At 66.5% G+C, this 57,671-nt stretch carries 47 protein-coding genes (1 of these 47 running past the window's edge); 20 read left to right on the top strand and 27 right to left on the bottom strand.

What is annotated here, in order from left to right:
- Together AAG816_RS16205 and AAG816_RS16200 are read left to right on the top strand one after the other, a co-directional pair.
- Positions 1-129, top strand: partial view of a metal-dependent hydrolase gene (locus AAG816_RS16205; RefSeq protein ID WP_341990694.1) — the 3' portion only. It extends 804 nt beyond the left edge of the window; the window shows 129 of its 933 coding nt (coding positions 805-933); the start codon falls outside the window, past its left edge; its stop codon occupies positions 127-129.
- A 4-nt stretch (positions 130-133) separates the two neighbouring features.
- The gene (locus tag AAG816_RS16200; RefSeq protein ID WP_341990693.1) at positions 134-952 is read left to right on the top strand and encodes a methyltransferase domain-containing protein; all 819 of its coding nucleotides are present in this window, start codon (positions 134-136) and stop codon (positions 950-952) included.
- Between the two features lie 17 nt (positions 953-969).
- Here the strand turns inward: AAG816_RS16200 and AAG816_RS16195 are convergent, their stop codons facing one another.
- From AAG816_RS16195 to leuC, 13 genes are all read right to left on the bottom strand, one after another.
- Positions 970-1,575, bottom strand: coding sequence for a cysteine hydrolase (locus AAG816_RS16195; protein WP_341990692.1), 606 nt, complete (start codon positions 1,573-1,575; stop codon positions 970-972).
- A complete protein-coding gene (locus AAG816_RS16190; RefSeq protein ID WP_341990691.1) occupies positions 1,575-3,671 on the bottom strand; it encodes a hydantoinase/oxoprolinase family protein in 2,097 nt (698 codons plus the stop codon). The genes AAG816_RS16195 and AAG816_RS16190 overlap by 1 nt, the downstream gene beginning before the upstream one ends.
- Positions 3,668-5,401 carry a hydantoinase B/oxoprolinase family protein gene (locus AAG816_RS16185; RefSeq protein WP_341990690.1) on the bottom strand — a complete coding sequence of 578 codons (1,734 nt, stop codon included), beginning with the start codon at positions 5,399-5,401 and terminating at the stop codon, positions 3,668-3,670. The genes AAG816_RS16190 and AAG816_RS16185 overlap by 4 nt, the downstream gene beginning before the upstream one ends.
- Positions 5,398-6,291 carry an isocitrate lyase/phosphoenolpyruvate mutase family protein gene (locus tag AAG816_RS16180; protein WP_341990689.1) on the bottom strand — a complete coding sequence of 298 codons (894 nt, stop codon included), beginning with the start codon at positions 6,289-6,291 and terminating at the stop codon, positions 5,398-5,400. Before AAG816_RS16180 ends, AAG816_RS16185 begins: the two co-directional genes overlap by 4 nt.
- A gap of 133 nt (positions 6,292-6,424) precedes the next feature.
- On the bottom strand, positions 6,425-7,822 hold the full coding sequence (locus tag AAG816_RS16175; RefSeq protein WP_341990688.1) for an MmgE/PrpD family protein: 1,398 nt from the start codon (positions 7,820-7,822) through the stop codon (positions 6,425-6,427).
- A 1-nt stretch (position 7,823) separates the two neighbouring features.
- The gene (locus AAG816_RS16170) at positions 7,824-8,525 is read right to left on the bottom strand and encodes an ABC transporter ATP-binding protein (RefSeq protein WP_341990687.1); all 702 of its coding nucleotides are present in this window, start codon (positions 8,523-8,525) and stop codon (positions 7,824-7,826) included.
- Positions 8,518-9,264: an ABC transporter ATP-binding protein gene (locus AAG816_RS16165; protein ID WP_341990686.1), complete on the bottom strand. Its 747-nt coding sequence runs from the start codon at positions 9,262-9,264 to the stop codon at positions 8,518-8,520. Before AAG816_RS16165 ends, AAG816_RS16170 begins: the two co-directional genes overlap by 8 nt.
- Complete coding sequence (locus tag AAG816_RS16160) at positions 9,264-10,244, bottom strand: branched-chain amino acid ABC transporter permease (protein ID WP_341990717.1); 981 nt, start codon at positions 10,242-10,244, stop codon at positions 9,264-9,266. Before AAG816_RS16160 ends, AAG816_RS16165 begins: the two co-directional genes overlap by 1 nt.
- A complete protein-coding gene (locus AAG816_RS16155; protein ID WP_341990685.1) occupies positions 10,244-11,116 on the bottom strand; it encodes a branched-chain amino acid ABC transporter permease in 873 nt (290 codons plus the stop codon). Before AAG816_RS16155 ends, AAG816_RS16160 begins: the two co-directional genes overlap by 1 nt.
- A 247-nt stretch (positions 11,117-11,363) precedes the next feature.
- A complete protein-coding gene (locus AAG816_RS16150) occupies positions 11,364-12,587 on the bottom strand; it encodes an ABC transporter substrate-binding protein (RefSeq protein ID WP_341990684.1) in 1,224 nt (407 codons plus the stop codon).
- Positions 12,584-13,426, bottom strand: coding sequence for a GntR family transcriptional regulator (locus tag AAG816_RS16145; RefSeq protein WP_341990683.1), 843 nt, complete (start codon positions 13,424-13,426; stop codon positions 12,584-12,586). Before AAG816_RS16145 ends, AAG816_RS16150 begins: the two co-directional genes overlap by 4 nt.
- A gap of 120 nt (positions 13,427-13,546) precedes the next feature.
- Complete coding sequence (gene leuD, locus AAG816_RS16140; RefSeq protein ID WP_341990682.1) at positions 13,547-14,164, bottom strand: 3-isopropylmalate dehydratase small subunit; 618 nt, start codon at positions 14,162-14,164, stop codon at positions 13,547-13,549.
- Positions 14,164-15,585, bottom strand: a complete 1,422-nt coding sequence (gene leuC, locus AAG816_RS16135; protein WP_341990681.1) for a 3-isopropylmalate dehydratase large subunit — start codon at positions 15,583-15,585, stop codon at positions 14,164-14,166. The genes leuD and leuC overlap by 1 nt, the downstream gene beginning before the upstream one ends.
- A 141-nt stretch (positions 15,586-15,726) precedes the next feature.
- Here leuC and AAG816_RS16130 point away from each other — a divergent pair, with 141 nt between their 5' ends.
- From AAG816_RS16130 to AAG816_RS16120, 3 genes are all read left to right on the top strand, one after another.
- Entirely contained in the window at positions 15,727-17,136 is a 1,410-nt protein-coding gene (locus AAG816_RS16130) for an FAD-dependent oxidoreductase (RefSeq protein WP_341990680.1), read from the top strand.
- A 221-nt stretch (positions 17,137-17,357) separates the two neighbouring features.
- A complete protein-coding gene (locus tag AAG816_RS16125) occupies positions 17,358-18,890 on the top strand; it encodes a DUF1800 domain-containing protein (RefSeq protein WP_341990679.1) in 1,533 nt (510 codons plus the stop codon).
- A 30-nt stretch (positions 18,891-18,920) separates the two neighbouring features.
- The gene (locus AAG816_RS16120; protein ID WP_341990716.1) at positions 18,921-20,108 is read left to right on the top strand and encodes a DUF1501 domain-containing protein; all 1,188 of its coding nucleotides are present in this window, start codon (positions 18,921-18,923) and stop codon (positions 20,106-20,108) included.
- A 25-nt stretch (positions 20,109-20,133) separates the two neighbouring features.
- Here the strand turns inward: AAG816_RS16120 and AAG816_RS16115 are convergent, their stop codons facing one another.
- Together AAG816_RS16115 and AAG816_RS16110 are read right to left on the bottom strand one after the other, a co-directional pair.
- Positions 20,134-21,339 (bottom strand): MFS transporter, encoded by a 1,206-nt coding sequence (locus AAG816_RS16115; RefSeq protein ID WP_341990678.1) that lies wholly within the window; start codon positions 21,337-21,339, stop codon positions 20,134-20,136.
- Positions 21,336-25,541, bottom strand: a complete 4,206-nt coding sequence (locus AAG816_RS16110; RefSeq protein WP_341990677.1) for an amino acid adenylation domain-containing protein — start codon at positions 25,539-25,541, stop codon at positions 21,336-21,338. Before AAG816_RS16110 ends, AAG816_RS16115 begins: the two co-directional genes overlap by 4 nt.
- A 495-nt stretch (positions 25,542-26,036) precedes the next feature.
- Between AAG816_RS16110 and serA the strand changes: the two genes are divergently transcribed.
- Positions 26,037-27,305, top strand: a complete 1,269-nt coding sequence (gene serA, locus AAG816_RS16105; RefSeq protein ID WP_341990676.1) for a phosphoglycerate dehydrogenase — start codon at positions 26,037-26,039, stop codon at positions 27,303-27,305.
- Positions 27,306-27,553: 248 nt separating this feature from the next.
- Here the strand turns inward: serA and AAG816_RS16100 are convergent, their stop codons facing one another.
- A complete protein-coding gene (locus tag AAG816_RS16100; RefSeq protein ID WP_341990675.1) occupies positions 27,554-28,519 on the bottom strand; it encodes a LysR family transcriptional regulator in 966 nt (321 codons plus the stop codon).
- A gap of 151 nt (positions 28,520-28,670) precedes the next feature.
- Here AAG816_RS16100 and AAG816_RS16095 point away from each other — a divergent pair, with 151 nt between their 5' ends.
- From AAG816_RS16095 to AAG816_RS16070, 6 genes are all read left to right on the top strand, one after another.
- Positions 28,671-30,200, top strand: coding sequence for an ABC transporter substrate-binding protein (locus AAG816_RS16095; RefSeq protein ID WP_341990674.1), 1,530 nt, complete (start codon positions 28,671-28,673; stop codon positions 30,198-30,200).
- A gap of 158 nt (positions 30,201-30,358) precedes the next feature.
- Positions 30,359-31,276, top strand: a complete 918-nt coding sequence (locus AAG816_RS16090) for an ABC transporter permease (protein WP_341990673.1) — start codon at positions 30,359-30,361, stop codon at positions 31,274-31,276.
- Positions 31,277-31,344: 68 nt separating this feature from the next.
- Positions 31,345-32,190, top strand: coding sequence for an ABC transporter permease (locus tag AAG816_RS16085; protein WP_341990715.1), 846 nt, complete (start codon positions 31,345-31,347; stop codon positions 32,188-32,190).
- Between the two features lie 3 nt (positions 32,191-32,193).
- Positions 32,194-33,174, top strand: a complete 981-nt coding sequence (locus AAG816_RS16080) for an ABC transporter ATP-binding protein (protein ID WP_341990672.1) — start codon at positions 32,194-32,196, stop codon at positions 33,172-33,174.
- Positions 33,171-34,148 carry an oligopeptide/dipeptide ABC transporter ATP-binding protein gene (locus AAG816_RS16075; protein ID WP_341990671.1) on the top strand — a complete coding sequence of 326 codons (978 nt, stop codon included), beginning with the start codon at positions 33,171-33,173 and terminating at the stop codon, positions 34,146-34,148. Before AAG816_RS16080 ends, AAG816_RS16075 begins: the two co-directional genes overlap by 4 nt.
- A 267-nt stretch (positions 34,149-34,415) precedes the next feature.
- Positions 34,416-35,825, top strand: coding sequence for a M20 family metallopeptidase (locus tag AAG816_RS16070; RefSeq protein ID WP_341990670.1), 1,410 nt, complete (start codon positions 34,416-34,418; stop codon positions 35,823-35,825).
- A gap of 69 nt (positions 35,826-35,894) precedes the next feature.
- Here AAG816_RS16070 and AAG816_RS16065 read toward each other — a convergent pair whose 3' ends face one another.
- A complete protein-coding gene (locus AAG816_RS16065) occupies positions 35,895-36,389 on the bottom strand; it encodes an Lrp/AsnC ligand binding domain-containing protein (protein ID WP_341990669.1) in 495 nt (164 codons plus the stop codon).
- Positions 36,390-36,513: 124 nt separating this feature from the next.
- Here AAG816_RS16065 and AAG816_RS16060 point away from each other — a divergent pair, with 124 nt between their 5' ends.
- The gene (locus AAG816_RS16060; RefSeq protein WP_341990668.1) at positions 36,514-37,527 is read left to right on the top strand and encodes a 1-aminocyclopropane-1-carboxylate deaminase; all 1,014 of its coding nucleotides are present in this window, start codon (positions 36,514-36,516) and stop codon (positions 37,525-37,527) included.
- 60 nt (positions 37,528-37,587) lie between these two features.
- Here the strand turns inward: AAG816_RS16060 and AAG816_RS16055 are convergent, their stop codons facing one another.
- The 5 genes from AAG816_RS16055 to AAG816_RS16035 all read right to left on the bottom strand — a co-directional run bounded on the left by AAG816_RS16055 (position 37,588) and on the right by AAG816_RS16035 (position 42,551).
- Positions 37,588-38,490, bottom strand: coding sequence for a MurR/RpiR family transcriptional regulator (locus tag AAG816_RS16055; protein WP_341990667.1), 903 nt, complete (start codon positions 38,488-38,490; stop codon positions 37,588-37,590).
- Between the two features lie 65 nt (positions 38,491-38,555).
- On the bottom strand, positions 38,556-39,518 hold the full coding sequence (locus AAG816_RS16050) for an ABC transporter substrate-binding protein (RefSeq protein ID WP_341990666.1): 963 nt from the start codon (positions 39,516-39,518) through the stop codon (positions 38,556-38,558).
- A gap of 20 nt (positions 39,519-39,538) precedes the next feature.
- Positions 39,539-40,588 (bottom strand): iron ABC transporter permease, encoded by a 1,050-nt coding sequence (locus AAG816_RS16045; RefSeq protein WP_341990665.1) that lies wholly within the window; start codon positions 40,586-40,588, stop codon positions 39,539-39,541.
- Positions 40,588-41,577, bottom strand: coding sequence for an iron ABC transporter permease (locus AAG816_RS16040; RefSeq protein WP_341990664.1), 990 nt, complete (start codon positions 41,575-41,577; stop codon positions 40,588-40,590). The genes AAG816_RS16045 and AAG816_RS16040 overlap by 1 nt, the downstream gene beginning before the upstream one ends.
- A gap of 65 nt (positions 41,578-41,642) precedes the next feature.
- Positions 41,643-42,551, bottom strand: coding sequence for an ABC transporter ATP-binding protein (locus tag AAG816_RS16035; RefSeq protein ID WP_341990663.1), 909 nt, complete (start codon positions 42,549-42,551; stop codon positions 41,643-41,645).
- A gap of 457 nt (positions 42,552-43,008) precedes the next feature.
- Between AAG816_RS16035 and AAG816_RS16030 the strand changes: the two genes are divergently transcribed.
- Positions 43,009-45,174: a TonB-dependent siderophore receptor gene (locus AAG816_RS16030; RefSeq protein ID WP_341990662.1), complete on the top strand. Its 2,166-nt coding sequence runs from the start codon at positions 43,009-43,011 to the stop codon at positions 45,172-45,174.
- A 153-nt stretch (positions 45,175-45,327) separates the two neighbouring features.
- On the opposite strand, the gene AAG816_RS16025 is transcribed toward AAG816_RS16030, so the two are convergent.
- A complete protein-coding gene (locus tag AAG816_RS16025) occupies positions 45,328-46,419 on the bottom strand; it encodes an NADH:flavin oxidoreductase/NADH oxidase (protein ID WP_341990661.1) in 1,092 nt (363 codons plus the stop codon).
- Positions 46,420-46,491: 72 nt separating this feature from the next.
- Between AAG816_RS16025 and AAG816_RS16020 the strand changes: the two genes are divergently transcribed.
- Entirely contained in the window at positions 46,492-46,842 is a 351-nt protein-coding gene (locus AAG816_RS16020) for a helix-turn-helix domain-containing protein (protein WP_341990660.1), read from the top strand.
- A 90-nt stretch (positions 46,843-46,932) separates the two neighbouring features.
- On the opposite strand, the gene AAG816_RS16015 is transcribed toward AAG816_RS16020, so the two are convergent.
- A complete protein-coding gene (locus AAG816_RS16015; protein WP_341990659.1) occupies positions 46,933-48,417 on the bottom strand; it encodes a PLP-dependent aminotransferase family protein in 1,485 nt (494 codons plus the stop codon).
- Between the two features lie 161 nt (positions 48,418-48,578).
- On the opposite strand from AAG816_RS16015, the gene AAG816_RS16010 reads away from it, so the two are divergent.
- From AAG816_RS16010 to AAG816_RS15990, 5 genes are all read left to right on the top strand, one after another.
- Positions 48,579-49,502 carry a dihydrodipicolinate synthase family protein gene (locus AAG816_RS16010; RefSeq protein ID WP_341990658.1) on the top strand — a complete coding sequence of 308 codons (924 nt, stop codon included), beginning with the start codon at positions 48,579-48,581 and terminating at the stop codon, positions 49,500-49,502.
- A gap of 415 nt (positions 49,503-49,917) precedes the next feature.
- The gene (gene adhP / locus AAG816_RS16005; RefSeq protein ID WP_341990657.1) at positions 49,918-50,943 is read left to right on the top strand and encodes an alcohol dehydrogenase AdhP; all 1,026 of its coding nucleotides are present in this window, start codon (positions 49,918-49,920) and stop codon (positions 50,941-50,943) included.
- Between the two features lie 69 nt (positions 50,944-51,012).
- Positions 51,013-52,404 (top strand): NAD-dependent succinate-semialdehyde dehydrogenase, encoded by a 1,392-nt coding sequence (locus AAG816_RS16000; protein WP_341990656.1) that lies wholly within the window; start codon positions 51,013-51,015, stop codon positions 52,402-52,404.
- Between the two features lie 178 nt (positions 52,405-52,582).
- Positions 52,583-52,921, top strand: a complete 339-nt coding sequence (locus AAG816_RS15995; RefSeq protein WP_341990655.1) for a hypothetical protein — start codon at positions 52,583-52,585, stop codon at positions 52,919-52,921.
- A gap of 265 nt (positions 52,922-53,186) precedes the next feature.
- Positions 53,187-53,702 carry a hypothetical protein gene (locus AAG816_RS15990; RefSeq protein ID WP_341990654.1) on the top strand — a complete coding sequence of 172 codons (516 nt, stop codon included), beginning with the start codon at positions 53,187-53,189 and terminating at the stop codon, positions 53,700-53,702.
- 7 nt (positions 53,703-53,709) lie between these two features.
- Here the strand turns inward: AAG816_RS15990 and AAG816_RS15985 are convergent, their stop codons facing one another.
- The 3 genes from AAG816_RS15985 to AAG816_RS15975 all read right to left on the bottom strand — a co-directional run.
- Entirely contained in the window at positions 53,710-54,756 is a 1,047-nt protein-coding gene (locus tag AAG816_RS15985) for a hypothetical protein (protein WP_341990653.1), read from the bottom strand.
- 299 nt (positions 54,757-55,055) lie between these two features.
- Complete coding sequence (locus AAG816_RS15980; protein WP_341990652.1) at positions 55,056-56,066, bottom strand: hypothetical protein; 1,011 nt, start codon at positions 56,064-56,066, stop codon at positions 55,056-55,058.
- Positions 56,067-56,429: 363 nt separating this feature from the next.
- A partial coding sequence (locus tag AAG816_RS15975) for an AMP-binding protein (RefSeq protein ID WP_341990651.1) occupies positions 56,430-57,671 on the bottom strand: 1,242 nt, incomplete at its 5' end.

Here is a 57,671-nt window from a genome sequence, read left to right as displayed (position 1 = left end):
TTCGACCCGCGCAACAGCGACGATGCCGAGCTGATGCGCAAGGGCCGCGAGTGGCTGGCCAACGACATGCCCCCCGCCAAGGACCCGCCCCCCGCCAAAGGCGCCGCCCCCGCCCAGCCGGCCGGCTGACGCCATGAGCAGCCCCGCTTTCTCCCGCATGCTCGATGCCATCGACCGCGGCGCGTTTCCCCGCACCCGCAAATGGGCCTGGCGCGGGCTCTACAACATGCTCTCGCGCTTCTGGCGCGACGATGACTGGCGCTTCATGAACTACGGCTTCGTGCCGGACGGCGCGCCGTTCCCGCTGAAGCCGGAGGATGAGGAGGAGCGCGCCTTCATCGGCCTCTACCAGCAGGCGGTGGAAGGCTTGCCGGTGGCGGGCGCGCGTGTTCTGGAAGTGGGCTCCGGGCGCGGCGGCGGATCGCGCTATCTGGCGCGCTATTACGCCCCCGCCTCGGTGGTGGGCCTGGATTATTCCCCGGAAACCGTGCGCCTCGCCCGCCGGCTGAATGCCGACGCACCGGCGCTATCGTTCGAGACCGGCGATGCGGAACGCCTGCCGTTCCCGGACGGGTCGTTCGATATCGTCATCAATATCGAATCCTCGCACTGCTACGCCAATGTGCCGGCCTTCACCGCCGAGGTGGCGCGGGTGCTGGCGCCGGGCGGCTGGTTCACCTTCGCCGACATGCGCGGACGCGGCATGATCGCCGAACTCGACCGGCAATTGGCCGCCCCCGGCCTGGAACTTGCCGAAGGTCGTGACCTGTCCAAGGGCGTGGTGGCGGCGCTCAATATGGCCGATGCGCGCAAGCGCGCCCGCATCGGCAAGGCGTTTCTGATGCAGCGCTTCATCACCGAATTCGCCGGCGCCAAGGGCTCCATGCTCTACAAGGGCCTCGCCGGTGGCGAGGTGTCCTATGTGGCTCGCCGCTATCGCAAGGTCGCCTGATCCGGCGACCTCCCGGATCAGCCCAGTTCGCTCCTGATGTCGGCGATGCTGGCCACCCGGCACACCGGCCGCAGCGCCTCGATGGCGGTCTCGTGCACCTGCGGCGAGAAGGCGGCGCAGCCGTCGGAGAGCACGGTCACATCGAAGTCCCGCACATGGGCATCGCGCGCGGTGGAGGCGACGCCGCCATTGGTGACGATGCCGCACACCACCAGCTTGCGGATGTCGCACTTGCGCAGCACCCACTCCAGCCGGGTCATGTAGAAGGCCGAATAGGCGACCTTCTCCACCGAGAGGTCCGGCGGGGCGAGCCGGTCCACCAACTGATGCCCCCACGACCCCGGCAGGAAATCGCCCTTGGCCAGAAACGGGCGCAACTTCTTCAGATGCGGCGAGATCAACGGCTCGCCGCCTTTGGCCGGCACCAAGGTGAAGTGGGTGGAGACGATCCACCCACCCGCCGCCCGCATGGCATCCGCCAGCGGCGCGATCCGCTCCGGCAGCGCGGCGATGGCGGGCGCCCCCTGCCCGGCCCGGCCATAGGCGCCCTTGGGATCAAGGAAATCGTTCTGGAGATCGACGATCACCAGAGCGGTCTTGCTCGCAGGGATGGCTTCGTGCATCAGGCGCGCTCCACGATCACATTGCCGAAGGCATCGACGCGGGCCACCAGGCCGGGATCCACCAAGGTGGTGGCGTCCGGCTGCTCCAGCACCGCCGGGCCGGGGATGACCGCGCCCGTGGGCAGATCCAGCCGGGCATAGATCGCCGCCTCGTGCCAGGCGCCCGCGAACCATACCGGCCGCGTGCCGCGCTTGGCGCCGTCCACGGTCGCGCCCGCAGCCGGTGCCAGGGCGCGCAGGTCGAAATGCGGCCGCCGGCCGATGGCCGCGGTGCGCAGATTGACGATCTTGGCCGGAACCCCCGGCAGCAGCCGGCTGAACGAGGTCTGATAGGCCCGGTTGAAGGCGGCGGCGATGGTGGCGCAATCGATGCCGGTGGTGCCGTTTTCCACGTTGACCGGCAGCGGCACCGAGACCGTGTGGGTCTGGCCGACATAGTGCATGTCCAGCTCGAACACGAGTTCGACAAGGTCCACCGGCAAGCCGGCGGCGTCCACCACCGCGCGGGCCGCCTCAGCCTCCGCCACCATGCGGCGGTCCAGGACCACGGGGTCGAGGGCATCCAGGGTGAGGTTCACCGTCTGCACCTGATCGTGGCGGATGTCGGCGATGACGCAGCCCAGCGCCGAGGTCACGCCGGGATAGCGCGGCACCAGCGCCGCCTTCAGCCCCACGTCGGTGATCAGCGCGCCCACATGCAGCGCGCCGCCGCCGCCGAACGGCACCGCCACGAAGGTCGCCGGATCATGGCCGCGTTCGATGGAGACCAGACGGATGGCGCCTGCCATGCGCCCATCGGCGATGCGCACGATGGCTTCCGCCGCTTCCATGACGCCCAGGCCCAGAGGCTCGGCCACATGGGTGGCGATGGCCGCTTTCGCCGCCTCCACGTCGAGCCGCGCCAGCTTGCCGCCAATGGGGCGCTCCGCATTGATGCGGCCCAGCACGATATTGGCGTCGGTCAAGGTCGGGCGGGTGTTGCCCTGGCCATAGGCCACCGGCCCCGGCCGCGAGCCGGCGCTCTCAGGCCCCACCTGCAGCATGCCGCCCGCATCCACATGGGCGATGGAGCCGCCACCGGCGCCGATGGTGGTGATCTCGATCATCGGCGTGCGGATGACCAGGCCGAAATCGATGGTGGTCTGCGCCGCCAGCGCGGTCTTGCCGCCCACCACCAGCGACACGTCGAACGAGGTCCCGCCCAGATCGCCGGTGATGATGTCCGGGAAGCCCGCCGCCTCGGCAATGGCCGCCGCCGCGATCACCCCCGCCGCCGGCCCCGACAAAGCGGTGCGCACCGGCAATTTGCGCGCGGTGGCGGTGGACATGACGCCGCCGCTGGACTGCACGATATGGAATCGCCCGGTGAAGCCCTCGCTGTGCAGCGCGCCATCCAGCTTGGCCAGATAGCTGCCCACCACCGGCTGGAGATAGGCGTTCAGCGCCGTGGTGGAGGTGCGCTCGAACTCGCGGATTTCCGGCAGGATCTGCGCCGAGCAGGCCAGATCATCGTTCGGCCACACCTCGCGGGCGGCGGCATAGGCCGCCAATTCGTGCGCCGGATTGGCATAGGCATTGATGAAGACGATGGCCAGCGCCTGCGCCCCCATGGCCAGCGCCTGGCGGGCGGCGGCACGCACCTGCTCCACATCCAGCCCCTGACGGACCGAGCCGTCGGCCAGAATGCGCTCGTCCACCTCGAACCGCAGTTCGCGGTCGATCACCGGCACGAAGTCGCCCCACAGGCCCCAGGTGTGCAGGCGGTCGCGGCGGCGCATCTCCAGCACGTCGCGAAAGCCGCGGGTGGTGATCAGCGCCGTGCGGGCGCCCTTGCGCTCCAACAGAGCATTGGTGCCCACCGTGGTGCCATGGACGATGGAGCCCAGTTGCGCCACCGGGCCGAAGGTCTTCAGCCCTTCCAGGAAGCCCACCGCCTCGTCGCCGCGATTGGACGGCACCTTGGCGGTGCGGAACTGGCCGGTAGCCGCATCGAAGAAGAACAGATCGGTGAAGGTGCCGCCCACATCCACGCCCACCATGGGGGCGGGCTTGGCATCGGGGCGCGCGGCGGCAGGGGTCGGGACATGGGTGTTCATGCGGCAGCTCCCTGGCGCAGCGTGCGGGTGGCGGCGGCGTCCAGCGTGCCATCGGCGGCAATGACGACGCCATAATCGGCGCGGGCGGCCTCTCGGCTCACCAGCCCCTGGCGCACGTCGCGGACGACGACGTCCAGATCGCGGGCCTTCGGATCGCCATAGCCGCCACCGCCGGGGGTCTCGAGGCGCACATGCTGGCCGGCCTTGATCTTCACGTCGGTGACCTTGGAGGCCAGCGGCGGCGAGCGCTCGCCATCCTCGGTCTGCCAGGAGAACACATTGAGCGCGGCGGCATCGCCCCCGGCGACGCCGAAGGGCGGATAGATGCCGCGCTCTCCCAGCAGGAACACGTCCGCATCGGTCAGGGTCTCGATCTCATAGACTGCCCCCACCCCGCCGCGATGAGCGCCGGCGCCGGCGGAATCCGGCCGCAGCGCCCATTGGGTGAACAGCACCGGATAGGCCGCTTCCATGATTTCCGCGGGGGGAATGGTGGCCATGGAAATGGGGTTGTTGGCATGGTTGAGGCCGTCGGTCTCCGGATTGCCGCCGAGGCCGCCGCCGAAGAAGGAGAACATCACCCAGCGCGAGCCATCCTTGCGGTGGCCGGCCAGCGACAGCGCATTGATGGTGCCGAACGGCGCCGCCGTGGCGCGGGTGGGATCGGCCTGCGCCAAAGCGCCGAACACCACGCCGATCACCCGCAGAATGGTCTCGGTATAGCCGCCCACGGGCTTAGGCGCCTTCACCCCCAGCAGCGTGGTGTCGGGAATGACGAAGGTGATGGGCCGCAGGCAGCCGGCATTGGCCGGCACATCGGTGAACACATGCTTCAGCGCCACATAGCAGCAGGCGGCGGCGGTGGAATAAGCGATGTTCAGCGGCCCGGCGCACGGCGGCGAGGAGCGGGAGAAATCCAGCGTCATGCGCTCGCCATCGATGGTCAGATCGAGGGCGATGGTCAGGCGCTCAGGCGTGATGCCGTCATTGTCGAGATAATCCTCGAACGTATAGCGCCCGTCCGGCAGCGCGCGGATGGCGGCGCGCATCATGGCCTCCGCCCGGTCGGAGAAGGCATCGAACGCCGCCGCCACAATGGCCTCGCCATAGGCATCGAGCAGTTCCGCCAGCCGGCGCTCGCCCAGGTCCAGCGCATTGAGCTGACCGTTGAGATCGCCGAAATTGGACACCGGCACGCGGGAATTGGCGGACAGGATATCGACGATATCCATGTTCATGACCCCGGCGGTGAACAGCTTCACCGGGGGAATGCGCACCCCTTCCTGGAAGCTCTCGGTGGCCCGCGCATTGAAGCCGCCGGGCACATTGCCGCCGATGTCGAGCCAATGGCCCACGGAGGCGAGCCAGCAATAGAGCTTGCCCTCCCGGAAGATCGGCCGCACCAGCCGGAAATCGTTGAGATGGGTGCCGCCCTCATAGGGGTCGTTGAACAGGAAGGTGTCGCCGGGCTGAAGATTGCCCTCCCGCGCCACCTTGTCGATCACCGCTTTCACCGCAAAGGCCATGGCGCCGACGAAGATCGGCAGGCCCTTGGTGCCCTGCACCAAAGTGGCACCGGTCTCGGCGTGGTAGAGCCCGTGGCAGGCATCGCGCGCCTCGGCGATGATGGGATTGAAGGCCGAGCGATAGAGCGTGGCGTCCATCTCGTCGGCGATCTGCTCCAGCCGCCCCTTCAGCACCGCCAAAGTGACGGGATCCACCGTGATCATCGTGCGGCGTCCTTCTTGGTCATGTCGTCGCCATAGGTCTCATAGGCGCGGCCGCGCGCCAGCATGTCGGGGGTACCGATCAGCGCGTTCAGGGCATTGAAATCGAACATGCGGTCGCCGAACGGCGTGTTGGTGCCGTGGGCCTGCAGCGAGGCGTAATAGTCCTGCGCGGTGCGGGCGATGGCCCGCACGATTCCGCCTGGAAAGATCACGATGCGAAAGCCGATCTCGCCCAGCTCCTGCGCCGAGGCGAGCGGCGTATCGCCGCCCTCCACCATATTGGCCAGCAGCGGCAGGCGATGGCCCAGCGCCGCCGTCACCGCCGCCAGTTGCTCGCGCGAGCGCGGGGCTTCCACGAACAGCACGTCGGCGCCCGCATCCGCATAGAGGGCGGCGCGCTCGATGGCCTTGTCGAAGCCTTCCACCGCCACCGCATCGGTGCGGGCGATGATCAGGGTCTCGGCACTCACCCGCGCATCCACCGCCGCCTTGATCTTGCCGGCCATCTCATGAGCCGAGATCAGGCTCTTGTCCTGCAGGTGGCCGCAGCGCTTGGGCAGGGTCTGATCCTCGATCTGGATCGCCCCGGCCCCGGCCCGCTCGAACGCCCGCACCGTGCGCTGGACGTTGAGGGCATTGCCATAGCCATTGTCCGCATCGACGATGAGCGGGGTCGCCACCCGGTCGCTCACCAGAGCGATGACCTCCGCCACTTCGCTCATGGACACCAGCCCGATATCGGGCCGCCCCAGGCGCGTATAGGCGATGGCCGCGCCGGACAGATAGAGCGCCTCGAAGCCGGCATCGGTCGCGATCGAGGCCGTCAGCGCGTCATAGACGCCCGGCGCGGCGAGGACACGCGCCTCGTGAAGGCGGGATTTCAGACTCATGGCACTTGCTTCCCAACACGCTCGGCTGAGGATCGGCGGCCCCTCCCGGTGGCACCGCCCACTCCCGCCTTTCGGCGAATGACATTGCAATCGGGCCGCGCACGGCGCGCGGCCATTCAAGGACCGGCGGCGCTCAGGCCACCAGATCGAGCAGCGCCGTCAGGCTGTCCGCCCGCTCCAGGCCGGCGACCGCCGCGGTGATGGCGGCAAGCCGCTCCGGCGACCACACCGGCCCGCCCAGATCCTGGAACTTCTCCTGAACCTCGGCGGGCGTGTACGGGTCTTCCGTGTCGCCGCGATTGGTCAGCACCTCGGCCGTGAGGCGGCGGCCATCGGCCAGCGTCACCGCCACCCGTGCCGGACGCAGGCCGGGCAGTTGCGCGGTCAAGGCCGGATCCTCGCGGACGTCGACCCGACCGGCCAGTGCCAGGATGGCGGTGTCGGTACGAGCGCCGTCGCGGAACGCCTGCACGGTGGCGGCGCCGTTGATCAGCGTGGTCGCCAAGGCGAACGGCAGCGAGAATTTCGCCGCCAGCATGGTGGGGGGCAGCGGATGGTCCAGTTGGGCCGCCCACACATAGGTGTCCACCTCGATCTTGAGCACGGCCTCAGGATCAAGTGCGCCGCCGGCCTCGCGCACGATCTGCGCCAGCGCATCCAGCGCCCCATGGGTGTAGCGGCAGGCGGCGTGGCGTTTGAAATAGTTGCGCGCGATCTCCCAGCGCTGGCCCAGATCCTCGACCATGGCGGCGGGCTGGAACTCGTCGGCGATCACATGGCCATAGACCGTGCCGATGCCGTCGCGCTCAGCCATGAAGCCGCTGGCGGCCAGATCCCAGGCGGTCAGGCCCAGCTGATTGGAGAAGCCGGCATAAGTGTTGCGCACCGTGGCCCCTTCCAGCATGGTCCGGCGGCTGGTGGACAGGCCCAGCGACGAGGCGATGCCGATGGCCTGGCCGATGGCCGCCGCATCGGCGCCATGGAGTTTCGCCACCGCCAGCGCCGCGCCCACCGTGCCCCAGGTGCCATGGGGATGCATGCTCACCCGCAGCTTCGAGGCGATGCCGATGCGGGCGCCGATCTCATAGCCCAAAGCGATCGCCATCAGCACGTCCGCCCCGGATGCGCCGGTCTCCTGCGCCGCCGCCAGAACCGCGGGCACCACATGAATGGCGGGATGGCCGCGGGCATATTGATTGCCCTCGTCCAGCTCCAGCATGGTGCCGGCGGCGCCATTGGCGAGCGCGGCGTCGCGGGCATCCAGCCGGGCGCCGGTGCCGATGGCCGGTGCCCGGCCGGGACGGCGCGACGCAAGACGAGCCACCAGCGCGACCATCTCCGGTTCCTGCATGCCCGCGGCCATGACGCCGAGGCAATCCAGCAGCACCAATTTGGTCCGGGCGACGACCGGCTCCGGCAGATCGCCGGGCGTGAGCGCGGCGGCGAAGGCGGTCCAGTGCCCGAGCCAGGCGGGCGGGGCATCGGCGAGCAGGACGGAGGCGGGAATGACCCCGGGTGTGACGATGCTCATCTCATAGCCCCAGATAGACCCGCTTCAATTCGGGATCGTTGCGGATGTCCGCGGCCGCACCGGACAGCGTGACCACGCCGTTCTCGATGATGTAGGCGCGGGCGGCGAGTTCCAGGGACTGCACCACATTCTGCTCCACCAGCATGATGGGCAGGCCCTGTTCATTCAGCCGGAGGATGAGCGCGAACATCTCCTCCACCAGCAGCGGCGAAAGGCCGAGCGAGGGCTCGTCCAGGATCAGCAGGCGCGGTTCCGCCATCATGCCGCGGCCGATGGCGACCATCTGCTGCTCGCCGCCGGAGAGCGTGCCCGCCATCTGGCCCATGCGTTCGCGCAGGCGCGGGAAGGTCTCGAACACCAGATCCAGATTGCTGGCGCGGTTGGCCCGCGCCCGGCGATAGCTGCCCAGTTCCAGATTTTCCCGCACGCTCATATTGGGGAAGATCTTGCGCCCCTCGGGCACATGGATGAGCCCGGCCTCCACCACCTGCACCGGGGAGAGGCCCCGCAGCGAGCGGCCCTCGAACATCACCTCGCCCGCATCGGCGGCGAGCACCCCGGACAGCACCTTGTTGAGCGTGGTCTTGCCCACGCCGTTGGAGCCCAGCACGGCGATGATCTCGCCGGCCCCGACCGAAAGGTCGATGCCGCGCAGCACCTCCACCCCGCCATAGCCCGCCCGCAGACCGGAAATCTCAAGCATGAGCGGCCCCCTGCGCCTGAATGCGCGCGGCGGCGCCCTTGCCCAGATAGGCTTCGATCACCTGGGGATCGGCGCACACCGCCTGTGGCGTGCCCTGGGCGATCATCTGCCCCTGCGCCAGCACATGGACGTGGGCGCACAAATTCATCACCGCCTGCATCACATGCTCGATCATCAAGATGGTGACGCCCTCGTCGCGGATGGCATGGATCACCGGAATGATGTCGCGGATCTCTGAAGGGTTCAGGCCCGCCAGCACCTCGTCCAGCAGCAGCAGCTTCGGCGCGGTGGCCAAGGCGCGCGCCAGTTCCAGGCGCTTGCGACCGGCCACCGTCAGGCTGGAGGCCGGCTTGTCCAGATCGGCGCCCAGCCCCAGCCGATGGCCCACCGCATCGGCGAGGGCATAGGCATCGGCGCGGCGGGCATGGCGCAGATAGGCGCCCACGGCGATATTCTCGCGCACATTCAGACCGGCGAACGGCTGCACGATCTGGAAGGTGCGGGCGATGCCCAGTCGGGCCCGCACGTGCGCCGGCTGCGCCGTGATGTCTTCGCCTTCGAAGCAGACCTTGCCGGCGGTGGGCTTCTGGAAGCCGGCGATGACCGTGAACAAGGTGGTCTTGCCGGCGCCATTGGGGCCGATGAGGCCGACGATGCTGCCCTGCGGCACGCTGATCGAGGCGCCGCCGACGGCCACCAGGCCGCCGAAGCGCATGGTGATGTCCTTCACCTCCAGCATCACTGCGCCTCCTTGGCCGGACGGGGGCGCGTGAGCCCGGAGAGCAGGCGATGGATCAGGCCGAGCACACCGCCGGGGGCGAACGCCACCACCAGGATCAGCACCGCGCCATAGACCGCCAGATCGATGCCGGGAATGCCGCCGGCCACCTGCTTGGTGAGATCGCCCACCCCATGCAGGGTGAACGCGCCCACCAGCGGCCCCAGCACCAGCCCGCGCCCGCCGACCATGGCCGCCAGCAGCACCTCCACGGAGATCCACACCCCATAGGCGATGGTGGCGTCGAGATAGAGGAAATATTGCAGATAGAGACAGCCGGCGGCGGCGGTGAGCGCGCCGGACACGGTGATCGCCTTCAGCTTCACCGCCAGCACATCCACGCCCAGGGCGCGGGCCGCATCCTCATTCTCGCGCACCGCCACCAATTGAGCGCCAAAGCGGGAGTCCGCAATGGCGCGCGAGATCAAGAGGCCCGCGGCCACGAAGCCCAAGGCCAGCCAGAGGAAGGCGCCGCGGCTGGTGAATTGCAGATTGCCGAAGCCGATGTTCAGTTTCAGCAGCATTCCCGCCGCGCCGCCGGTGATGGGCAGGGCATTGGCCAGAATGCGCAGCACCTCGGCAAAGGCCAAGGTCACCAGAGCGAAATAGGAGCCCCGGAGGCCGGCGCGGAAGCTGAGAAAGCCGATGATCCAGCCGAGCGCGGCGCCGCTGAGGATGCCGGCACCCAGCGCGGCCCAGGCATTGACCCCGTAGCTGTACTGCAAAATGGCCGAGACATAGGCCCCGGTGCCGAAGAAGGCCGCATGGCCGAACGAGAACTGGCCGCCCACGCCGCCCAGCAGGTTCCAGCCCTGCGCCGCCAGGGTGATAATGAGCACGAACACAACGAAATTCAGCGCCGTGTTGGACGTCACCACCAGCGGGATGGCCGCCAGCAGCGCCAGAAGGATCAGGATCGGGAGATAGGCTCGCAAAAGCATCATGCCCGCGCTCCGAACAGGCCGCTGGGCCGAAACAGCAGAACCAGGATGAAGATGATGAAGATGCCGATCTGCCCCAGGCTGTCGCCCAGGAACAGGCCCGTGAGGCTCTCCACCACCCCGATGAACAGCCCGCCCACCAGCGCGCCGGGAATGGAGCCCATGCCGCCCAGGACGACGATGGTGAAGGCCACCAGCACGAAGCTCTGCCCCACCCGTGGATTGACGTAGAAGATCGGCATCAGCAGGCAGGCGGCCACCGCCAGGGTGGCGCAGCCGAGGCCGAAGGTGACGGCATAAATGTGCCGCACGTCGATGCCCACGAGACTCGCGCCCAGCTTCTCCTTGGCCACGGCCCGGATCGCCTTGCCGGTATCGGTGCGGGCCAGCAGCAGCCAGAGCAAGGCCGCCACCACCAGCGCCCCGGCGAAGCCGAACAGCCGCGCCTGGGAGATCAGGATCGGCCCCGCCTCCACCACGTCGAAGGCATAATTGGTGGCGATGGTGCGTGTATCCGGCCGGAACACCGCCAGCAGCCCGTTCTCGATCACGATGGACAGGCCCAGCGTCACCAAAAGGATATTGCCGTCGTCCCCATGGCTGGCCGGGCCGATGACGAAGCGCTGGGTGGCATAGCCCAGAGCGAAGAAGGCCAAAGTCAGCACCGGGATCGCCAGATAGGGATCCACCCCGAGGAAGGTGAAGGCGGCCCACACCGCGAACATGGCGCCGGTCAGGAACGCCCCATGGGCGAAATTGATGATGTGCAGGACGCCATAGACCAGCGTCAGCCCGAGCGCCACCAGCGCATAGACCGCGCCGGTGAGCAACCCGTTCAACGTCGCCTCCAGAAGGATGGGGAAGGAATACATCCGCGCGTTCCGCCTCCGGTGCGCGCCCGATCCCCTGCACCGGGAAGCCGAGACGACGCACCTCAAGAATTCAAATGTCCGGCGGCCGATCGCCACCGACGGTCCGATCAGAGCCCGATTTCATCCCGCGCCCATGGGGCTGCGGCCCGCCATCCCGCCGTGTCGCGCACGGCACCCGATCGCGCCGCGCAGCCGGCGTGTCCGAGGACACGCCGGCCGATGGAGCGAGCGCTCAACGCACCGTCCGTCAGGCCCGCGCGGGGAAGATCGGCTTGGCGTCGGAGAAGGCCTCGGGGAAGATCACCCGGATCTCGCCCGACTGCACCTGGGTGGAGACCGGCGCCGCGCCGGTGTTCTGCCCATCCACGAACTTGGTGGGGCCGTAGGGCATCACATGGTCGGCCCAGGTGGAGGCGGCCAGTGCCGCCGTGACCTTGACCCGATCCACCGATCCCGCCTGCTCCAGGGCATTGGCCAGCAGGCCGATGCAGGAATAGTTCATGGGAATATTGTAGTTCCAGCCCTTGCCGGCGGCCAGACAACGCTTGATCAGATCCACCGCCTGCGGCTTGCGCGGATCGTACCAATGGTTGCAATCCATGATCTTGTCGGCGGCTTCCGGGAATTCCTTCACGAAGCGCAGGTTGGAGGCGGCGCCGTTGAGCACGCCATAGACCCCCTTCGGCCGTACCCGCTGCTGCTGCATGGTGCGGGCCAAGAGAACCGTCTCGCCATAATAGGTGCTGGGGATGACCAGATCCGGGTTCAGCGAGCGCAGCCGCAGCACCACGTTGGACAGGTCGCGCGACGGGGTGGGCACCGGCAGGGTTTCGAGGATCTCGAAGCCGAGCTTGGGCAGTTCCTGCTGCATCACCTTGGCGAGGCCGCTGCCGAACAGGCCGTCCTCATGCACCAGCACCACGGTCTTGGCCGGCTTGCCCGCCAGTTCGTTGATGCGCGCCAGATTGTCGAACGCGGTGCGGGCGCAGGTGCCGAAGCCGGGGCCGAAGCGGAAGGTGTTCTTCAGGCCGCGCTGCACGATCTGATCGGACACGCCCACATCCACCAGATAAGGCAATTCATAGCGCGCCGCCGCCTGGCTGGCGGCGAGGCAGATGGGGCTGGCAAAGCCGCCCACCACCGCCACCACGCCCTCGCCCTGCATGCGCTCCACTTCCTGGGTGCCGGCTTCGGGATTGGAGCGGGCATCGCCGAACACCATCTCCAGCTTGGCCCCGCCCAGCGCCTTGATGCCACCCTTGGCATTGATGTCGGCAATGCCGAACTCGGCCCCGGTGCGGCCGAACTCGCCGTCCATGGCCAAGGCGCCGGTGACCGGCTGGAGCACGCCGACTTTGATGGTCGGCGGCTCAGCGCCGCGCAGGATCGACGGGGCGGCAATGCTGGCCAGCGCCACCGAACTGCCCTTCAGGACAGCGCGACGACCCAAAGGCGTCTGAAAAATCGTCATCTTGCTGTTCTCCTCTGAGGTGCGACCCGTTTCGGGCGTCTTTTTTGATTGGTAACCAGGGGGGCCTCCATGGCCCGCGAACCTTCCACCGGCGCCCAGCGCCGGGCGCCATCGGCGCCGGTGCGCAGCAGGTCCATGTTCAGGGAATAGCGGTCCGGCCGGTAGAGCGCCTGGAGATGCTCGATCCCCCGCCCCGACGGCTCATAGACGATGCGGGTCATGGACAGCAGCGCGGCGCCGATTTCCAGATCGAGCGCGCCGGCCACCTCCGGCCCCGCCAGGGCCGCGCCGATGGTCTGGCGCGCCCGCTCGGCCACCAGGCCCGAGCGCTCCAGCAGTTCCAGCAGCGGCGTGGAGGCCAGATCCGCCTCCGAATAGGAAATGCCGATGCGCTCCGGCACATGGGTGACGAGGTACGAGAAGGGCGCGCCGTCGATGAGGCGCACGCGCACCGAGCGCTGCACCCGCTCGCCCGGCTCCAGCTTCAGCTCTTCCGCCAGCGTGGCGGTGGGTGCCAGATAGCCGAAGGAGAGCAGCCGCACCGCGGTGCGCCGGCCCATCTCCACCAGATGGGTCAGCACATTGGAGAAATCCGCCACCACCGGCACGCTGGCGGCCTTGCTGCTGACGAAGGTGCCGGAGCCCGGCTTGCGCTCGATCAACCCCTCGCGCGCCAGTTCATCCAGCGCCCGGCGCACGGTGACGCGGGAGATGCCGTACTCCACCGCCAGCGCCGGCTCGCTGGGCAGGCGGCTGTCGGGGCCGGCATCGCCGCTGAGGATGCGGTCGCGCAGCAGCAGATAGAGCCGGCGGGCCTTCAGCGGTTCGACGCTCGACATAGCGCGGCGGCTCCTGTCTCTCGGGGGCGAGAGGCTGTCTTTTTTATAAGACAGCTATCTGTCCTAGTGATGCCATAGCGCTGTCCGTTGTCAAGGCAGCGCTGAGGGTCCGACACGGTTTTATCGCGGCGCGCGCGGCGCCATCCACGGCCGGCGGGCCTGATCGGCGCCGACGAAGGCCTCGATGGCGCGCCCATAGCTGGCGGTGAGGTCCATATCGTCCCAGCCATTGAGCAATTTGGTGCGCCAGACCGGGTCCACCTGGAACGGCACGCTGAGATTGCCGATGCGGATCATCTCGGCCTCCAGATCCACTCGGATCTGCGCCGAGGACGTCTCCAGCGCCGCCAACAGCGCCTCGCCGTCCGCCTCGGACACACGCGCCGGCAGCAGGCCGTTATTCACCGCATTGGAGGCGAAGATGTCGCCGAAGCTGGGCGCCACCACGCAGCGGATGCCGAAATCCACCAGCGCATAGACCGCCGCTTCGCGCGACGATCCGCTGCCGAAATTGCGCCGCGCCACCAGCACCTGCGCGCCCCTGTAGGCCGGGGCATCCAGCACCGAATCGGGACGCACGACGCCGCTCTCGTCAAAGCGCAGATCGTGCAGCAGATAGCCGCCATAGCCCTCGGCGCGGGAGCGCTTCATGAAGCGGGCGGGGATGAGCTGGTCGGTGTCCACCCCGCTCAGGGGCAAGGGGCAGCCGATGGCGGTGAGATCCTTGAACGGCTGCATCAGCCCCTCCCCTCCAGCAATGGGCGCAGGTCGGTGAGATGTCCGGTCACGGCGGCGGCGGCCACCATGGCGGGGGACATGAGATGGGTGCGCGCGCCCGGCCCCTGCCGCCCCTTGAAATTGCGGTTGGTGGTGGAGGCGCAGCGCTCGCCCGCGGGCACCAGATCGCCATTCATGCCCACGCACATGGAGCAGCCGGCCGCCACCCATTCCAGGCCCGCCGCCGTGAAGATGGCGTCCAGCCCCTCGGCCTCGGCCTGCTGCTTCACCTGGGCCGAGCCCGGCGACACCAGGCCCGGCACCCGCGCCGTGCGGCCGGCCAATATGGCGGCGGCGGCGCGCAGATCCTCGATGCGGCTATTGGTGCAGGAGCCGATGAACACCCGATCAATGCGGATATCGGTGAGCTTCTGCCCGGCCCGCAGATCCATATAGGCCAAGGCATCGCGGATATGCGCGGCCTGGCCGTCATCGGCGGCGCGCTCCGGGTCGGGCACGGTGCCGGTGATGGGCAGGGCATCCTCGGGGCTGGTGCCCCAGGTGACGACGGGGGCGATCTGCGCCCCGTCCAGCACCACTTCGCGGTCGAAGTCCGCATCGCCGTCGCTGGCCAGCGCCAGCCAATCTTCCGCTGCTCGGTCAAAATCATCACCGGCCGGCGCATAGGGCCGCCCGCGCAGATAGGCCACAGTGGTGGCGTCCGGGGCCACCATGCCGCAGCGCCCGCCGGCCTCGATGGACAGGTTGCACAAGGTCAACCGCCCTTCCATGGACAAAGCGCGAATGGTGGAGCCGGCATATTCAATGGCATGGCCCGCCGCCCCATCGGCGCCGATGGCGGCGATGATGGACAAAGCGATGTCCTTGGCGGCGACGCTCGGCGCCAGCGCGCCTTCCACCCGCACCCGCAGGCGCTTGGGCCGGCTCTGCCACAGGGTCTGGGTCATCAGCACATGGGCGACTTCCGAGGCGCCGATGCCGAAGGCCAGCGCCCCGAACGCGCCGTGGGTGGCGGTGTGGCTGTCGCCGCACACGATGGTCAGCCCCGGCAAGGTCAGGCCCTGCTCCGGCCCCACCACATGGACGATGCCCTGCCCGGGATCATCCAGATCGAACAGCCGCACCCGGTGGCGCAGGGTATTGGCGCGCAATTGCTCCATCATGCGGCGGATGGCGGGGTCCATCTGCGCCAGCACCCGCACGCGGGTGGGCACATAGTGGTCCTCAACGCCGAAGGTCAGGTCCGGCCGCGCCACCTGGGCGCTGCGCGCCGCCAGCTTGTCGAAGGCGTGGAAGGAGCCTTCGTGGAGAAAGTGCCGGTCGATCCACAGCAGGCTCTGCCCGTCTTCGCGACGGACCACCTCGTGGAGATCCCACACCTTGTCGAACAAGGTCCGCGCCATCGCGCCGCCGGCAGCCATGCGGGTGTCCCCTCCCTCTTCGTTCCGCGGCGAGATTAAGGGTGAACGCCCGCCGCTGGCAAACCTTGTTTTAAATCTAATACAAATTATTGTCTGCCCACCGTACAGCTTCCTCCCTTTCCCTGCGCAGGGTGCCCGTCCATGAGCAGCGTCGTCCGCCATCCCGGCAAGACATTCGAGTTCCAGGTCTCGGTCGCCATCATCGGCGCCGGCGCGGCCGGCCTCATCGCGGCGCTGGCGGCGCACGAGGCCGGCGCGGAGGTCCTCGTGCTGGAGCGCGATGCGCTGCCGCGCGGCTCCACCGCTTTGTCGGCGGGCCTCATTCCCGCCGCCGGCACCCGCTGGCAGGCGGCGGCAGGCATTGCCGATGATCCGGCAACCTTCGCCGGCGACATCATGGCCAAGGCCCATGGCGAGCCCGATGGCGCGATCGTCGCCCGGGTGACGCAAGAGGCCGGGCCGGCGCTGGAATGGCTGGCAGAGGCCTATGGCCTGCCGGTCTCGGTGATCACCGATTTCAGCTATCCGGGGCATAGCGCCCGGCGCATGCACGGCCTGCCCACCCGATCGGGCGAGGAACTGATCGATGCCCTGCGCGGCGCGGTGGAGCGGGCCGAGATCCCCATCCTGTGCGATGCGCTTGTGACCACCCTGTATACCGACGCGGCCGACCGCATCATCGGCCTCGCCTTCACCCGGCCCGACGGCACCGTCGAGGAGGCGGGCTGCGACCAGCTGATCCTGGCCTGCAACGGCTATGGCGGCAACAAAGACCTGGTGGCGCAGCACATCCCCTCCCTGGCCACGGCGCTCTATTTCGGCCATCCCGGCAACCAGGGCGATGCCTTGATCTGGGGCGAGCACCTCGGGGCGGCGGCGCGGCATCTGTCCGGCCACCAGGGCCATGGCTCGGTGGCCCATCCCGCCGGCATCCTCATCACCTGGGCCACCATCACTGAAGGCGGGGTGCAGGTGAATGCCCTGGGCCAGCGCTTCAGCAACGAGGCGCGCGGCTATTCCGAGCAGGCCGCCGAGGTGTTGCGCCAGCCGGACGGCATCGCCTGGACCCTGTTCGACGGCCGTATCGCCGCCATCGCCCGGCAGTTCGAGGATTTCCGCCAGGCGGAAGCGGGCGGCGCCATCGTCTCGGCTGCGGATTGGCCCCAGCTCGCCACCCGCATCAGCGTCCCGCCTGACGCGCTGGCCGCGACCATGGCGGCGGTCGCCGCCTGCAAGGCCGGCACCGCCACCGATGCCTTCGGCCGCGATTTTTCCGCCTCCGCCGACCTCGCCGGCCCCTTCCTGGCGGTGAAGGTGACCGGCGCCCTGTTTCATACCCAGGGCGGCCTGGTGGTGGATCAGGAGGCCCGCGTTCTGGCACCGGACGGCACGGCTTTCCCCAATGTGTTCGCCGCCGGCGGGGCCGCCTGCGGCGTCTCCGGCGCCCAGGCGGGCGGCTATCTCTCCGGCAATGGGCTGCTCATGGCGGTGGCGCTGGGGCGGATCGCCGGGCGCGCGGCCGGCGCGGCGGGGCGCGGGCAAACCGCATAGGGCTGGCGGCACGGGCACGCGCCCAGCCATGACCCAAGGTTAGACGCATGACGCCCGACCTACGGCAGACATGACATCAAGGTATCATGAGGCCGTCCATCGTATATTTTTGATCTTCAGGGCGAAGATCTGAGCCGATACGATGGCCGAAGGCGTGGGATTCAGCCTCACTGCTTCCACTTTTCGGGCGCCAGTCTTGCGGCGTCCGAAGGAGGCACCGCATGGCATGTCGTTCGGTCATGGCGTTTGTGATGATCCTGGTGGCGGCATCCGCCTCCCCAGCGCGGTCCGCCAGTGCGTCGGCGCCCGTCGCGCCGCAGGAGCTTCGCGACGTCCTGCTGGTGGATGCCCTGACCTGGGGCGCCAATGCCTCCACCATGGCGGCCTTCCGCACCCTCGGGCGCGAGGCGTGGCTGCAAGGCCAGCTGCACCCCAAGGCGGATCTTCTGCCCGAAGCGGCGCAGAAGCAGATCGATGCGCTCCCGATCACCGGAACATCCGCAACGGTGCTTGCGGCCCAATTCGAGGCCGGAGCGAAAGCGGCCAACCAGATCGCCGATCCGGCGGAAAAAATGGCCGCGCAGAAGGCGTTTCAGGACGCGATGAACGCTCTGGCCCGGCAGGCGGCCAGCGCCAGCATCCTGCGGGCGCTCTATGCGCCGGATCAATTGCGCGAGCGCATGACCTGGTTCTGGTTCAACCATTTCAACGTTCACCAATATAAGGGCAATCTGCGGGCCCTGGTGGGGGACTATGAAAGCAAGGCCATCCGCCCGTACGCGCTCGGGCGGTTCCGCGATCTGCTGGGCGCCACCCTGCGCCATCCCGCCATGCTGCGGTATCTGGACAATGTGGACAATGCGGTCGGTCACATCAATGAGAACTATGCCCGCGAGATCATGGAGCTGCACACCATGGGCGTCGGCTCCGGCTATACGCAAAAGGACGTGGAGGAGCTGGCCCGCATCCTCACCGGGGTCGGCATCGATCCCAAGCCGGAGCCGCCCAAGCTGAAGCCGGAGTGGCAGCCGCTGCTGGTGCGCGACGGCCTGTTCACCTTCAATCCCGCGCGCCACGACTTCGGCGACAAGACGTTCCTGGGCCACACCATCAAGGGCCAAGGCTTCGCGGAAGTGGAGGAAGCGCTGGACATCCTGGCGCGCCAGCCCGCGACCGCCCGGCACATCGCCCGGCAGATCGCGCTCTCTTTCGTCGCCGATGATCCCCCGCCCGCGCTGGTGGAGCAGATGGCGCAGACCTTCCTGCGCACCGACGGCGACATGGCCGCCGTGCTCGACACCCTGGTGCATGCCCCGGACTTCACCGCATCGCTCGGCACCCGCTTCAAGGATCCGGTGCGCTATATCCTCTCCGCCGTGCGCCTCGCCTATGACAGCAAGGTGATCGCCAATACCGCCCCGATCCAGAACTGGCTCAACCGGCTGGGAGAAGGCCTCTATAATCACCAGACGCCGGATGGCTATCCTTTGGTCTCGTCCGCCTGGAATGCCTCCGGGCAGATGACCACGCGGTTCGAGATCGCGCGGCAGATCGGCAGCAATAGTTCCGGCCTGTTCAAGCCGGCGGAGCCCGACGCCACCGATCAGCCCGCCTTTCCGCTGCTGCAGAACAGCCTCTATTTCTCCAGCCTGCAGCTGAAGCTGTCGGAGCCCACCCGGCAGGCGCTGGAGCAGGCCATCTCGCCGCAGGAGTGGAACACCTTGTTCCTGTCCTCACCGGACTTCATGCAGTGAACCCGCTCGCACCAGGAGGCGCCCATGTCCATCAGCCGGCGTGATGTCGTCCGCGGCCTTGCGGCCCTTGCGCCCCTGACGCTGGCGGGGCGGGTGTGGGCCGCGCCCAAGGCGGATGCGACCTTGCTGGTGGTGTTCCTGCGCGGCGCCTATGACGCGGCCAATGTGGTGATCCCGGTGGGCAGCCAATTCTATTATGACGCGCGCCCCACCCTGGCGATCGCCCGCCCCGATGCCGCGGCGCCGAACTCGGCTTTGTCGCTGGATGCCCAGTGGGGCCTGCATCCCGCGCTCAAGGACACCATTTACCCGCTGTTCCAGCGCGGCCAGGCGGCGTTCATCCCGTTCGCCGGCACCGACGACCTCACGCGGAGTCATTTCGAGACCCAGGACACCATCGAGCTGGGCCAGACTATCAACGGGAGCCGCGACTATCGCTCCGGCTTCATGGCGCGATTGGCGGGCGTGCTGACCCAGGTGCGGCCCATCGCCTTCACCGACCAGATGCCCCTCACCTTCCAGGGCGGTGATCCGGTGCCCAACATCGCCATCAACAGCGTGGGCAAGCCGGGCATCGATGACCGCCAGGCCCGGCTGATCGCCTCCATGTACAAGGGCCGCCCGCTGGAGAGCGCCGTGGCCGAGGGCTTCCGGGTGCGGGACGATGTTTATCAGGCGATCACCGCGCACATGGCCGAGGCCAGCCGCGGCGCGGCGTCGCCCAAGGGGTTCGAGCTGTCGGCGCGGCGGATCGGCCGCTTGATGCGCGACCAGTTCAACCTCGGCTTCGTGGATGTGGGCGGCTGGGATACCCACGTCAACCAGGGCGCCGCCACCGGCTATCTCGCCGATCGCCTGACCGAGCTGGGGCGCGGCATCGCCGGCTTTGCCGAAGAGATCGGCCCCAAATGGAACGACACCGTGGTGGTGGTGCTGTCGGAGTTCGGCCGCACCTTCCGCGAGAATGGCAACAAGGGCACCGACCACGGCCACGGCAGCGTCTATTGGGTTCTGGGCGGCGGCATTCGCGGCGGCCGCATGGTGGGCGAGCAGGTGGTGGTGGACCAGGCGCATCTGTTTCAGAACCGCGACTATCCCGTGCTCACCGACTATCGCGCGGCGCTGGGCGGGCTGTTGCAGAAGCTCTATGGCCTCGACCAGCGGCAGTTGAACCGCGTGTTCGCATCGGTCCAGCCCCGCGATCTCGGCCTCATCTAAGGCCCTCCGGCTGGCCTGAGTTCGATCAGTCCGCCGCCGCGCCTTTCACCCGGCCGGCCACGGTCATGGCCAGCGCGGCGGCGGCCATCAGCACGGCGGCCAGCACCACCGGCAGCGCCTGCCCCAGTCCGCCCAGCGCACCGGAGACGAGGGAGGAGATGCCCCACCCCAAGGCGGCGCCGGAGCCCACCATGCCCAGGATCCAGCCCTGCCGCTCTGGCGTCACCCGGTCCGACAGCAAGGTGACGATGGAGGGATAGGCGATGTTGATGGTGATGCCGGCAATCAGCGCCGCCGCATAGGCCTGATAGGCCGAGCCGACGATGAGGCAGACCACCATCATCGCCGCATTCAGCCCAAGGCCTGCCACCGCCAGGGGGCGCATGGCGAACCGCTCCGACAGCGCCGGCTGCACCAGCCCGTTGGAAATGCAGAAGCCGATGCCCAGGATCGACATGAACAGCCCCACCTGCGTCAGGCTCAGGTGCAGGTTCGGGGCCGCCATCAGATAGACCGAGATGAACACAAAGAAGCTGCCCCACGCCACCTGCATCAGCACGAAGCAGCTGAGGATGGCGCGCACCGCTTTGTCCCCCGCCGCATCGCGAAAGCAGCGCACGCCCTCCCAGATGGAGATGGTGGACCAATCGATCCGCCGGTCCGGCTTGGGCGCCTCGCGGTAGCCGGTCAGCAGCAGCGCCAGAGCGACCAGGGTCAGCAGCGTGCACAGATGCAGCGGCGCCGAAAACGAAATGGTGGAGAGGGTGGAGGCCACCACCGGCCCCAGCACGAAGCCCAGCGAGGAGAACAGCATGCTGTAGCTCAGCAGCCGGGCCTTGTTGCTGCCGGTGTCGATCAGCGCCGCCTGCGCTGTGGCCTGGGCGGCGGCGGTGGCGCCGCCGATCAGCCGCCCCAGGAACAAGAGCGGCAGCAGATGCAGATCGATCGCCAGCCCGGCGAACAGATTGCCCAGCAGCACGCCGGTGCCGCACAGAATGAGCACCGGCCGGCGGCCCCACTGGTCCGACAGCCGCCCCAGAACCGGGGCCATATACATCATCAGGAACACATAGACCGCCACCAGCAGCCCGCTGACGAAGTTGCGCAAAGGCAGCGACGCATCGGGCAAAAACACCGCCGTGGCGGGGTCGATCAGCAGCGGGCCGAGCAGCGGGATGATGACGGTGGCACTGATGGAATCCACCAGGATCAACAGGAAGAGCGCGATCATGCCCGGCTGTCGATCGGCTCATGCACATGGGCCTGCAAGCTCGCGCGCATCCGATCCGCCAAGGCGCGGATCGTCGCCTCCTGGTAGTTGAGGGAGGAATATTGGAAGCGGATCATCAGCTTGCCGTCATGAATGATCGCCACCAGATAGAGCCGGAAATCCGCCGGATTATCCGCGAAGCAGTGGTTCTTGAGATAGAGCAAATTCTCTTCCGGCTGGTCGAACACCGCGCCGTGGAAGCTGCTGTCCCAGGTCTCGCCGAAGAAATTATAGAGGATCTTCACCTGATCCTGGACCGCCAGCTCGGCGCCGCGCGGATGGTAGGCGCGCAAGGCCCCATGGGCGATGCCGTGCTGCGGCATGGCGTGCAGCTGCCCGGCCACCTCTTGCAGGCCGCCCGCCAGCACCAAAGGCGTATGGGTGGTGAACCAGCCGCACAGGCGGGTGGGATCCACCCCCGCCACCACCGGCTCGCGCCCGTGGCCGACCACATGCAGCATCAGGCGCGCCTCGCCGGAGGCCTCCACCAGCGCCGCCGCCACCCGCTCATAGGGATGGTTGGGCGCCTCCTCCAGCATCAGGCTTTCCAGGGTGACGATGTCCCGCTGCCGGGCGCCGGGCTGGTCGCTGTCGGGCGGGAATGTCGGTGCCTGCTGGTCCAGCCAATAGGGCAGTTGCGCCTCGGCCTCGGGGGTGGCGGCGAAGCGCATCAGCCCCTCCACCCAGGACTTGTAGGTGCCGCCCGCGGGGGCCAGCGCCTTGCCCAGATAAGCCTGCTGCAAATCCGTCACCAGCGCCCCCCAGGACAGGCCGTCGGTCACCAGATGGTGGCAGATCAGCACCAGGCGCTGGCCCTCTTCGGTGGTGAACAGAGCGGCGCGCATGATCGGCCCGTGGGCGATGTCCAGGGTCTCCTGCATCTGCGCCGCCCGCGTGCCCACCTCGGCCAGCGGGACATCGGCGCACTCCAGCGGCACCTCCAGTCCGGTCTCCGCATAGAATTGCCGCCCGTCCTGGAACCGCAGCCGCAGCGCATCGTGGTGCGCCACCAGCTTCGTCAGCGCCGTCTTCAGCGTCTCCGGCTCCAGCGCGCAGCGGAACACCGCCGAACAGTTGAACTGCTGCGGCCGCGCCGTGGCCCAACTGAAATAATACCGCTGCATGGGCGACAGCGGGACCTCGCCCTTGGCCTCCTCCACCTGCACCGGCTGGGCGGCCGCAAGGCTCTGGGCCAATTCGGCGATGGTGGGCGTGCGCTGAAGCGCCGTGGGGTCGAACGGCAGGCCGGCTTCGCGCGCCTTGATGCCCAGTTGCACCGAGAGCAGCGAGTCCCCGCCCAGGGCGTAGAAATTGTCGTGAATGCCGATGGGCTCGTGCTTCAGCACCGCCTGCCAGATGTCCACCAGCGCCGTCTCGGTTTCGGTGCGTGGCGCGGTATAGGGCAGAGCGCCGGGCATCTGCGCCACGTCCGGCCGGGGCAGCGCCTTGCGGTCCACCTTGCCATTGGCGGAGAGCGGGATCTGCTCCAGCGGCACGAACACCCGCGGGATCATGTAATAAGGCAGCAGATCCTGCAGGGCGGCCCGCATCTGCGCCGCATCCAGCGGGGCATCGCTGACCACATAGGCCACCAGGAACTTGCCCTTGTTGTTGGGCTGGTCCTGCCCGTCCACCAGCGCGGCCCTGACGCCCGGAAGCGACTGGATCGCCCCCTCGATCTCGCCCAGCTCGACGCGGAACCCGTTCACCTTCACCTGGAAATCCGCCCGGCCCAGGAACTCCACCTGCCCGTCCGGCAGCCAGCGACCGAGATCGCCGGTGTAATAGATCCGCTCGCCGGTGGCGGGATAGGTGATGAAGGCGGCGTCGGTCTTTTCCTGATCCTTCCAATAGCCGCGCGCCAGGCACACCCCGCCCATGAAGATCCGACCCGGCATGAAGGGCGGGCAATGATTGAGGCCGGAATCCAGCACGAACATCTTCTGGTTCGGCATGGCCCGGCCATAGGGGATGGTGGTCCAGATCGGGTCCACCGCGCCGATGCGATACCAGTTGGAGATGATGGAGGTCTCGGTCGGCCCGCCCACGCTCCAGATCACCGCATGGGGGCTGAGCGGGCGCATGCGCTCCGGCAGATCGGTGGGGATCTTGTCGCCCCCCATCATGAACACCCGCATGCTGGGCAGCGCCTCGCCGGACTGCACCCACATGTCCACATACATGGGCACGCTGGTCCACATGGTGGCCGAATGCTGGCGCACCAGTTCCACCCAGTGCAGCGGCTCCAGATGGCGGTCCTCGTCCGGCACCACCACGCCGGCCCCGGCCACCAGCATGCCGAAGATGTCATAGACCGAGAGATCGAAGGCGAAATCGGACAATTGGATCGATTTGTCGCCGGGGCCGACGCCATGCTCCGCATTGGCATTGCGCAATGTGTTCATGACGCTGAAATGGGTCAGCGTCACGCCCTTCGGCTTGCCGGTGGAGCCGGAGGTGAACAGCACATAGCAGATGTCCTTGATGTCATTGACCGAAGCGAGCCGCGTGTCCGGCTCGTCTGCCCACACCGCGGGGTCGTCCACGGCAAGACCGGGACGGCCGAGCCGATCCATCACGCGCTGCTGGCTCAGGACGATGGTGACCTCGCCCTGCTCGATCACGCTGTCCATGCGGTCGGTGGGCCAGGCGGCATTGATGGGCAGATAGCCGCCGCCGGCTTTCAGGATGGCCATGCAGGCCACCGCCTGTTCCCACCCCTTCTCCATCATCACGCCCACCAGCATGTTGGGCTTGATGCCGTCCCGCCGCAGCCGGTGGGCGATGCGGTTGGTGAGGCGCTCCATCTCGCCATAGCTGAGCACGCGCTCGCGCATCAGCAGGGCCGGCGCATCCGGCTGGCGCTCGGCCCAGTCGGAGAAGGCGTCATGCAGCAATTGCAGATCGGTACGCGGGGCCGGCGGCAAGGTCCATTCGGTTTCGATGCGCTGCACCTCCGCCGGGCTGGCGAGCATCAGCTTCGACAGCGGCGTGTCCGGGTGCGCCACCACCTGCTCGGCCAAAAGCGCAAGATGCGCCGCCAGTTCTTCGATGAAGGCGCGGGTGAATTGCTTGGCGCTGTAGTGCAGCCGCACATCCAGCCGGTCGCCCTCGGCGAAGGCCAGGAACAGGAGGTCGGTCTGGCAGTCCACGCTCTCCAGCGGCAGCGGCGTGCCCAGAGCGAACGGCCACAGCGGCTTGGCCCAGGACACCGAGACGTTGGGCAATTGGATGGCGTCCGACGGACGCGCCTTGCGCAGGCCGGCGATCACCTCCTGGAACGACAGGCGGTCATGCGCGCGGGTCGCCCGCCGCTGCTCCTGCACCTGCTGCACCAGTTGCGCAAAGGTGAGGTGCGGCGTGAAGCTGGCGGTGGCGATCAGCGAATTGACGAACGAGCCCATGGAGCGGGCAAAGTCCGCGCCACGCAGGTCGGTGGGGTAGAGCACCGCCACCATCTCCTGCTCGGTATAGCGATGGATCAGCGCCTGGATCAGGGCCAGCGTGGTGACGAAGGGACTGACCTTCATGTCCGGCAGGCGCAGGGAGAAGTAGAGATTGCCGTCGCGCTCGCCCTGATAGCTCACCCGCCGGGTCGGCAGCCCGGTGTGGAAATCGGACTGCGCCAGGGCCTGCGCCCAATAGGCCCGGTCCGCCTCATGGTCGGCACTGTCCAGATAGTCCCGCTCATGCGCGCCCCAGGCGGCGGGGCCTGGCCCCGGCTCGGGCACCGACTGGCCGTTATAGCGCGCGCCGACTTCCTCCAGCAGCAGGGTGATCGAGCCGCCATCCAGCACCATGTGGCTGCCGTTGATGACGAAGATGTCGCCGCACAGCACGAAGCGGAACAGCGGCCCGTTCTCGGTATCGAACGGCCGGGTGATCGCCCATTCCCAGCTGTCTGAAACCTCCAGCACCTGCGCCGGCGTCTCCAGCACCACCTGGTACGGCATGCCGTCCACTTCGCGGATCACCGAGCGCAGAGCGGGATGGGCCTGCACCGTCTCCCGCAGCGCCTGCTCCAGCCGGTCCAGATCGACGCCGGGGTTCAGCCGGTACACGAACGGCACGAAATAGGCCGAGCTGTCCGGGGACCGCTTGCATTCCAGCCAGATGCGCTGGGTGACGACGGCAAGCGGAATAGCGGCCGTAGCGACGTCCATCGGGGCGTTCCTGATGCTGGCGGAAGGGAATGAGGCGGCAGAGGGGAGGTATCTGCCGAATTGAGGCAGGAAATCCGCTGGCTGGCAAGGGGACGTCGAGCCATATGCCGCGCCGCGATGGGCTGCGGAGATCTCACCAAGATCCTGAGCCGGCGTCGCGCCGCCCCATGAGCGCCACTCCACCGGCCGGCTGGCGACAGGGGAACGGGCTGACGTTGCGGATCGCAGCCCCCGGCTTGCGGACGAGGTGTTTTGTCACGATCCGCCCCAGCCCCTGTGTCTGCGGACTTCCCGGCCCGCGGCATGGCTGCCCTGCGCCATCCGGCGCCCCGCACGGCGTCCCGAGCCTAGACGCGGGCGGCAAAAGCGGTAAGTTCTCGCCCGCCCGAGGATGGCCCCCTTTCCATGGGCACAGGATCAGCCGTGTGAAGCCGAACCGTGCCACCAGCCCCGGTTCGGCCGCCGGATCATTTATCGCTGAAGGACGCCGCGCTCGTGCTCGATAGCCATTCCCATTCGCCGCAGCTCTCGCTGGCCAAAGACAAGATCAAGGTGCTGCTTCTCGAAGGCATCAACGACAGTGCGGTGGAGATCGTGACGGCCGCGGGCTACACCAACGTCACCCGCCTGCCCAAGGCGCTGGATGGCGATGCGCTGAAGGAAGCCATCAAGGGCGTCCACATCCTCGGCATCCGCTCGCGCACCCAGATCACCGCCGAGGTGCTGGAACATGCCGACCGGCTGATCGCCATCGGCTGCTTCAGCGTCGGCACCAATCAGGTGGATATCGACGCGGTCCGCCAGTACGGCATCCCCGTGTTCAACGCCCCGTTCTCCAACACCCGCAGCGTGGCGGAACTGGTGATCGGCGAGATCGTGATGCTGCTGCGGCGCATCCCCGCCCGCTCCCATGCGGCGCACGAAGGCCGCTGGGACAAGTCCGCCAACGACAGCCATGAGGTGCGCGGCAAGACCCTCGGCATCGTCGGCTATGGCAATATCGGCTCGCAGCTGTCGAACCTGGCCGAGGCCATGGGCATGAAGGTGGTGTTCTACGACCACACCGACAAGCTGCGCCACGGCAATACGGAATCGGTCTCAAGCTTGCACGACCTGCTGGCCCAGAGCGACGTGGTGTCCCTGCACGTGCCCGAGACCTCGGCCACCGCCGGCATGATCGGCCGCGACGAATTCGCCGCCATGAAGCCGGGCGCCTATTTCATCAACAACAGCCGCGGCACGGTGGTGGATCTGGAGGCGCTGGCCGACGCCCTGCGCGCCGGCAAGCTGCGCGGCGCCGCGGTGGATGTGTTCCCGGTCGAGCCCGGCTCCAACGCCGAGCGCTTCGTCTCGCCCTTGCAGGGCCTGGACAATGTCATCCTGACCCCGCACATCGGCGGCTCCACCGAGGAAGCCCAGGAGCGGATCGGCGCCGAGGTGGCGCGCAAGCTGGTGGATTACAGCGACAGCGGCTCCACCATGGGCGCGGTCAACTTCCCCCAAGTCCAGCTGCCCGCCCGCCCGCTGGGTACCCGCTTCATCCAGGTGCAGCGCAACCTGCCCGGCATGCTCGGGCGCCTCAACGAGGTGCTCGCCCGCCATTCGGTCAACATCGCCGCGCAATATTATGAGACCTATGCCGACGTCGGCTATGTGGTGCTCGATGCCGATGCCTCGGCGGCCGACACCCAGGCGGTGCTGGCCGACATCCGGGCGCTGGAGGGCACCATCCGCGCCCGGCTGCTGTACGAATACAAGATCTGATTGTCGACGATTTGAACGCCTCCGTTTTATGCAACTCTTGATTGCAGAAAGCGGAGGCCGGTCGTGGAACTCCCCGCGCAGACCGCCGCCGATGGCACAGGCTGTTGCATCCACGGGAGCAACAGGGGAAGTCCGGGGAACTGGCTTATGAACGCGGCGGAATCCGTGCTGTTCGGTGATGCAACAGTGTGAGCGGGTCCGCTCGCTCGTGCGCGCCGCGCGGCGGTTGTACCTGCCGGCCGGTCCGCTCAGGCCGGCCCGTCGTCCGCGACCGCCCGGCTGGGCACCTGGCGCAGAACCGGGGGCTGGATGCCATGGCGGTCCACCTGCTTGAGCTGGGTGGTGATGTGGCGCACGAACGCCTGGATGGCATCGGGCAAGGTCCGCCCGAGCATGGTCTGGATCTCATAGCGCCGTTCGTTGGTGGTCAAGGTCTTGACCGGCACCGCCATGACCTGGAAGCGCCAGCTGCGCACCAGGGCGGTGATCCGGCCGGTCATGATGATGCCGCCGGCGGCTTCGGCGAAGCACCACAGACCGGCCATATAATTGGTGGTCATCACCGGCTCGAGCACAATTCCTTCCGCCGCGCAGGCCAGATCGAAGACCTGCCGCGCCGTGGTTTCCTTGGCGGCCAGGCCGATGGGATAAGCGGAAATATCCGCAAGCGTCACGAAAGAGCGGTCGGCCAAAGGATGGTCCGGCGCCATGATGGCGACCAGGGGTGTACTTGACGCATACTCCACGTGCACGCTCTTGTCCGGGCCAAACCTGAACGAAAGCCCGATATCCGCATCCCCGTCCCGCACCATGCGCGTCACCTCGCGCGGGGCATCTACATGCATCTCGAAGGCAATGCCGGGATAGGTCTGGCGGAAGCTGCTGATGGCCCGCGGCATGAAATCGGTGGCAAAGCCTTCGGTGCAGCCGACCCGCACCAGCCCTCGCTCCAGCCCCCTCAGCCGGCGCACCTCATTGATGACCTGCTCCTCCCCCAGCAACGTGCGCCGGGCATGCTGGGCCAGCAGTTCGCCGGCCGCGCTCGGCACCATCCGGCGCGAGCGGCGCTCGAACAGCGGCGAGCCAAGCTCTTGCTCCAGCTTGCTGATTTGACGACTGATGGCGGACGCCGCCACATTCAGGCGCACCGAGGCTTCAGCGATGGAGCCACTGCGGACCACTTCCAGAAAGTAGCGCAGCGCCGCATCATGCACCTCTTGGCCCTCCCGATCGCCGCCGCTGATTGCCGAAACGGCAACGAAACTGACGAATTATTCTAATTGCGATACGGGAAAAGCTCAATAAGCTGTCACGACTAGAAGTTGGGCGAACGACACCAACTCAAATAAAAACCAGAGAGAGAACATGGCTAACTATCGATCCCATTTCTCCAGAATGCTGACGGCCGCTCTGCTCGCCGCGGCCCCGGCAACCGCCTATGCCGACAAGGCGCACGACACCCTCACCTATGCCTCCGACACCGAGCCGGAGAATGTGAGCCCGTACCACAACAACGTGCGCGAGGGCGTCATCATTGCCCGGCACGTGTTCGACAATTTGATCTATCACGACCTCGCCACCGGCAAATACCAGCCGCAACTGGCCACCGACTGGACCTGGGTGGATCCCCAGACTCTGGACCTGACCATCCGCAAGGGCGTCACCTTCCACAATGGCGATCCGCTGACGGCGGATGACGTTGTCTTCACGCTTAATTATGCGGTGAACCCGGCCTCCAAGGTCGTCACCAAGCAGAATGTGAACTGGATCAAGAGTGCCGAGAAGATCGGCGACGACAAGGTCCGCATTCACTTGGTCGGTCCCTTCCCGGCGGCCATCGAATATCTCTCCGGCCCGGTCGTCATCTATCCCAAGACCTATTTCGAGAAGGTCGGGCTGGACGGATTTGCCAAGGCGCCCATCGGCTCCGGCCCCTACAAGGTGACGGCAGTGGTGCCCGGCAAGGGCGTCAAGATGGAGAAGAATGCCAATTACTGGAAGGGCAGCCCGCTGGGCACACCCGCCATCGGCAAATTGGAGTTCCGGGTCATTCCGGACCAGGAAACCCAACTCGCCGAGCTGATGACCGGCGGCGTGGACTGGATCTGGCGCGTGCAGGCCGATCAGGCCAAGCAATTGGAGAGTGTGCCGAATTTGAAGGTTCTGGCGGCCGAAACCATGCGCGTCGGCTTCCTCCAGCTCGACGCCCGTGGCCAGTCGCCCGGCGCCGCGCCGCTGAAGGACGTGCGCGTACGCCAGGCCATCGCCTATGCCATCGATCGCAAGGCGATGCTGGACAACCTGGTGCGCGGTGGCGCCCGCATCATGAATTCGGCCTGCTTCATCGACCAGTTCGGCTGCACCGACAAGGGCGTGCCGCGCTATGACTACGACCCGGCCAAGGCCAAGAAATTGCTGGCGGAGGCGGGCTTTGCCGACGGCTTCACCATCGATCTCTATGCCTATCGCGAGCGCGAATATGCCGAGGCGGTGGTGGGCTATCTGCGCGCCGTGGGCATCAAGGCCAACCTCAACTTCATGAAATATGCGGCGCTGCGCGAACTGTCCCGCGCCGGCAAGGTCCCGATCTACTACCAGACCTGGGGCTCCTTCTCCGTCGCCGACGCCTCCGCCTTCACCGGCGCCTGGTTCAAGGGCGACGAGGACGATCTCGCCCGCGACGAGGAGATCACCAAGCTGCTGAAGACCGCCGACACCACAGTGGAGACGGAAACCCGGCTGAAGACCTATGCCGAGGCGCTCAAGCTGATCGCCGAGCGCACCTATCTGGTGCCGCTGTTCTCCTATTCCAGCAACTATGCCTTTACCAGCGACCTCAGCTTCACCGCTCAGCCGGATGAGTTGCCGCGCTTTTTCCAGGCCAAGTGGAAATAGGGTCAGGCGCGGCGTCGACTTGACGCCGCCACTGACGGCCACTGCGGCCCCCCACATCTTCCGGCCACGGCGTATTTCCAGGCGCCGCGGCCGCCTTCCTCTCGGAGTCCGTCGTCCGGCTCCGACGCGTGCCCAAACGCCATGCAGGATGCCTGAAGATGCTTGCCTTTACCCTCCGACGACTGGTCGTCGCCTTTTGCGTGGCGATCACCGTCTCGGTCATCGCCTTCGCGCTGCTGCACCTTTCCGGTGATCTCGCCACCGCCATTGCAGGTCCTGAGGCTTCGCCGGCCCAGGTGGCGGAGCTGCGGCACCAATATGGGCTCGACCGGCCCATGACGGTGCAATATCTGGACTGGCTCTGGCGCGCCCTGCATCTGGATTTCGGCAACTCGTTCTATTTCCGCGATAGCGTGGTCTCGCTGATCGCCTCCCGCATGCCGGTGACGCTGACGCTGGGCGCCATCTCGCTGGTGATCTCGCTGGTGATCGCGGTGCCGCTCGGCATCCTGGCGGCGGTGTTTCGCGGCACCCTCATCGATCGCCTGGCATTGACCTTCTGCGTGCTGGGGCAGGCCATTCCCACCTTCTGCCTCGGGCTCGGGCTGATCATCGTGTTCGCCGTGAACCTGCGCTGGCTGCCGGTGTCGGGCACCGCAAGCTGGCAAGGCTACATCCTGCCCTCGGTGGCGCTGGGCTGGTACGCCGTCCCGGCGGTCATGCGGCTGTCCCGCAATGGCATGCTGGAAGTGCTGTCGGCGGACTATATCCGCACCGCGCGGGCCAAAGGACTATCGCCGGCGGTGGTGGTCCTGAAGCACGCCTTGCGCAACGCCATCATCCCGGTGGTGGCGCTGGCGGCGGTGCAGTTCGGCTTCATGCTCGGCGGCTCCATCGTGGTGGAGGCGGTGTTCTCCATGCACGGGATCGGGCATCTGGCCTGGGAGGCCATCGCCCGCAAGGACTTCCCCGTCGTGCAGGCGGTGGTTCTGATCCTGGCGGCCATCTACATCACCCTCACCTTCCTGGCGGACATCATCAACGCCCTTCTCGATCCCCGGATGCGCGTGGCATGACCGACATCGCTCCTTCCGCCGCCACGGGCGCGGCCTTCGACAGCGCACCGCTGCGGCGTTCTCCGGCCATGGCTCTGCTGCGCCGCGGCCTGCGCCACGGCGGACTGGTGACGGGCAGCGTCATCCTGCTGGTCATCGTCGGCCTGGCGCTCGCCGCCCCTTTGGTGGCGCCGCACGATCCTTATGCCCAGGATCTTTCCCGCCGCATGATCCCGCCGATCTGGAACGCCAAGGGCAACTGGGACTTCCTGCTCGGCACCGACAAGCTCGGGCGCGACTATCTCAGCCGCCTGCTCTACGGCGCGCGCATCTCGCTACTGATCGGCGCCGTCACCGTGCTGATCTCCGGCACCATCGGCACCCTGCTCGGCGTCTGCGCCGGCTATTTCGGCGGCCGGGTGGATGCGGTGCTCAGCTACATCGTCACCACCCGCCTGGCACTGCCGGTGGTGCTGGTGGCGCTGGCCTCCGCGGCCCTGGTGGGCTCCTCGCTCCAGGGCGTCATCATCGTGCTTGGCCTGCTGCTGTGGGACCGCTTCGCGGTCGTCACCCGCTCGGCCACCCAGCAGATCGCCGGCAGCGACTATATCGCCGCCGCCAAGGCCATCGGCTGCTCGACCCCGCGCCTGATCCTCACCGAGGTGCTGCCCAACATCCTCAATCCGCTGATCGTGGTGGCGACGCTGGAAATGGCCCACGCCATCCTGCTGGAAGCCGCCTTGTCGTTCCTGGGCCTTGGCGTGCAGCCGCCGCTGCCCTCCTGGGGCCTGATGATCGCCGAGGGCAAGCAATACATGTTCTTCAGCCCGTGGGTGATCGCCATTCCCGCCGTGGCGCTTGTCCTGCTGGTGCTGGCCATCAACCTCGTGGGCGATGGGCTGCGCGACGTGACCGCGCCCGAAAACAGGAACTGAGCCATGGCATTGCTTGAGGTTCAGGACCTCGTCATCGACATCCCCACCGACAGCGGCGTGCTGCATGCGGTGAGCGGCCTCTCATTCTCGCTGGAGCGGGGGGAAACCTTGGCCATCGTCGGCGAGAGCGGCTCCGGCAAGTCGCTCACCTCGCTGGCGCTGATGAATTTGCTGCCGCGCCGCGCCCAGCGCCGCGCCACCCGCATCGCGTTCGACGGCATCGACCTGCAGAGCATTTCGGCGGGCGGCATGCGCAAGCTGCGCGGCAACCGCATGGCGATGATCTTCCAGGAGCCGATGACCTCGCTCAACCCCTCCTACACCATCGGCAACCAGCTGATGGAGGCCTTGACCTGCCATCGCAAGGTCAGCCAGACGGAGGCTCGCGACCGGGCGATCTATCTGCTGGAAAAGGTCGGAATCACTGCCGCCGACCGGCGGCTGTCGCAATATCCCCATCAGCTTTCCGGCGGCCTGCGCCAGCGGGTGATGATCGCCATGGCGCTGATGTGCGGACCGGACCTCATCATCGCCGACGAGCCCACCACCGCCCTCGACGTCACCATCCAGGCGCAGATCCTGCACCTGCTGGCCGATCTCCAGAAGGAGTTCGGCATGGCGGTGATCCTGGTCACCCACGATCTGGGCGTGGTCGCCCGGGTCGCCGACAAGGTGGGTGTCATGTACGCCGGGCGCCTAGTGGAAAGCGGCACCGCCCGCTCCGTGTTCAAGCATCCGCGCCACCCCTATACCCGCGGTCTGCTGGACTGCATTCCGGTGCCCGGACGCACCGTCCCGGGCATGCCGTTGGGCGCCATCCGCGGCCAGGTACCGAACCTGATCGGCAAGCTGGAAGGCTGCGCCTTCCGCAATCGCTGCGATTTCGCCATGGACGCATGCGCCCAGACCATCCCCCTCGCCTGCCCGGAACCGGACCATGTGGTCCGCTGCGTGCGCGTGCCCATGCTGGAGGCCTCCGCATGAGTGACACTGTCCTCGAACTGCGGAACGTCACCCGCACCTTCGCCATCTCCCAGGGCATGTTCCGGCAACGGGCCACCCTGACCGCCGTTGCCGGCGTCTCCTTGAAGGTGGCGCGCGGCGAGGTCTATGCGCTGGTGGGCGAAAGCGGCTCCGGCAAGTCCACCCTCGCCAAGATGCTGCTCGGCCTGCTGCCGGCGTCCAGCGGCGAGATCCTGATCGACGGCACGCCCATTGCGGCCACCGACCGCATCGCGGTGGCCCGGCGCATCCAGCCCATCTTCCAGGACCCCTACTCCTCGCTCAATCCGCGCAAGTCCATCTCCCAGCTCATCGCCTTGCCATTGGTGGTGCACGGCATCGGCACCGGGGCGGAGCGGCAGAAGAAGGTGGAGGAGATGCTGGACGTGGTCGGCCTGCCCCGCCGCCTCCTGGACGCCTCCCCCAGCCAGCTGTCCGGCGGCCAGCGCCAGCGGGTGGCCATCGCGCGCGCCCTCATCATGCGTCCGGAGGTGGTGATCTGCGACGAACCCACCTCCGCGCTCGATGTCTCGGTACAGGCGCAGATCCTCAACCTGCTGCTGGAGCTGAAGAAAGAGTTCGGCCTGACCTATTTCTTCATCAGCCACAATCTGGCGGTGGTTGAGCATCTGGCCGACCGGGTGGGGGTGATGTACCTCGGGCGCTTCGTGGAGGAGCGCACTCGCGCCGGCCTGTTTTCCGGGCCGAAACATCCCTATACGCAAGCACTTCTTGAGTCGGTGCTCACCCCTGATCCGGACATGGGCGTTCCCGATACCCATCTCGGCACGATGTTCCCCAACCCGCTCACCCAGATGCAGGGCTGCGCCTTCCAGCCCCGCTGCCCGATCGCCACCGACATCTGCCGGACCACCGCCCCGCCGATGGCCCATTTCGCCGACGGCTGGGCCGCCTGTCACCACGCCCCCGGCCTCGCCACGCTGAGCGCCGCCTGATGCCGGCCCGCGCCCGTCCCGGCGCGACCGCGCCCTTGTCCCTCCCTGGCGCAACCGCGCTCCCTCTCCCGCTTGCGGGGGAGGGTTGGGGTGGGGGCGCCGCGCCAGCGGCGAGGGCTCGCGGCCGGTACCAGGACCTTTCCGAAGCTCCGCTTCGGCCCCCTCCCTGCCCTCCCCCGCAAGCGGGAGAGGGTTCCGCCGCGCGCCTGGAGAGGCGCCCCGCGCCGACACCTGCTTTCCATCCCCACACGGAACGAAGCTGACATCATGAGCCGCCAAGATGCCGTCGCCCGCGCGGCGGACTATTTCGATCGCGGAGCCTTCCGCGCCGATCTCGCCCGCAGGGTCGCCATGCCGACCGAAAGCCAGACCGGCAACAGCCTGGATGTGCTGCGCGCCTATCTCACCGACGAGATGATCCCCACGGTGGAGAAGCTGGGCTTCGTCTGCCGCATCGTCGAAAATCCCGTGCCCGGCTACGGCCCGTTCCTGATTGCCGAACGCCATGAGGCGGACGGCCTGCCCACCGTGCTCACCTATGGCCACGGCGACGTGGTGTTCGGCCAGGATGCCGGCTGGCGCGAGGGCCTTGCGCCCTGGACGCTGGTGGAGGAAGGCGACCGCTGGTATGGCCGCGGCACCGCCGACAACAAGGGCCAGCACACCATCAACATCGCCGCTCTGGAGCAGGTGATGGCGGCCCGCGGCGGCACGCTCGGCTTCAACAGCAAGCTGCTGATCGAGATGGGCGAAGAAGCCGGCTCGCCGGGCCTGCGCGAAATGGCCCAGCAGGAGCGTACGGCGCTGGCCGCCGACGTGCTCATCGGCTCCGACGGCCCCCGCTTGCAGGCGGTGCGCCCCACGGTGTTCCTCGGCTCGCGCGGCGCGTTCAATTTCGAGCTGGAGGTGAAGCTGCGCGAAGGCGGCCATCATTCCGGCAATTGGGGTGGCGTGCTGGCCAATGCCGGCACGCTGCTGGCCCATGCCATCGCCACCCTGGTGGATTCCAAGGGCCGTATTCTGGTGGACGGTCTGAAGCCCACGGAAATCCCGGCTGCCGTCCGCGCAGCTCTGGCGGACATCAAGCTGGAACAGGGCATGGGCGATCCGGACATTGATCCGGAATGGGGCGAGACCGGCCTCACCCAAGCGGAGAAGATCTTCGGCTGGAATACGCTGGAAGTGCTGGCCTTCAAGACCGGCGCGCCCGAGGCCCCGGCCAATGCGGTGCCGCCCAGCGCCAAGGCCACCATGCAGTTGCGCTTCGTGGTGGGCACCGATCCCACCACCATCATCCCGCTGGTGGAGGCTCATCTGGCCGCCCATGGGCTGGAGCGGGTCTCGGTGAAGCCCTCGCGCATGGCCACGTTCGAAGCCACCCGCGTGGATCCCACCGACCCTTGGGTGTCATGGGCGCTGGCCTCCATCGCCACCACCACCGGCAAGACCCCGGCCCTGCTGCCGAACCTGGGCGGCTCGCTGCCCAATGACGTGTTCGCGCTCATTCTCGGCATGCCCACGGTGTGGGTGCCGCATTCGTATCCGGCCTGCTCGCAGCATGCGCCGAATGAGCACCTGCTCGCCTCCGTCGCCCGCGAGGCGCTCCAGCTCATGGCCGGCCTGTTCTATGATCTGGGTGAGGATGGCCCGGGCATCCTCAAGGCCCGCGCCAAGTAGCGCTCGCACACTCGCCATCCGACCCAGCCGGCCAGCGCCTCCGCTCTGGCCGGCTTTTCTTTGCCCGCGTCAGAAGTCCAGCGGCCGGTTGTCGACCACTTCCTTCATGACGAAGAAGGTCCGCGTCTGCCGCACCCCCGGCAAGGCGATGATGCGGCTGGCGTGAATGCTGTTGAACGCGGCCATGTCGCTGACGCGGATCTTGAGGAAATAGTCGAAATCGCCCGCCACCAGATGGCAGTCCAGCACGAAGCTGAGATCGGCGATGGCGGTCTCGAAGGCGGCGAAACTCTCTGGCGTCGAGCGGTCCAGCACCACGCCCACCATGACCAGCGTGCCGCGATCCACCTTCTCCGGCGCCACCAGCGCCCGGAAACCGGTGAGGTAGCCTTGCTTGATCAGCGCTTGGGTCCGTCGGTGGCAGGTGGCCGGGCTCACCGCCACCATGTCCGCCAATTCCGCATTGGTCAGGCGGCCGTTCCGGTGCAGCAGGCGCAGGATTTTTGCATCGATCCGATCCGCGAATTCCGGTTCGGAAGATTCTTTCACAAGGTCCGCACTCACCGGAACTCTCCATCATATTTCCGGCAGAATAGCGCTATCTTGCGCATAATTCGCCCTAACTTCGAGAGGACCTTTCACAATTTTTCTGTCTAGTTTGCGACACTGACGCCATCGAGGACCGACCATGCTCGCCGAATTTGAACGCTACCCCCTCACCTTCGGCCCCTCGCCGATCGAGAAGCTCCAGCGCCTGACCGACCATCTCGGCGGCAAGGTCGAGATCTATGCCAAGCGCGATGACTGCAACTCCGGTCTCGCCTATGGCGGCAACAAGCTGCGCAAGCTGGAATACATCATCCCCGACGCCATCAAGTCCGGCGCCGATACCCTGGTGTCCATCGGCGGCGTGCAGTCCAACCACACCCGCATGATCGCGGCTGTGGCCGCCAAGATCGGCTTCAAGTGCCGGCTGGTGCAGGAAGCCTGGGTGCCGCATGAGGATGCGGTGTACGACCGCGTCGGCAACATCATGCTCTCGCGCATCATGGGCGCCGACGTGCGCCTGGTGGACGACGGCTTCGACATCGGCATCCGCAAGAGCTGGGAAGATGCCATCGCCGACGTGGAAGCCAATGGCGGCAAGCCCTACCCGATCCCGGCCGGCGCCTCGGTGCATCCCTATGGCGGCCTCGGCTATGTGGGCTTTGCCGAAGAGGTCCGCGCGCAGGAAGCCGAGCTTGGCTTCAAGTTCGACTATATCGTGGTGTGCACCGTCACCGGCTCCACCCATGCCGGCATGACCGTGGGCTTCGCCAAGGACGGCCGCTCGCAGCGCGTCATCGGCATCGACGCGTCCTTCACCCCGGCCCAGACCAAGGCCCAGGTGCTGGAAATCGCCAAGCGCACCGCGGATCTCGTCAAGCTCGGCCGCCCCATCACCGAAGATGACGTGGTTCTGGTGGAAGACTATGCCTACCCCGTCTACGGCGTTCCGTCCGAAGAGACCAAGGATGCGATCCGTCTGGTCGCCCGCCTCGAAGCCATGATCACCGATCCGGTCTACGAGGGAAAATCCATGCAGGGCATGATCGATCTGGTGAAGAAGGATTACTTCCCCGCCGGTTCGAAGGTGCTCTACGCCCATCTCGGCGGCGCCCCGGCCCTGAACGGCTACGGCTACGCCTTCCGCAACGGCTGAAGCCTCTCGCGACGGGTCGGGCCACGTGGCCCGGCCCGTCGCACCTTCCGAAGTATTGGTTTATCCCGCCGATCCGCCGCGGGCCGGCTTGCGAATATCGTCATAGAGCCGGTGCAGGCGCTCCAGGGACTGGGTCGATCGCTCCGGCTCGGTGGCAGCCAGGCCAATCACCAGCATCTCCAGACACATCAACACCAGTCCGTGCAGCGGCACCATTTCGGACCGGCCCCGCGGCACCCGGATCGTCACCTGCGCCTGCTTGCCAAAGGCGGGCGAGCTAGACGCCGTCAGCAGGATCATCGGCACGCCGAGACGCCGTGCCTCTTCCAGCGTGGCAGAGCCCTCCCGATGGGCGCTGGCCTGCCCCATCATGAGCAGCACATCACCGCTACGCATGGCCAGAAGTTGCTCGCCCAGGGCGATGCCGGTCCGGTTCAGCACATAGGCGTGCCGCCCGTTGCGGATCAGCAGGCGCATCACATAATCGGAAATGATCGCCGAAGCGCCGATGCCGAACAGCCCGATGCCCTCCGCGCTGCGCATCAATTCGATCGCCGCGGCGATGGCCGCACGGTTCGCCGGACTGGTCACCGCCTCGATGCCCGCGAGATGGCCGTCGCGCACGAAATCGATGGAAGTGTCGATGCTCTGCTTGAGCTGCGCGGTGGTGGACGACATCCGGTCCACGGAGGACACCACCTCCCCCAGATAGCCGGTCAGGGTGCGCTTGAGGTCCCGCAGGCCTTCAAACCCCAGTGCCTGGATGGCGCGAATGACGGTGGCGTCGGAGGTGCCGGTGTCGGCGGCGATGTCCAGGGCGGACTTGTGAAGAATGGTGCGGCGGTTCTCGTCGATATAGTCCGCCACCATCTTCAGGCTGGGCGAGAGCGACGCCCCACGGGTGCGCAGGCGCTCGCCGAAACGGTCCACCTTGGTCTTCTTACTTTGGGTCGGCGTCGTCATGCGGCCGGTGCCTGCTCCTGTCGGTGTCGCGCCCATGCTGGCACAGGCGGCAGGCAGCTCCAACCTCAGCGCCAGGCGTCGCGCAGGCGCAGCGCCTGGGCCTGGACCACCGGCACCAGCAAATTGAGCGCCGCATAAGTATTGGAAATGGTTTCGTCGCGGGGCAGCAGCAGAAAGCGTCCTTCCCGGCACGCCTTGAGCACCGCGCAGAAACCGGGCATGGCCTTTTCCATATCCGCCAGCTCCTCTGCCGGCCCACCGCTGCGATCGGAGCGGAAGGTATCGAAGATGAGGTCGGCGTCGAGGTCCGGCAGGCGCTCGGCGCTCACGTCCATCCGCCCGCCTTCGGGGATGGAATCGGCGAGCTTGGGAAAGCGGAAGCCGGCATCGCGCAACACCCGCCCCAAGGCCCGATCGGTGTGGAACACCGTGATCTTGCCCTGGTTGGCCTGGAAGGTGGAAACGGTGATGCGCGCCGTATCCACCAGCGCCCGCAGTTGCCCGATCTGCGCCGCATAGCGGGCCTGCAACGCGGCAAGGCGCGTCCGCGTGCCCGTCAGGTCCGCGAGCTTGCCATAGAGCCGCTCCGGCCCGCCCTTGAGATGATCCAGGCTCACGGTCGGTGCGATCCGCTCCAGTTGCGCCACCGGCGTGTCGCGCGTGGTCAGGGTGATGATCAGATCAGGCCGCGCCTGAGCCACCGCCTCCAGGTCGATGGCATTGGCCCCGATGAAGGCGATGGAAGACGTGTCGAAATCCACGCCCATCAGCAACGCACCCGCGCGCAAGAAGCGGGAGCCGTCGGGCCTCACCCGGCCATGGCTGGCCACCGGCATCACGCCCAGTTCAATCAGCGGCAGCGTGATGTCGAGATCATGCAGCGAGACGATGCGCATGGGGTGGTCCGGCACCGCAACCGTGCGACCAAGGTCGTCCGTAAAGGTGCGCGTCTGCGCGCGGGCACCGCCCATGGACATGAGCAGGACCGTGGCAAGGACGACGAAGGCGCGGCACAGGGGAACAACCATCGCAAACCTCATGGGTGCGGTCACAGCCGATCCCGGCGGTGCCACAACAGCAGCAGGAAGACAGGAACCCCGAACACGGCCATGACGATGCCGGCCGGGATCTGGAGGGGCGCGAACGCCAGGCGTCCGAACGTGTCGGCGGCCAGCACCAGAAAGCCGCCGCACAGGGCGCTGCCCGTCAGCAGTGCCCCCTGACCACCGCCCACCATGAGGCGGGCCATATGCGGCGCCATCAACCCCACGAAGCCGAGGCTACCGACGCAGGAGACAGCCGCAGCGGTCATCAAGGCCGACGACGCCAGCCGCAGGCCATTCAGTCCCTTCAGCCGCACGCCGAGGCCGCTTGCGGCGGCATCGCCCAGCAGCGCGGCATCGGCCTGCCGCGCGGTGGCGGCAAGCGTCAGCGCACCGAGTGCCCCCCAGAGCGCCGCGACGGGCAGCATGGGCCAGGCGGCGTTATGCAAGCTGCCCGCCAACCAGAGCAGAGCGGTCTCCACATCATTGATATCGGCAGTGGTGAGAAAGATGAGCAGCACTGCGGAGAGCAGCCAGGAGAGACCGATCCCCACCAGCACGAAGCGCAATCCGGAAAGATCGCGCGCCAGGGCGCACACCAGCAGCGCCGCGCTCAGTCCGCCGGCCAGTCCGGCCACCGGACGCCAGCCGAGGCTCAGCCCGGGCGCGCCGAAAAGCACCAGCAGAACGCCGATGCTCGCCCCCTCCTTGACGCCGATCAGACCGGGATCCGCAAGGCCATTGCGGGTCAGCGTCTGCATGGCGGCACCGGCGAGCCCCAGCATCGCCCCGATCAGCATCGCCATCAGCACGCGGGGGAGCCGAACCTCCATGATGATGTGGAGGACTTCCCGGTTCGCCTCGCCACCGGTGAGCGCCGCAATCGCCGCACCGGTCGGAATATGCAGGCTGCCGTGCATGAGCGCCCATAGGGCGCCGGCCAGCATCGCCCCAGCCAGGGCGAGGCAGATCACCAGCGGCCGCAGACGCACCCGAAAGGCGAGCGGCCCCAGCGTGGTCCGCCGATAGCCGGCGCGATAGGAGGGCGCGCGCATCAGCGGCTCCGGGCGGCGAGCGCCAGGAAGACCGGCACGCCCACCAGGGCAGTGAGAGCGCCGGTCGCCAGTTCCCGCGGCGCCAGCAGGCTGCGCGCCGCAAGGTCCGCCGCCAGAAGCAGACAGGCCCCCAGAACGGCGGACAGCGGCAACAGCAGGCGCAGATCGCGGGTGATGCAGGCGCGCACCACATGCGGCACCACCAGCCCGACAAAGCCGATGGGGCCTGCGAGGGACACCGCCGCCCCACATAGGAGCCCGGCCGCCGCGAGCCCGGCCCATCGGGTGCGCACAAGATCAACGCCCAGGCCGCTGGCCACCCCATCCCCCAGCGCCATGGCATTCAGGCGGCCGGCGATGGCGCACGCAAGCCCAAAGCCCAGGAGGCACACCGGCACGGCTCCCCGCAGGGCGGCATAGGACTGGCCCGACAAATCGCCGGCGAGCCACAAACGGATGGTTGCAAGCGTCTGGTCATCCAAAATGAGTTGCGCCGAGGTCAGTGCCGCCGCGAAGCTCGACAGCGCGATGCCGCACAGCGTCACCTTGAGCGGTGTGAGGCCCTGGCGCCCCGCCGAGGCGGTGGCCAACACCAGCGCAAACATCGCCGCCGCGCCGCAGGCGGCCACCACCGGCCGCGCGGCGATCAGCACGGGGCCAGAGACCGCAGGAAATCCCGAAGCCAGCGCCGGACCGAAGGTGATGGAGGACACCACAGCCAATACGGCGCCCGCATTCAGCCCCAGCACATGGGGCTCGCCCAGGGGGTTGCGGGTGATGGCTTGCAGCAAGGCCCCGCACACGCCCAGCGAAGCCCCGGCCAGCAGGCCCACCAGCAGCCGCACCATGCGCAATTCCACCACCACCTTGTGGTCGAAGCGGGTGGGATCGAATGCGAAGAGCGCCTCGATCACCGTTGCAGGGGGAATGACCCGGGCGCCAAACCCCAGATAGGCCAGCGCGATGCCCGCCAGCAGCATCGGCGCCATCGCGGCGCCGCTCAGACGGATCCCTCGCCGCGCCGCCAGGCGCCGCGGTGCACACCCGCTTGCCGTCACGCCGCCCCCTCGCTCGGCCCGGTGACGGGGACAAACACCGGACGGCCGGTCTGCGGATGGCGCAGGGCCATGACTTCGACTCCGAACACGTCGTGGATGAGCGCGGGATCCAGACCCACGCCATCTTCCACCACCGCGCGAATGCGCCCCTCCTTCAGGCACACCACCGTATCGGCATAGGCCAGCGCCAGATTGAGATCATGCAGCACGACCACCACGGCGCGATCGTGGGCGCGGGTGACATGGCGCAACAAATCCAGCACCTCCACCTGGTAGCGCAGGTCCAGAAAGGTGGTGGGCTCATCCAGCAGGATGACGCGGGTTTCCTGTGCCATGGCCATGGCAATCCAGCAGCGCTGACGCTGGCCCCCGGAGAGCGAATCCACCGGCTGTTGGGCAAAGTCCAAGGTGTCGGTCAGGCGCATGGCGGCTTCCACCGCCGCCTCGTCCGCATCACTCCACTGTTGCAGAAAGCCCTGGTGCGGATATCGGCCGCGGGAGACAAGGTCATAGGCCGTCAGTCCCTCCGGGACGAGCGGGCTTTGGGGCAGGATGCCGAGCGCACGGGCCAGGGCCTTGGTCGGCATCTCATGGACCGAGCGCCCATCGAGCCGCACGCTGCCGCCGAACGGCTTGAGCAGGCGGGCCATGGCGGCCAGCAGGGTCGACTTGCCGGACCCGTTCGGCCCGATCAGCGCTGTCATGCGGCCGGCGCCCACCGCGAAGGACACATCGTCCACCACCACCCGCCGACCGTAGCCCGCACGCAGCCCGTCAACCGAAAGACCCGGGGGCGCTCGGGGGGCGATGGGCGGGGCCTGAAGCGGGGATGGTTCCAGCGCCGGGTCCTGCGGCACGTCAAGACGGTGGCGATCAGCCGGCCGCGCCTTCACCGCGAAAACCAAACCCGCCTCCCTCCGTCCGGCCCATGCCCACCAAGGATGGTGGTGGCTATCTGTCTCGATCTCATCCCTGTAGTAGTCAAATGCGGTGACAAGAGGAATGGCTCCGCACGTCCACAACTCTAGAACATCTCCAGACAACAGAGAGCGCACCATCGAAGAGAAGCGATTAAGTTGTAATCATTCTAATTCTAGATTCCGGCCAAAGCGTCTCGCCATCATGATGAGATTTCATTTCCGCATATCCAACACAGGCGGAATGCACCGGACATATCGGCACAGGCACAGATTGAAATGTGTCTGAACAAACCGTTCTACAGGGATTGGATTGTTTCCATATTTTACTACTACAGCCCGGCTTGAAACACATCCCTCACAACACGGAGGTCGGCGCCGCCGAACGCTCCACCTCGATACCTCTGAAAACATCGCAAAAACGCGATTGGCCGAGGCCATGTGAATGACCATTTCCACCATCGGCCACGGGATCATCCGGTGCGCCCCCCTCTCCGCAATGATACTCGCCGCTCTGGCTTCCACAGCACCGGCCGATGCCCAAACTGCCGCGGCACTCCCGCAGACCATCGCCAATCCGGACAATGAGATCCTGCTTTCCACCCTGGTGGTGCAAGCCAGCGGCGAGACAAAGGGCTTCCAGCCCATCGCCACCTCCACCGCGACCCTGACGGACATGCCGATCCTCGACATTCCCCAGGCGGTGAACGTGGTGACCAACGAGGTGATCGTCGATCAGAACGCCCATACCCTCGATGAAGTGCTGGCCAATATCAGCAATGTGACGCCGGCCAACACGCTGGGCGGGACGCAGGATGCCTTCATCCGGCGCGGCTTTGGCGACAATCGCGACGGCTCGGTGCTCACCAACGGCATGCGCACCGTGCTGCCGAACAGTTTCAACGCCACCGCCGACCGGGTGGAAGTGCTCAAGGGGCCGGCGACCACCCTCTACGGCATTCAGGAACCGGGCGGCATCATCAACATCATCACCAAGAAGCCGCAGCAGACGTTCGGCGGCTCCCTCGGCGGCACGCTGTCAAATTTCGGCGGCGGCTATGCGGATTTCGACATCACCGGCCCCATCGCCGGAACGAATTTCGCCTACCGCTTTATCGGCGAATATCAGGACACCGACTATTGGCGGAACTTCGGCTCCACCCGCCAGAATATCTTCGCCCCGTCGCTCAGTTGGCACGGCGAGGACACCACGCTGACCGCCGCCTACACCCATCGCGACTACACGGTGCCGTTCGACCGCGGCACCATCTTCGACCTGGGCACCGGGAAAGCGGTCAATGTCGACCGTCGCACCCGATTTGACGAACCCTACAATGTGACCGAGGGCTCGTCGGACCTGTTCCAGATCAACGCTGAGCGGCAGCTCAGTGACAGCTGGAAACTGAAGCTCAACTACAGCTACAGCCGCGACATCTATTCCGACAATCAGGCGCGCTTCATCTCCTACAATTCGAAAACCGGCGCATTGACCCGCCGCGCCGATGCCACCCAGGATTCCACCCAGTATGATCACAATCTGCGGGCCGACCTCACGGGGACCGTGAACATCGCCGGGTTCAAGAATGAGCTGCTGTTCGGCGCCGCATACAATTATTATGACCTGCTGCGCACGGACATGATCCGCTGCAGCAATCGCACCGGCTTCAACATCTACACTCCAGTCTATGGCAAGCTTGCGCCCTGTACCACCGTTTCGGCCGCCGACAGCGACCAGACCACCAAGCAGACGCTCTACAACGGCTATATTCAGGATGCGCTCTACCTCACCGACCAGTGGATTATCGTCGCCGGCGGCAGCTTCCAATATTATGACCAGATGGCTGGCAAGGGGCGCCCGTTCAACCTGAATACGGCGGCGGACGGCAGCGAGTTCATGCCGCGGGCGGGCATCGTCTACAAGGCGACCGACAAGCTGTCCCTGTATGTCAATTACGCCACCTCCTTCATGCCGCAGACCTCCATTGCCAGCTACATCGGCAATCTGCCGCCGGAGACCGGCGTCTCCTACGAGGCGGGCGTCAAGTTCGACATCCTGCAAGGGCTCACCGGCACGGCAGCCGTGTTCGACATCGAGAAGGAGAACGTGCTCTATACGGAGGTGATCGGCGGCGAGAGCTTTGCCCGCACTGCCGGCAAGGTGCGCTCGCGCGGCTTCGAGTTCGATATCGCCGGCGCGGTGACGGACCGGATCAATGTCATCGCCAGCTACGGCTACACCGACGCCGTCGTCATCGAAGACCCCACCTACCAGGGCAACACGCCCACCAACGTGGCGCGCAACACCTACTCGCTGTTCGCGACCTATGATTTCGGCAAGGTCTGGGGAGACAATCGCCTCAAGGTCGGCGGCGGAATGCATGGCCGCAGCCGGGCGCCGGGCGATCCGGCCAATGCCTTCTGGCTACCGGCCTACACGGTGTTCGATGCGCTTGTCGCCTACACCATCCAGGCCAAGAACCCGATCACGGTGCAGCTGAACGTGAAGAACCTCTTCGACACCACCTACTACACCTCGACCCAGGCGACGAACCTTGGCGTGGCGGTGGGTGACCCGCTGGAGGCAACCCTCTCGGCCCGCGTCTCGTTCTGAAGCCACTTGAACGATCTGGCGTGCCGCGCGTTCACAGCCGGATGACGGACGGCGATCGGATCGCCGTCCTCGCGTGAAAGCGCACGGACACGCATCTCGGCCGCCGCTTCGAAAAGCGGCGGCCGGAACTTCACCCCAAGTCGGACGCGGCGCTCATGCCGTCCGATAACGGTCCAACCAGTGAGCGTAGGGCGCGGGCAACGTCCAGGCGGCTTTCTCCACCCCCAGCTCGCGGGCGGCGCGATAGGGCCAGTGGGGGTCCGCCAACAGCGGCCGGCCGAGCGAGACGAAGTCGACCTTGCCGTCGGTGACCAGAGCCTCCGCCTGGCGCGGCTCGCTGATGAACCAGCTGGTGGTCACCGGCAGTGCCACCTCGCGACGCACCCGTTCCGCAATCGGCGCCATGAGCGCAGGTCCCCAGGGGATCTTCGCCGTGGGCGTCGAGAAGCCCATGCTGACGTCAATGGTGTCGAGCCCGGCCGCCTTGAAACGACGCACCATCTCGATGCCCTCTTCGAGATCGTCCGTACCATCGAACTCCGTGACGCCGAAACGGGCCGCCAGCGGCAGGTTGTCCGGCCACACGGCCCGAACTGCGGCAAGGGTCTCGATCAGAAACCGTGCCCGGCCTTCGAAATCGCCACCATAGGAATCGGTGCGCTGGTTCGACCAGGTCGAGAAGAAGCTCTGCCCGAGATAGCCATGCGCGAAGTGCAATTGCAGCCACTCAAATCCGGCGGCGCGGGCGCGCAGGGCCGCGGCGACGAAATCGGCCTTGACCCGCTCGAGATCCGCCAGTGTCATCGCCCGCGGGACGAGGGGCAGGTTGGGTCCGAACGCGACCGCCGAAGGTGCGATCGTCTGCCATCCCCGCGGGTCGCCGGGCGACATGTGATCATCGCCTTCCCAGGGGCGGTTGGCACTGGCCTTGCGGCCCGCATGGCCGATCTGAATCCCCGGCACTGCGCCGGTGGCCTTAATGGCACTGACGATCTGGCTCCAGGCTTGGGCCTGTTCATCGGTCCAGATGCCGGCACAGCCCGGGGTGATGCGCCCTTCGGGCGACACGGCGGTGGCCTCGGCGATCACCAGCCCTGCGCCGCCCCGCGCCAGGCCAGCCAGATGGACCCGATGCCACTCATTGATCAGGCCATCCTCGGCCGAGTACTGGCACATGGGCGAGACCGCGATGCGGTTCTTCAGAGTCACGCCTTTCAACGTGAAGGGGGCAAACAGCGCGGACATGCGACACTCCTGACGGGTCAGTGGGCGGGATCGCCAATCGATACGATAGTTCGAATATAGTCGAACATTGAAATGAATGAAAGACCCGTGCTATCGTTCGCCATGCGGATGATCCAGCACCCAGCCATCGAAGATGTGGCCCTGAGCCAAGTGCTTTATGCCCTGAGCGACCCCGTTCGGCTGGGCGTGGTGCGCCAATTGGCGCAGGGCGGCGAAGCCACATGCTCGGCGCTCGACGCCGGGCGGCCAAAATCCAGCATGTCGCATCACTTCCGAGTGCTGCGGGAAGCCGGCCTTGTGCGCACCAGAACCGATGGTCCGGCCCATATGAACGAGCTTCGCCGCGACGAACTCGAGCGGCGGTTCCCCGGACTCTTGACGGTGGTGCTGGCCGCCCAGGCCGAGGCCCCCGGCCGGACCTGAACGGACGCCCTCGCCAGACAGCGTGCGCCGATCATAGGCGCGATCAGGTCCCCGCCTATGGGCCAAGCACCGCCATCGGTCGGGACGCAATCACGAACGGCTCCCGGCTGCAGCCAGATCGCAGAAGGCGTCGAGCGCCTGCCGAATCGCTTGCACGCCCTGCGTGATCACGGAGGGCTCCAGCGTGGCATAGCCCAGGACCAGCCCGGCGACTTCCGGCCGCGGGAGCGTTGCCGCATCGGCGTAGAGCGGCGTGATCGGGTAGACCCCAGCGCCAGCCTGCTGCGCCAGTTGCACCATCTCCCCTTCCCGCGCGCGGGGCACGCCGTTCAGCCAGAGCACCACGTGAAGGCCCGCATCCGCCCCGGCGACGGTCATGCGGTTGCCCAGCGCCGCAGACAGGGCGGCCAGGAGTTGGGCGCGCCGCTCGCCATTGCGACGGCGCACCCGGCGCACATGGCGCTCATAGGCCCCCGTCTGGATCAAGGTGGCGAGGGCCTCCTGCTCCAGGGTCGATGTGTGCCTGTCGGTCAGTCTCTTGGCCTTGGCAAACGCGACCGCGAGCGCATCCGGCACCACCACATAGCCGAGGCGTAAAGCCGGCGAGAGCGTCTTGGAGACCGTTCCGATGTAAAGCACCCGCCGTCCGCCATCCATGGCGTGGAGGGGCGGGATCGGGCTGACATCGAACCGATATTCACTGTCATAGTCATCTTCGACAATGTAGGCACCGGCGCTCTCCGCCCAGGCGATCAGCGCGCGCCGGCGTGCGATGGACATGATGCTGCCCAAAGGAAATTGATGCGCCGGCGTGACATAGGCCAGCCGCGCGGGCGGTAGCCCCTCCGTCCGCATCCCCTCCCCGTCCACGCCCACGGGCACCACGTCCGCCCCCGCCGCCAGGAACACCTGGCGCGCGAGGCCGTAACCGGGGTTCTCCATCACCGCCCGCTCGCCCCGATCCAGAAGCAACCGGGCACAGAGATCGAGGCCCTGCTGGGAGCCGTTCACCACGACGATCTGATCGGGTTCGCACCGCACGCCGCGGGCGCGCCAGAGATAGCCTTGCAGCGCCTCCCGCAGTTCCGGCAGGCCGTTGGCCTCGCCATATCTCAGCCGTGGCAGCCTCCGCGCCAAGGCGACGTTGACCGCTTTCTTCCAGGCGCGCAGGGGGAAATCGCCCGCGGCAAGATCGCCGTATCGAAAATCCGCGACAAGATGCTCGGGGCCCGACGCCGGGGGGGCAGGGAAACGCTCCACGCGTCGACCAAAAGCGGAAAGGGTCGCTGGCTCCGGACGCGGGGCCGGCATGTCCGGTTCCCGTGGCGCCCGTTCGAGCCCCTGGGCCACGCGGGATCGGGCGCCATGCCGGGTCTCGATATATCCTTCGGCGATCAACTGCTCGAAGGCAGCCGTGACCGTGGTGCGCGACACGCCCCACTCCGCCGCCAGGGACCGCGTCGACGGCAGCGCGGCGCCGGCGCCAAGGGCGCCGGACATGATCTGGCTTCGGATCGCCTCGTAGATCCTCTGCGTGCGCAGGACACCGGCCGCCGCGAGGGGGAGGCGCGCCATGACTGGCCCATCATTTTTGACTAAAACTGGACGTTCCTTGTGGACCACTTCTCGCCCATGGTCCAGCCGCCTTCGCGAGCACCGCGCAGGCCGACGGAAAGCCAAAGCGGTGGCGCAACTCAGCGTGCCACGGCATCCGGCTCGGACCACACGAGACCCTCATGACTGTTTCTGCGCCAACCCTGTTCCGCGGCTTGTCAGCCTTCCCGATCACGCCGGCGGATGCCGACGGCCGGGTGGACACCGATGCCCTGGCTCGTCTGCTCCAGCGCCTGGTGTCGGCGGGCGTGGACTCCATCGGGCTGCTGGGCAGCACGGGCACCTATGCCTATCTGACCCGCGCGGAACGCCGCCGCGCGATCGAGGCCGCAGCCGCCATCGTGAACCACCGGATCCCCCTGATTGTGGGGATCGGGGCGCTGCGCACCGACGACGCGCAGGACTTGGCGCGTGACGCGAAATCCGCCGGGGCGGACGGTCTCCTGCTCGCGCCGGTTTCCTATACGCCGCTGACAGACCAGGAGGTCTTCACGCATTTTGCTGCCGTCGGCGCGGCAACGGACCTGCCGCTCTGCATCTATAACAATCCCACCACCACCCATTTCACCTTCTCTCACGCCTTGATCCAGCGCCTGGCTGCCCACCCCGGCATCATCGCCGTGAAGAACCCGGCGCCGCCGCCGGCCGAGGTGGCCCCGTCGCACATGGCGCTGCGCGCATGCGTGCCGGACACGTTTTCCATCGGCTACAGCGGTGACTGGAATGCACCCGATGCCATTCTGGCAGGCGGCGAGGCTTGGTACAGCGTGTGCGGCGGCCTGCTTCCGGAACCCACGATGAAACTGCTTCGCGCCGCCCAGCGGGGGGATCATGCGGAGGTCGCGCACTGGAAAGGTCGATTCCAGCCCCTGTGGGCGATCTGCCAGGAATTGAGCAGCCTGCGGGTGATGTATGCCGCCGCCGACATCCTCGGCATTTGCCATGCGCTGCCCCCGCGCCCTTTGCTCCCCTTATCGTCGGAGCATCATGATCGCATCGCCGGCGCGCTGGAGCCGCTGCTTGGGGACGGCCCTCAAGAGCCATGACAGGTCTTGCCCGCCGCTCTATGCGCTATGGGGGCTTGGACGAACCGCAATGGGTGCCCGCGGCGTTGTGCGGGTACCCACCACCTGATTTTCCTGAGGCCTGGCGGCTCGGTGGCCGTCGTTGCCTCACATCACGGGACAGCGCCGCCGCACGCCTGACACGGTCGTCGGTATCACCTTGACGGTTGCCACGACGAAACCCGCCCGGCGCGAAGATTTTTCATCCTGACCCTGAGTAACATCTACCCACTCGCGCCACGATTTATAATGTTCAACACCCGCTCTGGTTACGCTTGAAATTGTTATAATGTCTCATTTCCCCATCACCATGGTAACGATCATATGATGATTGAGCGAGGTCAATGCGATGACCCCGCAATAGTCGCTCCCTTCCCAAGACAAGGAAGGGTCTGCCATGGCAAATATGATGAAAGCCGCCGTCGTCCACCAGTTGGGTCAACCGCTGGTGATCGAACAGGTGCCGATTCCCGAGCCCGCCGCCGATCAAATCCTGGTGCGGATTGCCGCCACCGGCGTCTGCCATACGGATTTGCATGCGGTGAAGGGCGACTGGCCCGTGAAGCCGACGGTCCCGTTCATTCCCGGCCATGAGGGCGTCGGCACCGTGGTCGGCGTGGGCCGTTCGGTGAAGCGGGTGAAGGAAGGCGATCGCGTCGGCATTCCGTGGCTGCACACCGCTTGCGGCTATTGTCCCCACTGCCGCACCGGCTGGGAAACGCTCTGCGGCGCGCAGCAGAATACCGGATATTCGGTGAACGGCAGCTTCGCGGAATATGCGCTGGCCGATCCCAATTATGTGGGCCGCCTGCCCGACAATCTGGAATGGGGCCCCGCCGCGCCGATCCTGTGCGCCGGCGTCACCGTCTACAAGGCGCTGAAGGAGACCGAGGTCAAGCCGGGAGAATGGGTGGCGATTTCCGGCATCGGCGGCCTCGGCCACATGGCGGTCCAGTACGCCAAGGCCATGGGCATGCATGTGGCCGCCATCGATATCCACCCCGACAAGCTGGCCCTGGCCAAACGCCTCGGCGCTGAAATCGTCCTGAACGCGAAGGAGATCGATCCCGCGGCAGAACTGCAGAAGCAGCTGGGCGGCGTCCATGGCGTGCTGGTCACGGCGGTCTCACCCGCCGCGTTCGAACAGGCGTTTGGCGCGCTGCGGTCGCACGGCACCATGGCCCTGGTCGGCCTGCCCCCCGGCAAGTTCGCCATGCCGATCTTCGACACGGTGCTCAAGCGCATCACCGTGCGCGGATCCATCGTCGGCACGCGGCAGGATCTTGACGAAGCTCTGGAATTCGCCGGCGGCGGCGCCGTCGCGGCGCATTTCTCCTGGGACAAGCTGGACAATATCAACGCCATTTTCGATCGCATGGAAGCCGGCGGTATCGATGGGCGGATTGTCCTTGAACTGAACTGACATGGCAACGGCGCGGCCGCTTTCCGGCCGCGCCTCACCGACGCGTGCTGCACATCCGAGGATCATTCCATGGCCTATGAGACCATCAATCCCTATACCGGCGCCTTGCTCAAGACGTTCGCGGACGCAAGCGACACGGAGGTCACGGCAGCGATCACGCGCGCCGACGCGGCCTTCCTGTCCTGGCGCGAGACCAGCTTTGCCGCGCGCGCCAAGGTGATGCAGAGCGCCGCCACGCTGCTGCGGCGCGACATCGACAGCTATGCCAAACTGCTCACGTTGGAGATGGGAAAGCTGTTCGCGGAGGCCAAAGCCGAAGTGGAGCTTTCGGCGAACATCTTCGAATATTATGCCCATCATGCCGAGCGCCTGCTGGCGCCGGAGACGCTGCCGGTGGCCGATCCGGCCGAGGGCGACGCCATCCTCGTGCACGAGCCGTTGGGCGTGCTGCTGGCCATCGAGCCGTGGAACTTCCCCTATTACCAGATCGCCCGCATCATCGCCCCGCAGCTGTCGGCGGGGAACACCATGCTGCTGAAGCACGCCTCCAACGTGCCCCAGAGCGCGGCCGCGTTTGAGGCGCTGATGCGCGAGGCCGGCCTTCCGGAGGGCGGCTTCCAGAACCTCTACGCCACCCGCAGCCAGATCGAACTCATCCTCAACGACCCCCGCGTGCACGGTGTCGCGCTGACCGGCTCGGAAGGCGCCGGCGCCGTGGTCGCCGCCCAGGCGGGCAAGGCGCTCAAGAAATCCACCATGGAACTTGGCGGCGCCGATGCCTTCGTGGTGCTCGCCGATGCGGACATGGCCAAGACCACCAAGTGGGCGGTGTTCGGCCGGCACTGGAACGGCGGCCAGGTGTGCGTGTCGTCCAAGCGGATGATCGTGGTCGATCCGGTCTATGACCAGTTCCTTACCCTCTACACCGCTGGCGTGGCCGGGCTGCGGGCGGGCGATCCGTTCGACCCCGCCACCACCTTGGCGCCGCTGTCGTCGCAAGCGGCGGCCGATGAGGTCAAGGAGAAGATCCGCGAGGCGGTCGCCCTCGGCGCCACGGCCACCGAAGTCGGCCCGAGCGTTCCGAACCAGGGCGCGTTCGTGCAGCCGACCATCCTGACCGACCTGGCCGACGACAACCCCGCGCGCTACTGGGAGTTCTTCGGCCCGGTCTCCATGCTGTTCCGGGCGAAAGACGAGGCGGATGCGGTGCGCATCGCCAACGATTCCCCGTTTGGCTTGGGCGGCTCCGTCTTCACGTCCGATCCCAAACATGGGGCGGACGTGGCGCGGAAGATTTCCACCGGCATGGTGTTCGTCAATCATCCCACCATGGTCAAGGCCGACCTGCCGTTCGGCGGCGTCCGCCGGTCCGGTTACGGGCGCGAGCTGATCGGGCTCGGCATCAAGGAGTTCGTCAACCACAAGCTCATCAATGTGGTCGATATCGACGCCCCGTTCTGACAGGCAACACGCTCGGGCCGGAGCACTGAGGGTGCTCCGGCCCGAGGGGCTTCATGATCACCGCTGACCGGCCGGGCCGCTCCCGACGGGAGAGCCCGAGGCGTGCGCGCTTTCCGGCTTGGCGCGTGCGGCCCTTCGCGGTACAGCCGTAGCATCTGTCCGCAGGCGAGCCATGCCCATGAAAGCGTCATTGTCCCTCATCGCAGCCGCCCTGCTCTGCGCGCTGCCCGTCCCGATGGCCGCGGCCCAGGGCAACATGCCGCCGCCGCCCGGCTACCTGCCCCCCATCGACGCCCCCGCCGTGCCGCAGACCTGCGCCGGCCTCGCCGGGCTGGTGAAGAGCCAGGGCTCCCTGGTGGTGGGCGACAACCCGCGCACCTACCAGCGCTATGTGCGTGACCAGACCTTCTGCGCCTACCAGCAGGTGGCGACGCCCGCTTGGGTGCCGATGCCCGACAATCCGCAATGCTTCGTGGGCTATACCTGCGGCGACAGCAATAACGACGGCGGCAAGTAGCGCCCTCTGATCGCCCCACCCCGGCGCGGCCCCACCGCCGCGCCAGGGCGAGACACCGCACAGGACCTTAGGCACGACCTGCCAGAATAGACGCCAGATCGGAACAGATGGCTGGACGTGGAAGATTGCGCATTATTCAAGCGCGACTTACACTTTATCATCGTGTTCATTCGGCATCTTGAACCCGCATAAGAACAAGCGCGTCTGACGTTGCGTCGCAAATGCGCAAGGGGAGGCCGGCGTGATGCACGTCAAGGGTCTACACATGGCGCGCGGCATCGCGCTGCTCCTGGCACTGCTGGCCCTGACCGGCTGCTATTCCAGCCTCGATCCGGTGATCGAGACCGGCGACGCCATCGACATTGCAGGAAAATATCGCTGCGTGGAGACGGGCAATGGCCGCGTCTTCACGCTGGATTTCCGGGAGAACAAGCAGGGCAATTTCTTCCCCGCCTACAGCTATGCGGCCAACGGGAAGATCTACAAATTCCTGAAAATCGATGCCGCCACCTACATTGGCCAGGAAGGGGACGAGCGCAACAAGCTGCTCCATCTGTTCTTCGTGCAGATGTCGGGCCGCACGGCGATGGTGCGGGTGCCCGACCTGGAGGCGCACGCCACGGCGATCGAAGACGCCATGCAGGCCAGCCATGTGAATGTGGCCGGCCGGACCGGGCATGACACCATCCTGATCGAGGGCACACCGGCGGAGAAGATCGCCTTTCTCAAGCGCCTGTCGCCTTCGCTGCTGAGGGAAGCGGCCACCTGCGCGCCCCGGTGAAGGCGCGTCACCCTTTGGCTCCTGCCCCCAGGTCGCGCCCCTCGGTTTCGGCGGCAGTGAGGGTGTATTTAATGATGTACCGCGCCTGTCCATCCACGACGACACGTTCTGAATAATTATCCCTTATAAAATCGACCGCATGCGATACGGATGTATAAGAGCTCTTAAGTTGTTTATCCAGATAAGTCATGTCCACTTTGTAATATTCTGAACCGGTTGGATTTGATTGCAGGGCAATGCCGCTACCGTCATGTTTCCAGTAGGCATGTTTGACATCCCGCACATTGATTTCGAACACGCCGGGCGAATAGGTGCCATCCTCATTTTTCTCATAGAGCGATCCGGAGAGACTGTAGATCCCCGTGCTCCAACTCCAGGTCATGTAATCGAGATAGGTCTGAAAATTATCGACCAATTGCTGCCCGCCGGAGATCATCCCGCTGGCGATTTCGATTTCCTCACCGATCTTTTTTATTTGCTCCGCATCGGTCGTGTTGGCCAGTTCCGTGGTTTTTTGCGCAATATAATTCTGACCATCCTTCAGCCTCACGGTGCCCCGATTATAACTGGCCAATGCGGAGGCAAATAATTCGATACTGTCGCCCCATTTGACGAGATCATAGACTCTCTTCGACCCGCTATCGGCGGCCTTGTCCAAGAACTCCTGCCTCCCCACGGTCCTCATGTGCGTAATTTTAGCGTAATCAATTAAATTATCGACCGTATTTTTTGGCATCAGAGGGTGTTTTACATAGATTTCGAAAGAACGCGTGAAGACCGCATACTCCGCATCGGAGTCAAAGCGCGCGCGCACCGCCTTCAGGTCCACGTCGGCCACGGCGATGTAATCATCGGCGGGGCTGGTCTCCGACTGGGAGATCCATGCCTCGGTGGCCACACTGGCGCCCTGCATGTGCGCGTTGCTGGCGGCGGCATTGATCTTGCGCACCTGCTCGATGATCGCGTCCACGGCTTCGGTGCTGGCCGAAGTGTCGCCTTTCAGCGTCTTGAACAATGCCAGGACATTATAGGATGACTCGATGCGCGCGACCATGCGCCCCTCCGCTGCGAGGAGCCGCGGGCCGCTTCATGCGCGCGCGGTCTCAGGTTGGTCGCAGGCCTCATGCCTACGGTTCACGAATGGCCAAACTCGTCTTGTCGGCAAATCAAAATGAACAGCGAACAATATACCTTCAGTTCATGGAACTATAGCAGATTCAATACTCTGGATAAAGGGCACCGCGGTCCAGATGAGGATCACTCACGACGAGGACATCATCATCGCGCCCCCACCGCCCGTGCCCCGCCCCCCCCCGATCCTCGGGTGCCGCCGGCGTGGGTTAAGCCACCATCCTAAATCTTCACCGCATCCGCTGTGGGCTTGCTTGAATACATCACTTTCCCATCTCGCACCACGCGATAGGGATAGTTCTCATGAAGGTGATCAATTCTTTCTTCGACAGACTGGTATGAGTATTTTTTATAGTGATTCTCCGTGTAGAGGAGATCGAATTTGTAATACTCCGTCCCGAACGGATTGGATCTGAGGGCAGTGCCGCTCCCGTCATGTGTCCAATAGACCGCACTGCCGCCTTTCAAGGTGATCTCGAACACACCGGGCGAATAAGTGCCATCCTCATTCTTGTTATAGAGCGAGCCGGAGAGATTATAGGCACCTGCCTGCCAGCTCCACGTGGCGTAATCCAGGTAGGTCTGGAAATTGTCGATGAACGCCTGCTTGCCGGCGACGATCCCATTGGCGATTTCCAGATCCGTATTGATCGTCTTTATCGTTGCCGCATCGGTTGTGTTTGCGAGCTGATCTGCTTTCTCCGAGATGAAATCATTTCCGCTCGCCACCAGCATCGAGTACCAGTTATATTTGGCGAGCGCGCTGGCAAGCCACTCCACGTTATCTCCGCTGTCAATGAGATCGCGCACCTCATTGGAGCCGCCATCTCGGGCCTTGTCCGAATAATACTGAGTCATGAGATTTCTATAATATGTATTCTTCGAACCCTCCACGAGGCTTTCGACCGTTGATTTCTCGATCCGCCTCTCCGGTTCCGCTCCCTTGAAGAAACTGGTGAAGATCGCGTACTCACCGGCATTGCCGAACCGGGATCGCATCCCTTCCACGTCAATGTCGCCGAGCCGGACCCATTCTGCCTCGGTATCCGCCTGCGCAAACCAGGCCTCGGTGGCCGCACTGGCGCCCTGCAGGCGCGCGGCGCTGGCGGCGGCATTGATCTTGCGCACCTGCTCGATGATCGCGTCTGCGGCAGCGGTGCTGGCTGAAGAGTCGCCCTTCAGCGCCTTGAACAACGCCAGGACATTGTAGGATGCCTCAACCCGCGCGACCATGCGCCCCTCCCCAAGAACGAGCCAGAGCCCGCCTCATGCGTGCCTGGTCTCAGGAGCGACGCCAGCCTCATGCCGGCGAATGGACGGTTGCCGACTGATGCCGCGCAACAAAAAATCAACAGCAAGCAATATAACTTCCGTTAGGGAAACTATAGCAGGGGCAGAGTGCGACGGGAAGGGCTTCTGCCCCCGTGCACCGAAGATCATCGCGCAAGGTCGCGGCAACAGGATTGACGCTTGACTGCCCACAGGCGTTGCAACCCCGCACGGCGTCACACCTGTCCTATGCCACGGTGTCGCAAACGGGGAAGTCCGGGGCGAAAGCACATCGCCCCGGTGTAGCACATCGCCCCGGTGTAAGGTTCAGGCGCCGTAGCCGCGCGCCTTCAGCGCCTCGGCGATCTCCTCCAGGGTGCCCGCGTCATCGATGGTGGGCGGGGCGGTCCAGGGGTCGGCGTCGGCGATCTTCTTCATGGTGCCGCGCAGGATCTTGCCGGAGCGGGTCTTGGGCAGACGGTTGACCGTGAAGGCCAGCTTGAAGGCCGCCACCGGGCCGATCCGGTCGCGCACCAGATCCACCAGTTCCTTCTCGATGATGGTGGGGGAGCGCCGCTCGCCGGCTTTGAGCACCACGAAGCCGCACGGCACCTCGCCCTTCAGCGCGTCCTTCACGCCGATCACGGCGCACTCCGCCACATCGGGATGGGAGGCGAGCACTTCCTCCATGCCCCCGGTGGAGAGCCGGTGGCCGGCCACATTGATGATGTCGTCGGTGCGGCCCATGACGAACAGATAGCCGTCCTGATCGATGAAGCCGGCGTCCGAGGTTTTATAAAAGCCTGGAAACTCATCGAGATAGGCTTCGCGGAACCGCTCGTCCTGCTGCCAGAGCGTGGGCAGATTGCCCGGAGGCAGGGGCAGCTTGATGACGATGGAGCCCATGACGCCCGCCGGCAGCGGCTTGGCCGCCTCGTCCACCACCTGGATGTCATAGCCCGGCATGGCCACGGTGGGCGAGCCCAGCTTCACCGGCAGCAGGCCGAGGCCCACGGGATTGCCGGCGATGGCCCAGCCGGTTTCGGTCTGCCACCAATGGTCGATCACCGGCACCTTCAGATGGGCCTCCGCCCATTGGATGGTGTCGGGATCGGCCCGCTCGCCCGCCAGGAACAGGGTGCGGAAGGCCGAAAGATCATGGCCGGCCAGATGGGTGGCCTCCGGATCCTCCTTGCGGATGGCGCGAATGGCGGTGGGCGCGGTAAACAGCGCCACCACCTTGTGCTCGGCGATCATCCGCCAGAAGGCGCCCGGGTCCGGCGTGCCCACCGGCTTGCCCTCATAGATCACCGAGGTGCAGCCCATGATGAGCGGGCCGTAGACGATATAGGAATGTCCCACCACCCAGCCGATGTCGGAGGCGCACCAGAACACCTCGCCGGGCTTGAGGCCATAGAGGTTTTCCATGCTCCAGCGCAGCGCCACCAGATGCCCGCCGGTATCGCGCACCACCCCCTTCGGCTGGCCGGTGGTGCCCGAGGTGTAGAGGATATAGAGCGGATCTGTGGCGCCCACCGGCACGCAATCCACGCCATGCCCGGCGGCGGC

This window comes from Azorhizobium sp. AG788, assembly GCF_943371865.1.
Taxonomy (GTDB): domain Bacteria; phylum Pseudomonadota; class Alphaproteobacteria; order Rhizobiales; family Xanthobacteraceae; genus Azorhizobium.
This window is presented reverse-complemented; position numbering and strand designations above follow the sequence as displayed.

What these genes read in the sequence shown, in the direction of transcription:
- AAG816_RS16200 (WP_341990693.1), top strand. Translation starts at nt 134, where the DNA reads ATGAGCAGCCCCGCTTTCTCCCGCATGCTCGATGCCATCGACCGCGGC.
- AAG816_RS16195 (WP_341990692.1), bottom strand. Translation starts at nt 1,575, where the DNA reads ATGCACGAAGCCATCCCTGCGAGCAAGACCGCTCTGGTGATCGTCGAT.
- AAG816_RS16190 (WP_341990691.1), bottom strand. Translation starts at nt 3,671, where the DNA reads ATGAACACCCATGTCCCGACCCCTGCCGCCGCGCGCCCCGATGCCAAG.
- AAG816_RS16185 (WP_341990690.1), bottom strand. Translation starts at nt 5,401, where the DNA reads ATGATCACGGTGGATCCCGTCACTTTGGCGGTGCTGAAGGGGCGGCTG.
- AAG816_RS16180 (WP_341990689.1), bottom strand. Translation starts at nt 6,291, where the DNA reads ATGAGTCTGAAATCCCGCCTTCACGAGGCGCGTGTCCTCGCCGCGCCG.
- AAG816_RS16175 (WP_341990688.1), bottom strand. Translation starts at nt 7,822, where the DNA reads ATGAGCATCGTCACACCCGGGGTCATTCCCGCCTCCGTCCTGCTCGCC.
- AAG816_RS16170 (WP_341990687.1), bottom strand. Translation starts at nt 8,525, where the DNA reads ATGCTTGAGATTTCCGGTCTGCGGGCGGGCTATGGCGGGGTGGAGGTG.
- AAG816_RS16165 (WP_341990686.1), bottom strand. Translation starts at nt 9,264, where the DNA reads ATGCTGGAGGTGAAGGACATCACCATGCGCTTCGGCGGCCTGGTGGCC.
- AAG816_RS16160 (WP_341990717.1), bottom strand. Translation starts at nt 10,244, where the DNA reads ATGCTTTTGCGAGCCTATCTCCCGATCCTGATCCTTCTGGCGCTGCTG.
- AAG816_RS16155 (WP_341990685.1), bottom strand. Translation starts at nt 11,116, where the DNA reads ATGTATTCCTTCCCCATCCTTCTGGAGGCGACGTTGAACGGGTTGCTC.
- AAG816_RS16150 (WP_341990684.1), bottom strand. Translation starts at nt 12,587, where the DNA reads ATGACGATTTTTCAGACGCCTTTGGGTCGTCGCGCTGTCCTGAAGGGC.
- AAG816_RS16145 (WP_341990683.1), bottom strand. Translation starts at nt 13,426, where the DNA reads ATGTCGAGCGTCGAACCGCTGAAGGCCCGCCGGCTCTATCTGCTGCTG.
- leuD (WP_341990682.1), bottom strand. Translation starts at nt 14,164, where the DNA reads ATGCAGCCGTTCAAGGATCTCACCGCCATCGGCTGCCCCTTGCCCCTG.
- leuC (WP_341990681.1), bottom strand. Translation starts at nt 15,585, where the DNA reads ATGGCTGCCGGCGGCGCGATGGCGCGGACCTTGTTCGACAAGGTGTGG.
- AAG816_RS16130 (WP_341990680.1), top strand. Translation starts at nt 15,727, where the DNA reads ATGAGCAGCGTCGTCCGCCATCCCGGCAAGACATTCGAGTTCCAGGTC.
- AAG816_RS16125 (WP_341990679.1), top strand. Translation starts at nt 17,358, where the DNA reads ATGGCATGTCGTTCGGTCATGGCGTTTGTGATGATCCTGGTGGCGGCA.
- AAG816_RS16115 (WP_341990678.1), bottom strand. Translation starts at nt 21,339, where the DNA reads ATGATCGCGCTCTTCCTGTTGATCCTGGTGGATTCCATCAGTGCCACC.
- AAG816_RS16110 (WP_341990677.1), bottom strand. Translation starts at nt 25,541, where the DNA reads ATGGACGTCGCTACGGCCGCTATTCCGCTTGCCGTCGTCACCCAGCGC.
- AAG816_RS16095 (WP_341990674.1), top strand. Translation starts at nt 28,671, where the DNA reads ATGGCTAACTATCGATCCCATTTCTCCAGAATGCTGACGGCCGCTCTG.
- AAG816_RS16090 (WP_341990673.1), top strand. Translation starts at nt 30,359, where the DNA reads ATGCTTGCCTTTACCCTCCGACGACTGGTCGTCGCCTTTTGCGTGGCG.
- AAG816_RS16085 (WP_341990715.1), top strand. Translation starts at nt 31,345, where the DNA reads ATGGCTCTGCTGCGCCGCGGCCTGCGCCACGGCGGACTGGTGACGGGC.
- AAG816_RS16080 (WP_341990672.1), top strand. Translation starts at nt 32,194, where the DNA reads ATGGCATTGCTTGAGGTTCAGGACCTCGTCATCGACATCCCCACCGAC.
- AAG816_RS16075 (WP_341990671.1), top strand. Translation starts at nt 33,171, where the DNA reads ATGAGTGACACTGTCCTCGAACTGCGGAACGTCACCCGCACCTTCGCC.
- AAG816_RS16070 (WP_341990670.1), top strand. Translation starts at nt 34,416, where the DNA reads ATGAGCCGCCAAGATGCCGTCGCCCGCGCGGCGGACTATTTCGATCGC.
- AAG816_RS16060 (WP_341990668.1), top strand. Translation starts at nt 36,514, where the DNA reads ATGCTCGCCGAATTTGAACGCTACCCCCTCACCTTCGGCCCCTCGCCG.
- AAG816_RS16055 (WP_341990667.1), bottom strand. Translation starts at nt 38,490, where the DNA reads ATGACGACGCCGACCCAAAGTAAGAAGACCAAGGTGGACCGTTTCGGC.
- AAG816_RS16050 (WP_341990666.1), bottom strand. Translation starts at nt 39,518, where the DNA reads ATGGTTGTTCCCCTGTGCCGCGCCTTCGTCGTCCTTGCCACGGTCCTG.
- AAG816_RS16045 (WP_341990665.1), bottom strand. Translation starts at nt 40,588, where the DNA reads ATGCGCGCGCCCTCCTATCGCGCCGGCTATCGGCGGACCACGCTGGGG.
- AAG816_RS16040 (WP_341990664.1), bottom strand. Translation starts at nt 41,577, where the DNA reads ATGGCGCCGATGCTGCTGGCGGGCATCGCGCTGGCCTATCTGGGGTTT.
- AAG816_RS16030 (WP_341990662.1), top strand. Translation starts at nt 43,009, where the DNA reads ATGACCATTTCCACCATCGGCCACGGGATCATCCGGTGCGCCCCCCTC.
- AAG816_RS16025 (WP_341990661.1), bottom strand. Translation starts at nt 46,419, where the DNA reads ATGTCCGCGCTGTTTGCCCCCTTCACGTTGAAAGGCGTGACTCTGAAG.
- AAG816_RS16020 (WP_341990660.1), top strand. Translation starts at nt 46,492, where the DNA reads ATGAATGAAAGACCCGTGCTATCGTTCGCCATGCGGATGATCCAGCAC.
- AAG816_RS16015 (WP_341990659.1), bottom strand. Translation starts at nt 48,417, where the DNA reads ATGGCGCGCCTCCCCCTCGCGGCGGCCGGTGTCCTGCGCACGCAGAGG.
- AAG816_RS16010 (WP_341990658.1), top strand. Translation starts at nt 48,579, where the DNA reads ATGACTGTTTCTGCGCCAACCCTGTTCCGCGGCTTGTCAGCCTTCCCG.
- adhP (WP_341990657.1), top strand. Translation starts at nt 49,918, where the DNA reads ATGGCAAATATGATGAAAGCCGCCGTCGTCCACCAGTTGGGTCAACCG.
- AAG816_RS16000 (WP_341990656.1), top strand. Translation starts at nt 51,013, where the DNA reads ATGGCCTATGAGACCATCAATCCCTATACCGGCGCCTTGCTCAAGACG.
- AAG816_RS15995 (WP_341990655.1), top strand. Translation starts at nt 52,583, where the DNA reads ATGAAAGCGTCATTGTCCCTCATCGCAGCCGCCCTGCTCTGCGCGCTG.
- AAG816_RS15990 (WP_341990654.1), top strand. Translation starts at nt 53,187, where the DNA reads ATGGCGCGCGGCATCGCGCTGCTCCTGGCACTGCTGGCCCTGACCGGC.
- AAG816_RS15985 (WP_341990653.1), bottom strand. Translation starts at nt 54,756, where the DNA reads ATGGTCGCGCGCATCGAGTCATCCTATAATGTCCTGGCATTGTTCAAG.
- AAG816_RS15980 (WP_341990652.1), bottom strand. Translation starts at nt 56,066, where the DNA reads ATGGTCGCGCGGGTTGAGGCATCCTACAATGTCCTGGCGTTGTTCAAG.